The 57,671-nt window shown below is 34.2% G+C and carries 40 protein-coding genes and 1 riboswitch (1 of these 41 running past the window's edge); of the genes, 12 read left to right on the top strand and 28 right to left on the bottom strand.

The window, feature by feature from the left end; translation table 11 throughout:
* Positions 1–82, bottom strand: a riboswitch (cyclic di-GMP riboswitch); it reaches 1 nt to the left of the window's first position.
* 97 nt (positions 83–179) lie between these two features.
* The 8 genes from EZV73_RS22415 to EZV73_RS22380 all read right to left on the bottom strand — a co-directional run bounded on the left by EZV73_RS22415 (position 180) and on the right by EZV73_RS22380 (position 13,362).
* Positions 180–1,319: an S-layer homology domain-containing protein gene (locus EZV73_RS22415; RefSeq protein ID WP_240842682.1), complete on the bottom strand. Its 1,140-nt coding sequence runs from the start codon at positions 1,317–1,319 to the stop codon at positions 180–182.
* 120 nt (positions 1,320–1,439) lie between these two features.
* Positions 1,440–4,097 carry an S-layer homology domain-containing protein gene (locus EZV73_RS22410; RefSeq protein WP_240842681.1) on the bottom strand — a complete coding sequence of 886 codons (2,658 nt, stop codon included), beginning with the start codon at positions 4,095–4,097 and terminating at the stop codon, positions 1,440–1,442.
* Positions 4,098–4,106: 9 nt separating this feature from the next.
* Complete coding sequence (locus EZV73_RS22405; RefSeq protein ID WP_240842680.1) at positions 4,107–9,209, bottom strand: carboxypeptidase-like regulatory domain-containing protein; 5,103 nt, start codon at positions 9,207–9,209, stop codon at positions 4,107–4,109.
* A 143-nt stretch (positions 9,210–9,352) separates the two neighbouring features.
* Complete coding sequence (locus EZV73_RS22400) at positions 9,353–10,429, bottom strand: S-layer homology domain-containing protein (protein WP_240842679.1); 1,077 nt, start codon at positions 10,427–10,429, stop codon at positions 9,353–9,355.
* A gap of 1 nt (position 10,430) precedes the next feature.
* A complete protein-coding gene (locus EZV73_RS22395) occupies positions 10,431–11,165 on the bottom strand; it encodes a hypothetical protein (RefSeq protein WP_240842678.1) in 735 nt (244 codons plus the stop codon).
* A 6-nt stretch (positions 11,166–11,171) separates the two neighbouring features.
* Positions 11,172–11,951, bottom strand: coding sequence for a tyrosine-protein phosphatase (locus EZV73_RS22390; RefSeq protein WP_240842677.1), 780 nt, complete (start codon positions 11,949–11,951; stop codon positions 11,172–11,174).
* A complete protein-coding gene (locus tag EZV73_RS22385; RefSeq protein WP_240842676.1) occupies positions 11,948–12,682 on the bottom strand; it encodes a CpsD/CapB family tyrosine-protein kinase in 735 nt (244 codons plus the stop codon). Before EZV73_RS22385 ends, EZV73_RS22390 begins: the two co-directional genes overlap by 4 nt.
* A gap of 8 nt (positions 12,683–12,690) precedes the next feature.
* Entirely contained in the window at positions 12,691–13,362 is a 672-nt protein-coding gene (locus EZV73_RS22380) for a YveK family protein (RefSeq protein ID WP_240842675.1), read from the bottom strand.
* 101 nt (positions 13,363–13,463) lie between these two features.
* Between EZV73_RS22380 and EZV73_RS22375 the strand changes: the two genes are divergently transcribed.
* Positions 13,464–13,622, top strand: coding sequence for a hypothetical protein (locus EZV73_RS22375; RefSeq protein WP_240842674.1), 159 nt, complete (start codon positions 13,464–13,466; stop codon positions 13,620–13,622).
* On the opposite strand, the gene EZV73_RS22370 is transcribed toward EZV73_RS22375, so the two are convergent.
* Positions 13,623–15,521: a nucleoside-diphosphate sugar epimerase/dehydratase gene (locus tag EZV73_RS22370; RefSeq protein WP_240842673.1), complete on the bottom strand. Its 1,899-nt coding sequence runs from the start codon at positions 15,519–15,521 to the stop codon at positions 13,623–13,625.
* Between the two features lie 621 nt (positions 15,522–16,142).
* Between EZV73_RS22370 and EZV73_RS22365 the strand changes: the two genes are divergently transcribed.
* The 9 genes from EZV73_RS22365 (at position 16,143) to EZV73_RS22325 (ending at position 24,842) form a co-directional block, all read left to right on the top strand.
* Complete coding sequence (locus tag EZV73_RS22365; protein ID WP_240842672.1) at positions 16,143–16,754, top strand: response regulator transcription factor; 612 nt, start codon at positions 16,143–16,145, stop codon at positions 16,752–16,754.
* Between the two features lie 15 nt (positions 16,755–16,769).
* Positions 16,770–17,813 (top strand): ATPase, T2SS/T4P/T4SS family, encoded by a 1,044-nt coding sequence (locus tag EZV73_RS22360; protein WP_240842671.1) that lies wholly within the window; start codon positions 16,770–16,772, stop codon positions 17,811–17,813.
* Positions 17,806–19,368: a sensor histidine kinase gene (locus EZV73_RS22355; RefSeq protein WP_240842670.1), complete on the top strand. Its 1,563-nt coding sequence runs from the start codon at positions 17,806–17,808 to the stop codon at positions 19,366–19,368. The genes EZV73_RS22360 and EZV73_RS22355 overlap by 8 nt, the downstream gene beginning before the upstream one ends.
* On the top strand, positions 19,365–20,555 hold the full coding sequence (locus tag EZV73_RS22350; protein WP_240842669.1) for a signal peptidase I: 1,191 nt from the start codon (positions 19,365–19,367) through the stop codon (positions 20,553–20,555). Before EZV73_RS22355 ends, EZV73_RS22350 begins: the two co-directional genes overlap by 4 nt.
* Before the next feature lies 1 nt (position 20,556).
* Positions 20,557–21,606, top strand: a complete 1,050-nt coding sequence (locus EZV73_RS22345) for a DUF5305 family protein (RefSeq protein WP_240842668.1) — start codon at positions 20,557–20,559, stop codon at positions 21,604–21,606.
* A 96-nt stretch (positions 21,607–21,702) separates the two neighbouring features.
* On the top strand, positions 21,703–22,593 hold the full coding sequence (locus tag EZV73_RS22340; RefSeq protein ID WP_240842667.1) for a hypothetical protein: 891 nt from the start codon (positions 21,703–21,705) through the stop codon (positions 22,591–22,593).
* Positions 22,594–22,767: 174 nt separating this feature from the next.
* Complete coding sequence (locus EZV73_RS22335) at positions 22,768–23,574, top strand: hypothetical protein (protein ID WP_240842666.1); 807 nt, start codon at positions 22,768–22,770, stop codon at positions 23,572–23,574.
* A 14-nt stretch (positions 23,575–23,588) separates the two neighbouring features.
* On the top strand, positions 23,589–24,197 hold the full coding sequence (locus EZV73_RS22330) for a hypothetical protein (RefSeq protein WP_240842665.1): 609 nt from the start codon (positions 23,589–23,591) through the stop codon (positions 24,195–24,197).
* 72 nt (positions 24,198–24,269) lie between these two features.
* Entirely contained in the window at positions 24,270–24,842 is a 573-nt protein-coding gene (locus EZV73_RS22325) for a hypothetical protein (protein WP_240842664.1), read from the top strand.
* A gap of 40 nt (positions 24,843–24,882) precedes the next feature.
* On the opposite strand, the gene EZV73_RS22320 is transcribed toward EZV73_RS22325, so the two are convergent.
* The 5 genes from EZV73_RS22320 to EZV73_RS22300 all read right to left on the bottom strand — a co-directional run bounded on the left by EZV73_RS22320 (position 24,883) and on the right by EZV73_RS22300 (position 29,277).
* Positions 24,883–25,368 carry a VanZ family protein gene (locus EZV73_RS22320; protein WP_240842663.1) on the bottom strand — a complete coding sequence of 162 codons (486 nt, stop codon included), beginning with the start codon at positions 25,366–25,368 and terminating at the stop codon, positions 24,883–24,885.
* A gap of 187 nt (positions 25,369–25,555) precedes the next feature.
* Complete coding sequence (locus EZV73_RS22315) at positions 25,556–26,728, bottom strand: hypothetical protein (protein ID WP_240842662.1); 1,173 nt, start codon at positions 26,726–26,728, stop codon at positions 25,556–25,558.
* Between the two features lie 89 nt (positions 26,729–26,817).
* Positions 26,818–27,468, bottom strand: coding sequence for a TVP38/TMEM64 family protein (locus tag EZV73_RS22310; RefSeq protein WP_240842661.1), 651 nt, complete (start codon positions 27,466–27,468; stop codon positions 26,818–26,820).
* The gene (locus tag EZV73_RS22305) at positions 27,465–28,586 is read right to left on the bottom strand and encodes a (Fe-S)-binding protein (protein ID WP_240842660.1); all 1,122 of its coding nucleotides are present in this window, start codon (positions 28,584–28,586) and stop codon (positions 27,465–27,467) included. The genes EZV73_RS22310 and EZV73_RS22305 overlap by 4 nt, the downstream gene beginning before the upstream one ends.
* Entirely contained in the window at positions 28,576–29,277 is a 702-nt protein-coding gene (locus EZV73_RS22300; protein WP_330637187.1) for a TVP38/TMEM64 family protein, read from the bottom strand. The genes EZV73_RS22305 and EZV73_RS22300 overlap by 11 nt, the downstream gene beginning before the upstream one ends.
* A 197-nt stretch (positions 29,278–29,474) precedes the next feature.
* On the opposite strand from EZV73_RS22300, the gene EZV73_RS22295 reads away from it, so the two are divergent.
* On the top strand, positions 29,475–30,530 hold the full coding sequence (locus tag EZV73_RS22295) for a sulfurtransferase (RefSeq protein ID WP_240842659.1): 1,056 nt from the start codon (positions 29,475–29,477) through the stop codon (positions 30,528–30,530).
* Positions 30,531–30,544: 14 nt separating this feature from the next.
* On the opposite strand, the gene EZV73_RS22290 is transcribed toward EZV73_RS22295, so the two are convergent.
* From EZV73_RS22290 to EZV73_RS22260, 7 genes are all read right to left on the bottom strand, one after another.
* Positions 30,545–30,949 carry a hypothetical protein gene (locus tag EZV73_RS22290; RefSeq protein WP_240842658.1) on the bottom strand — a complete coding sequence of 135 codons (405 nt, stop codon included), beginning with the start codon at positions 30,947–30,949 and terminating at the stop codon, positions 30,545–30,547.
* 133 nt (positions 30,950–31,082) lie between these two features.
* On the bottom strand, positions 31,083–31,784 hold the full coding sequence (locus tag EZV73_RS22285; protein ID WP_240842657.1) for a LytTR family DNA-binding domain-containing protein: 702 nt from the start codon (positions 31,782–31,784) through the stop codon (positions 31,083–31,085).
* Positions 31,778–32,263 carry a hypothetical protein gene (locus EZV73_RS22280; RefSeq protein ID WP_240842656.1) on the bottom strand — a complete coding sequence of 162 codons (486 nt, stop codon included), beginning with the start codon at positions 32,261–32,263 and terminating at the stop codon, positions 31,778–31,780. The genes EZV73_RS22285 and EZV73_RS22280 overlap by 7 nt, the downstream gene beginning before the upstream one ends.
* A 1-nt stretch (position 32,264) precedes the next feature.
* Positions 32,265–32,633: a hypothetical protein gene (locus EZV73_RS22275; RefSeq protein WP_240842655.1), complete on the bottom strand. Its 369-nt coding sequence runs from the start codon at positions 32,631–32,633 to the stop codon at positions 32,265–32,267.
* Positions 32,630–33,454, bottom strand: a complete 825-nt coding sequence (locus EZV73_RS22270) for a sensor histidine kinase (protein ID WP_240842654.1) — start codon at positions 33,452–33,454, stop codon at positions 32,630–32,632. The genes EZV73_RS22275 and EZV73_RS22270 overlap by 4 nt, the downstream gene beginning before the upstream one ends.
* A gap of 194 nt (positions 33,455–33,648) precedes the next feature.
* A complete protein-coding gene (locus tag EZV73_RS22265) occupies positions 33,649–34,017 on the bottom strand; it encodes a hypothetical protein (RefSeq protein WP_240842653.1) in 369 nt (122 codons plus the stop codon).
* A gap of 180 nt (positions 34,018–34,197) precedes the next feature.
* A complete protein-coding gene (locus EZV73_RS22260) occupies positions 34,198–43,347 on the bottom strand; it encodes an Ig-like domain-containing protein (protein WP_240842652.1) in 9,150 nt (3,049 codons plus the stop codon).
* A 288-nt stretch (positions 43,348–43,635) separates the two neighbouring features.
* Here EZV73_RS22260 and EZV73_RS22255 point away from each other — a divergent pair, with 288 nt between their 5' ends.
* Positions 43,636–45,312: a hypothetical protein gene (locus EZV73_RS22255; RefSeq protein ID WP_240842651.1), complete on the top strand. Its 1,677-nt coding sequence runs from the start codon at positions 43,636–43,638 to the stop codon at positions 45,310–45,312.
* 98 nt (positions 45,313–45,410) lie between these two features.
* Here the strand turns inward: EZV73_RS22255 and EZV73_RS22250 are convergent, their stop codons facing one another.
* The 7 genes from EZV73_RS22250 to EZV73_RS22220 form a co-directional block, all read right to left on the bottom strand.
* Positions 45,411–46,541: a PD-(D/E)XK nuclease family protein gene (locus EZV73_RS22250; protein ID WP_240842650.1), complete on the bottom strand. Its 1,131-nt coding sequence runs from the start codon at positions 46,539–46,541 to the stop codon at positions 45,411–45,413.
* A 388-nt stretch (positions 46,542–46,929) separates the two neighbouring features.
* Positions 46,930–47,391 (bottom strand): hypothetical protein, encoded by a 462-nt coding sequence (locus EZV73_RS22245; protein ID WP_240842649.1) that lies wholly within the window; start codon positions 47,389–47,391, stop codon positions 46,930–46,932.
* Positions 47,392–47,620: 229 nt separating this feature from the next.
* Positions 47,621–48,478 carry a hypothetical protein gene (locus EZV73_RS22240; protein ID WP_240842648.1) on the bottom strand — a complete coding sequence of 286 codons (858 nt, stop codon included), beginning with the start codon at positions 48,476–48,478 and terminating at the stop codon, positions 47,621–47,623.
* Positions 48,471–49,124 carry a hypothetical protein gene (locus EZV73_RS22235; RefSeq protein ID WP_240842647.1) on the bottom strand — a complete coding sequence of 218 codons (654 nt, stop codon included), beginning with the start codon at positions 49,122–49,124 and terminating at the stop codon, positions 48,471–48,473. The genes EZV73_RS22240 and EZV73_RS22235 overlap by 8 nt, the downstream gene beginning before the upstream one ends.
* A gap of 1,086 nt (positions 49,125–50,210) precedes the next feature.
* Positions 50,211–51,182, bottom strand: a complete 972-nt coding sequence (gene rhuM / locus EZV73_RS22230) for a RhuM family protein (RefSeq protein ID WP_240842646.1) — start codon at positions 51,180–51,182, stop codon at positions 50,211–50,213.
* Between the two features lie 346 nt (positions 51,183–51,528).
* Positions 51,529–53,667 carry a hypothetical protein gene (locus EZV73_RS22225; protein WP_240842645.1) on the bottom strand — a complete coding sequence of 713 codons (2,139 nt, stop codon included), beginning with the start codon at positions 53,665–53,667 and terminating at the stop codon, positions 51,529–51,531.
* Positions 53,668–53,852: 185 nt separating this feature from the next.
* Positions 53,853–57,671 (bottom strand): S-layer homology domain-containing protein (locus tag EZV73_RS22220; protein WP_240842644.1); only part of this gene is annotated, 3,819 nt, incomplete at its 5' end.

The following is a 57,671-nucleotide window of genomic DNA, read 5'->3' as shown; positions in this document are numbered from 1 at the left end:
TCGATAACTGGCTACCATAGCTTACGCCTTAGGCCCTATAGCTTTGCGTATAGTGCTTTCACATTACTTGCCATTTCGAGAAAACTTTAAGGTAAATAAAGTCATCTCTATTTGAACGAATCCATTTACCCTCTCTTATTAAAAAACTACCCAGCTGAACACCTTGTAATCAGCTAATTTCAATCTGCATCTTTTGTATTGTTTAAGTATACCTCCAAATGATCGAGAATGACTGCAGCTTCAGCACATGTCAAAATGTTCTCAGTACGAAAAGTATTGTCTTCATAACCAGCTATTATGCCAGCGCCTCTTAATGAGTAAATTGCAATTTTGTTTTCACTTAACTCAGCATGATCAGAAAACAATTGACCAAAATCCGAAAAACGATTAGGGGATAAGTCATATATCAATTGTACAAACTCTCCACGTGTTATCAGGTCGCTTTCGACTACAACATCGCTTTTAAACAAATCAGCTAATTTACTTTTAAGCAAATCTGTTTTAGCAAAAGAACTATAAGAAACCAAGTCACTTGAATAGTGTTTACCAAAAGAAGCATGTCTCCAATCATTAGTTTTAACATCATCAATCGTCTCCGTTGTCGAAGGAATATGATCACTTACAATGGCAATCTTGCCGTTAGGTTTTGGATTTGATGTTTCATGAATCAAATTCAATGCATCCAAACGTTGATAATATTTATGAAACATTTGACCATCTATAATCTCGTTATAAACTGATGTTTGAATTGAGACTATTGTGATATAGATATTTGTTAATTCTTCAACAAGCATTCTATCATCATTTAATGACAACAAATGAATCTTAACATCTTCAATAAACTCATCTGTAACACCTAAATAATATGTATCTTGATCGTCATTTGAACAATGCAGAAATACATGACTTATCAAAAGATCATGCAAGTCTATCAAAACTTGATCCGGTGAACCAAATTCCATTAGCAATTCTGTTAAACCTGTTGGCAACAAAGTAATAAAACTTAACTTCACTTCTTTTAGCATCATTGGATCATAGCCATACTCATTGATGATTGCCATTTCTTCTAATATAAAATCATGATATAAGGTCAAATCATCTAATTCTATATTATGTTCTCTTAGCAACTTAGTATCTGAATTATTCCATACCTCACTTATATAATTGGAATAGTTGATTTTTTTATCTTTTAGTAGTTTATATAGCCGATCAGTATCAAGATCAGTTTCTTCTAAAAAATTCGAATTATATGCAAGAGCCTGCCCAAATAAATTCATACCTAGTGTCATACAAATTATCATTACCAATATCTTTTTCATACATCCCCCTTATCCTAAAAATATCCCAAGAAATGTAAAGTAAACTAAATAGCCATAAATAACCAAAATGAGGTATAAACAACCAAATAAGAAAAGCCAGACCGAAGTCTGGCAATCAAATTATTTTTCTAAGAATAAATACAACATAGTTGCAGCTTCAGCTCTAGTAGCATTTGCTTCTGGTCTGAATGTATTATCAGGGTATCCTGAGATAATACCATTTGTTCTTACTGCATATACTGCGTCTAATGCATCTGAAGAGATCTTAGCATGATCAGAGAATGGCGCTGCGCCAGTTTCTAATGCGAAACCTCTCTTAAGCTTGTAAGCTCTGTAAAGCATAACAGCCATTTCTTCTCTTGTAATTGGATCATTCGGTCTGAACTCACCATTTTCAACGCCAGCAGTTAAACCATTTAAACCAGCATTTCCAATGTAGTTATAGTACCAAGCATCTTCAGAAACATCTTTAAAGTTTTGCTTCATCTCTACATCTAAACCTAAGTGCTTCACGATCATAGTTGTAAACTCTGCACGAGTTAAAGTAGCATTAGGATCAAACATCTCTGCAGACTTACCGCTTACAATACCTTTAGCTGTTAAAGAAGTGATGTATTTCTTAGCCCATGATGCTTCAATGTCTGTAAATGATGGTGTAAATGTCATCAATGAGTAAATAGAGAAGTGAGGTGCTGTAAATACAACTTGATTATCTACTACAGTGTAATCTAACTTAGTCCATTTACCATCTTCAAATACACCTACCATTAATTGGTCTAAATCTACATTAACATCATCTAAACTAAATGATAACTCAACCATGCCTTTAACAGTTTCTTCACCATCAGCAACAGAAACGTTTAACGTCTTATGGTTCATTACTTTACCAGCATCTGTGTTTGTTGTTAAATTGTCTGCTCTTGTAACAGGCTTAGAAGTGATTGATAAATCAGTTGAAGCTTTCATTAATTCAGCAGGTAACTTAAAGTTTAAACCTTTAGCTTCTACAGTCACACCAACACCTTGCTCACCTAAAGTCTTAACAGCTTCAGCGTCTAGTGTAAGTGCAACTTCTTCAGTAGCCTTAACTTCAGGTAATGCAATATTTACTACCTTCTCAACTTCTTTCGCTACATCAGCCATACCGCTGTCTTTTAAAGTCTTTGCTAACTCAGCTTGAACTTTTACTGCATTTGCAATCGTTGATTTCAAATCAGCAGCACCGATTTCAAAAGATTTCACTTGTTCAGAAGCACCTTCACCAGCTTGTGGAGTAGTAGACTCAAGTACTTCTACTGTTGCAGCATTTTTCACAACTGTTTCAACAAGTGCAGCCATTTCTTCCTTAATTTCTACTAAGTCAGCTTCTGTAGCTTCTTCATTAGCAACTAACTTAGAGAATGTATTTTCAATTACATTTGTAACCATTTCTGTTTGTTCTTCTACAGAAACATTTGGATTGTCTAAAACAGAATCAACCATTTCAACAAATTCTTCAGCAACTTCTACAGCTTCTTCAGCATCTAAGGCAGCAATTGTATCACCAATTACTTCTGATACTGCTTCTACTTGTTTATCAGCATCTTTTGCTTTTGCAACATCTTCATCCATGTTAGCAATTAAGTCGTCAGCAGCATCTTTAGCAGCTTCTTTTTGTGCATCTGTTGCATCTTCACCAGCTTGTGGTAAGTTGTCTTTGATATCGTCAACTTTATCTTGATCGTCATCACTTAAATCAGAATCATCATTGTTGTTGTTACCACCTGTATTACCTGAAGGTGCACCACCATTACCACCTGATGAACCTGAGTTGTTATCGTCATCATCATCGTCATCGTCGTCATCATTATCATTAGGATTTGGCGATGTCCATAAAAGCTCTTTTAACATACCCATTTCAAAAGATAAGATGTTCATTGCAACTTTACCATCTGCTTCTAATGAGTTATAAGCTGATTCAATAACAATGTCACCTAGGTTATAAAAGGCTTCTGCAAACTCATTGATATTTGCATCAGTCGGTCCATCAGCATTTTCTTTTAAAATGTCTGCAATTTTTTCTTTTGCAGTAGAATCTGAAGGAATACCAAATGCCCATTCAGATAGATTGCTAGTTCTTGTATCTTTCTTTACGACACCAATCTTTTCATCAATCAACACGTTTACGATTTGCTTCACTACTTGTTGCTTAGACACGCCACCCTTAGTGAACTCATCCATTTTACTTTGAACCTCATTTGGTAACTCATTGTACAATCTTACAGAAAGATTTTGGATATCAGTTGCATACTTGCTATAAGTAATTTCATCTGGATCTTTATACATTTTTACAAACAAGTTCGACATGTCTGGGTTTGCACCCGTTAATTCACTTTCAGTCGGTAGTTCATCAATAACTGCATCTACTAAATCAGAAATTGAGTTTGCATCAAGGCCATAAAGCGCTAGATTATCTTTCATGCTCTTGTTTGCCTCTAACCACTTTTCAACCTCAGTTTTGATTGTTTGAGTATTTAACTGAGTCTTAATCATATAGACTCTTGCAACATTTTCATCTTTCTTTATTGCAATTTTAAATTTCTCAAGTAATTTTTCGAAAAGATCATTGTTATTAACAAGATCCTCAGTAACCAAACTAGAGTAAGCTGGTACTGTACTTGATTCAATGCTAGGGCTTTCCGGTATAGCAGGAACTGTAGTTTCAGCAAGGGCTACCGGAATGTTTGATGCAAGTAGAGCCAATACAAGCCCTCTTGCCACTAATTGATTAAATTTCATGTTCACTCCTTATTTTATATCCTTTGTACCAAGATTAACCTCGGTACCACTATAATTTATATCTTCAACAAGCGCTTCTCCCGAACGCGTCTTGATGACAACCATGTAATCGCCTTCAGCGAGCCCATCAAAATTAAACTCACCAAAAGCATTTGTTCTTACAGATACTAGTGGCGATTTACCACCGTCATATAAGTAAACAACTTCACCTTCAACAACTTCGCTATTTAAAACAAGTTTTCCTTTTATAGATGCAGATGATGACAGTTTAAGATTAACTGTATTACCTTCTACAAGTTCTTTCGAAGAGGCATGATATGGTGTATTCGTACCATCTGCAATCACTGTATAAGTTTTATTACTATCTAATTCACCAAACTTGTACGTACCATCTATAATCATTGATGAGGCAACAATTTCATCACCAATATATAAATGTACCCAACCATCATTAATCATTTGATTCTCAGGACCTACTACATTTCCAGTCAAACCAACTTCTTTGAAGTGTAAATCCATCACAAACTCACCTGATGTAATCTCAACTCTTATAAGATCACTTTGAGTATAACCATCGATTGGATTCTTAGGAATTGCCTGAAGATAATAAGTACCATCTTTTAACCCACCTATCTGATATGGTTGATTATCTGTAGTTTTCGAGAATGCTACAAATTGCTTTTGTTCATTGAAAACAAGTACTTGTGCATCTACAAGCGTTTGACCTGCATAGGTAGAACCAATAACTTGAGATTTAGTTAACCATACAGCACTCGGTCCCGTATACTTACCATTTGAAAATGTTATGTCATACGTACTAGAGTCTGATAAGTTACTTGCTGCTAAGGCTTTGATGAAGTATTTACCATCAGCCAATACAGGAATTGCAAATTGACCTTGTTCATTTGATTTTACAGAAGTTACTTCATTGTATGCCTCATCGTAAATCATCACCCAAGCATCTTGAACGCTATGATTATCTGTATCTAAAACAACACATGTAGCAGCTTTTTCTCTTAGCGGAACATTGAATGTTTCATCATTATTGCCCATAACATTGAAAAAGATTCTTTCTGAACTGATATATTTAGATGCTAAATCTGCATATGGACTTACGTATGCTTCAGCATAGTATCTACCTGAATCTAACTGTCCCATAGCAAACTGACCATTGGATTTAACTTGACCATTGGTTAAGTATCTTCCATATTCATCAAATACATTAACATAGACTCTTCTATAGCGATCATTGAACTCATCTTTGTCTGAATCAGATACAATGATATTTCCTTTGATTTTTGTTTCAGGTAATTCTAGTGTGACTTCCTCTGTTACAGGGAAAGTCATTATTTTTTCAAAACCTGTATAGTCAATCGTATCTTCAGGTGCATCAACAACAAGCTTATACTCACCTGTAAGCGCTTCAATACCACCAATCATAAAGACGCCTTCATCAATAGGTTTGTTTGGTGTAGTAGCATTATGTACCATTGAACTTGCTATTTTTTCACCTTCTAAGCTATATATTGAAACATCTAAATTCTTAACAAACTCATCTCCGGCTTTAACATGTCCTCTTATAACTGGATTAGTTGCTTTAAAATCATATACGATAGAGTCATCATCAATATCTTCACTAGTGAGTTGAATGATATCTCCGTTATGATCTTTAACCACCATTTCCTCAGGCGTATTACCTACTAGCACAGTAATCGGTAATGTATCAGTAATCTTTTTATCATTAAAATCACCAACATCAAATCTTACAAGAATCTCATATTCTTTACCAACTTCAAGAGCTGGTACACCATATTCAACAGTATTGAACCAATAACTCTCATAATGATGATTGTTATTTCCTATACCTCTAACAACCAATGAGGTATCTCTTCCTTGTCCTGCTGGGATTGAGTCACCGTTAGGTAGAAGAATATCACCTTTAATGAAAAGTTTCACATTATCACTAGCTGCTTGAATTGTTGTTTTTTCTGTAATATCTACATTTGTAAGATATACAGGATAATTACTAATCGGACCAAACTCTTCAATATCAATATCCAGAACAGTCTCAAAACCTGGACCAAAGTTAGCTAGAGCTATAAAACCATCAACATTTCTCACGACAATACGTGCAAGTTGTAAGCCACTCATAGTACCTGAGTAGTTGACATTCATATTGGCAGTTGCATTTCTCCAAGGATCACCATTCTTATCAGTAACTTCGATTTTTAAAACCGGATCTTGTAATTTAATGGTTCCAAGATCAAAGAACTCACTGCCATTATCACGCATACTATTAGTGATATCTGCTACTATACTGTTTGCATAATGACTACCATCAAGCATTTCTTCTGGTGAAACAAGTACATAACCATAATCAATATTTACAAAATCATTTTGAATCGGAATTGGTAAAATACCATTGTAAGCCTTACCATTTGTTGTCGACCCCTTTTGACCACCATTAGATACTTGATAATTTATGTCATAAGCTAATCTACCTGATAAAGCTTTACCTGAACTGTTCTCAATCGTCGCTAGACCAAGTTTTCCTTGATAAATAAGCATTTCAATATCAAACTCGTTTCCATCTAATATCAACTTTCCAAAGTATTGATCACCATAACCGCCTGCAACCTCATATGTTGTTAATGTATCTGATGATAATGTTGGAACTTTGCCAAAATCTGTAGACATATCTAAAGTAATGTTCTCAACTTCAATAGGATCATCATTTTGATCAAATGCAGTTACCTTTATCGTCCCTTCAATTTTTTCAGGCAATGCAAAAGCCAATGTATCTTGATCACTTAATGTGTAAATGCCCTCGATACCTTCACCATCTTTAATAACATCGAGTTCAACTCGTTTTATTTCACTTGCTGGTTCAACAAGAAGTTGATTAGCTTCAAATACTAGATTATCTGTATCCACCGTTACTTCCTGAACCGCAGATTTCTTATTGTTAACTGTATCTACACCGTACATCTTAATAATACCGTTGTTTAAATGTGATACTGCAAACTCACCATTCACATTAGTAGGAACTCTAAAGATTCTGCCATCCTGGTACTCAATAACAATGTGACCTAAGGCACCATTGTTATGTTCATCTTTTAAAACCCCTCTTGCATTGGCACCTTGAAGTGTAAACGCTTCAGAAATGGTTAAAGATTGACTTAAATCCCAGTTTGTCGCATTTTTAGGTATAGAGTTTGCAATAGAAGTATTCTCTGGAAAAATAGTTACATAAGTATAATCATTACCTTTTTCAATACTGTCTACCTCAACATTTATTTGACCATTATCTGACAAAATCATTTGAGTTTTTATACCAGTTTCAGTTTCAACAGCAAAACACACCACTCCATTATAGACTTGACCACTTGGGTTATGTACTGTAGCTGTTAACATGTCTGGTTTTGGAACATCCTGATCTAAAATAACAGTTACATCTTTAGAATCATGTGCAACCCTAGCAGTACCAAACTTATCATTTGCTGTAGCCTTAATATCAACGTTACCAGTCCATGCATCAACCAAAGGTGCTACTTTAAAGTTATGCTCAGAATCTAGAGTGTTTATAAAAACATCATCTCCGAACCTAAACTCTACACTTGCATCTTGTACTTGAGCACCATTCTCTTCAACATGACCTGTCAATGTAGCTTCTTGTATTGTGAATTCACCAGGGAAGTAAGCTTCTGAAAAATCTTGATTAGATAAATCAACTTTTAATGTATTGGCAAAATCACCATATAAGTCCGAAAAGACAATGTATTTTGGCTCCTTAACTGATTGCAATTTAGAAAAATCTATTGTTACTAAACCATTCATAGGAACAATCACGTCCGTTTTTACTTCACTATCGCTATAAAGAAAATATTTAACAAGATTATCAACATATTTACCATCCGCATACTTAAGATTAAGTTTCATATGTGTTTTTCTATCATCATAAAGGTAGTATTGATGATTTTCCTCATCAAATGTAATATGTTCATATAATTCGTAGTTATGAGGTTGTTCAATAGCAAAGCCCAAATCGAATGTTGGTTTTATCTCATCATTAGGAGATGCTAAAGAAAATGTTCCTTCTGCATCATAAGGCAACTTTACAACCGAACCATCTTCGAACCTTGCACCAATATGCCCATTTTCGAACGAAGTAGTCTTATCATATTTAATGTTTCCACTATAAGCTGGCGCTTGTAGTCTTAATGCTTCATCAATTACAGTCGCTTCATCAAAGTTTACATTCGTAATATCTAAGAACTTTGTATTGGCCTTAGTTACATCTAATGGAGCGAGAACTATATAATTGAATCCTTCTTCTTTTCGTACATTATCTAAATATATGTCTACATTGCCATCAACTACTGTTGCTTGACCAAATTCGCTTGTAAATTTACTAGAAATATTATAAACAACTTCACCATTGTAAGAACTTCCATCAACATCTTCTACATTTAGAGTCAATGATGAATACTTTACATTGTCTAAAACCATCACATAATCTTTGGCATTGTATGCAACGTTTGTATCCGTCGTCACAACATTGTCATATGTTGCTCTTAAAGTCACAGGTTGATCCCAATTTTCTACAATAGGGGCTACTCTAAAGTTACCTGTCCCAGTTGTAGACATACTGTATAAAACATCACCAAATAACACTTCCAACTCAGCATGATTACTAGTGCCTTCTGGAACACGAACACTGCCTTCTAAAACATTCTCTTGAATTTCTACAGTACCTAAATCAAAATTCTCCGTAAGATCTTGATTATGTATGTCAACTAGCAAAGAGTTTGACATATACTTTTGTATAGGTGAGTAAAATACCAGATAAGTCTTTGTTAATCCTTTTTTGAACTGACTTGTATCTATTATAAATTCACCATTATCTGCATTTTTAGCAAACTCTGTTCTTTCAATACCGTTTTCTCCATCAGTAAACAACCAACAAACCATAAATGTAGAAACCGGATGACCTTCATGGTCTATTAGGTTAACTGTCATTTGTGGTGTAGATTCGGTATTTGAAACTTCTCCAAAACTCATTCCTGATATGAGCAATGCAAATATCAAAAATATTATTCCAACTCGCTTCATTTCTCCTCCCCTTAAACTTCTTCTAAATACACATATTAATGATATATAAAACAAAATAGCAAGAAAACCAAAATACCATATTTAGCCAAAATAAAGCATAACTAACCATGGTTTTTTAGTTTTTTTGATATCTTCAAAACATTTTATAGGTTATTTAGAATAAATAAATATAACTTATTTATTACAACTGCAATCTCGCTTCTTTTAATTTCACTAGTAGGATCTAAAACACCATCTCCTTTTCCAGAGATAAATCCAAGGTTGATGGCAATCGTCATTGCCTCAACTTTATCTTCAGCAACCTGATTAAAGTCCTTAAAATCACCTGAATACACTTTTAAATCATCAGAGATTTCAATTTCCATTACTTCAATAGCCTTAACTAGAATGTCGATTACTTCTTCTCGAGTAGAAAAATGTAATGGCTCCATCAAGTCATTTTCATTAGGCTCAACAAGTCCCAAAATCAGTCCTCTTTGCATGTGACCGTCGTACCATTTTCCTTCAGTAATATCAGCAACTTCTCCTGTATAAACTGGTATAACTGACATATCATCAACAATCAATTTTGTTACTAGAGTAACAATTTCAGCTTTGTTAATTGAAGCTTCAGGATCATAATTAAACTCATCTTTACCTGAGATAATATCTCTTTCTACTAAGTAAGTAACATATTGGTTTGACCAGTGGTTTTCTGTATCTCTAAAGCTTTTTCCCTTTAATTTTTCAATTACTTGAATTTCCTCCTTTATAAGACCAGATTTTATATTTACTTTTGTTACGGTATTGATATTATCATCTGTGACTACACTAGGAACGACAGTTCCGCCACCCGTATTACTAGTCGATGTTCCCTCATATTTTTTGTTTAACTTTTTTACTGTTGACTTATCACCTGTTGCTCCAGCTTCTACTAAAGCTAGACGATCCTCTACAGACCAAGTTTTCAAAGCATCAATATTTCTTCTTACATCAGATTTTGAAATATTATAAGCTTCCATTGCAGATTCTTTTTCTAGTGCTTTCTTGTACAATACTTCAAGTCCCGTATCATTGGTAATAAAAGTTTCCAATATCATTTTATTGCTTTTAACTTCAGCATCTGACATAGATTCAAATGACTTAAAAATTAAATCCAAATAGTTGCTGTCTAGCGATTCTGCGAATACTGATGATGTAAATAATATCAACATCAACAGTATCAATAATACTTTTTTCATTTTATGCTCCTTCATTGACTAAGTGATAATATTTCACATAGATATCTAATATCCATTCCTGTTCTTCATTAGTAAAATTACTATAAAACATTTCTTTAGCTTCAGCTTTTTCATCAGGTGAAAAGCCACCTTCTGCAAGATCAATTAGTCTAGAAATTTGAGATGCTGATAATCTAGACATAGCCAAATCCATAGCCACTTTTTTATCCCTTTCAAAATCCTCGATTGTATATGCAGGTTCTTCAGGTGTTTCCTCAACAGTTTCTACTGGAGTTTCCTCTATAGTCTCTGTAGGTGTCTCCTTTTCAGCTTCTGCAGGTGTTTCCTCTACAGTTTCTGCAGGGGTTTCCTCTACAGTTTCTGTAGGTATCTCCTCTACAGTTTCTGTAGGAGTTTCCACTACTGTCTCTGCCGGGGTATCTTCTGCAGTCTCTGTTGGAGTTTCTTCTACTACTTCTATTGTTGTCTCTATTGTTACATCTGTTTGACTTTCGTCAACAGGAGCCTCAACTTCTGTGGTTTCACTTTCTTCAGAGCCACTGCCTTGTGACTCCTCTGGTAACTGAATATCCGGTAGTTTGTCTTCTACAGCTTTTTCAGCTGCTGCAAGTTGTCTTTCTACTTCTTGAAGCATATAAGTTTCAAACTGCTTCTCTACTTTTTTATAGGTATAATAAGCTGCTCCAGCTCCAATTAAGGCAATCACTAAAATACCTATTAATATTTTCTTTAACATGGTCACCTAACCTATAAACTTTCTTATTTTTGTCATAAATGATACTTTTTCATCTAAAATATCAAATGGTTCAATTATTTCATTATTTATTACCTTTAAAGGATTCTCATCCGTTATTTGATAAAGCTTTTCTTTACCAAGAATCTCATCAATTATGCCTAAAGGTTTTTCTATGGAAAGCGCCCTAGATTTTATATTATGCACATCAGAACCTACAAAATGTATCATCTGTCTTTTTAACAAAGACTTTGCTGTTTTTTCAACAAGAGGACCATACTTGCCATAAAGCGATGGTAAATTCAATTGTAACAAAGCGCCTGATTCAATCCACTTTTTAACACAATCTGTATCTCTTTGAACATAAACATAACGTTCAGGATGAGCAATGATCGGCACATAACCTTTTATATGTATTTCGAATAAAATGTCTTCTAGATTATTTAACTCATTCAGCATAGGCAGCTCAACTAAAATATACTTACTGCCATTTAAAGATAAGGCTTTTTCAGATTCTATGTAATCAACCACTTGATTGTCTAGAAAGATCTCATGTCCTGGAAATAAATCCACTGGTATCTTTTCTTCCTCAAGCTTTTCTTTTAGAACATCTAATTTAACTAACACTTCCTCTTTTTCTGCAGTCATAGAACCATCTATATAATGAGAAGTTGTAAACATCTTTGTTATACCATGTCTATAAGCACGTTTAATGATGGCCATAGACTCATCTAAAGAGCCTGAACCATCATCTACGTCAAAAATTATATGAGAATGCAAATCTATCATGATTTCCTCTTTCCAAACAAGCCTTTTTTCTTTGGCTTTTCATCAAAGTATGAATCATTTGAATAAGAGTAGTAGTGGTATTTATAATAGCCACTGCCAGTTATAGGTATCTTATTTAAAACTACGCCTAAAATGTTGGCGTTAACATTTTCAAGGAGTTGCTTTGCATGTTGAGTCGCTTTGACATCAGCTTGACCTGCTGCAGCTACAATAACAGTACCATCTGCAAATGAAGATAATAAGGCTCCATCTGTTACAAAACCAACAGGTGGTGAATCGATGATAACCATATCGAAGTTGGCTTTTGCGTCTTCAATCATATCTTTCATTTTCTGAGATCCAAGCATTTCTGAAGGATTAGGTGGTGTGATGCCAGCCGTCAACAGTGAAAGGTTTTCTATCCCTGATGCTTGAGCGTATGTCATGATCGACTTACCTTCAAAAATTGCTTTAGACAAACCTTTTTCATTGCTTACTTTAAAATGCTTATGAAGTCTAGCTTTTCTTAAATCTGCATCAACTAATAGGACAGACTTGCCATTTTGAGCAAATGCAACAGCCATATTGGTAGATGTCGTACTTTTACCTTCACCAGCTCCAGAGCTAGTAACAACTAAACTTTTTATTTTTTTATCAATACCAGAAAACTGGATATTGGTTCGTAAAGTTCTGTAAGCCTCTGATACAGGCGACTTAGGATCTTCGTTGACAATTATTCTTCTGTTTTCCATTTTGCCTCCTAATCATGCTCTGGAATCATACCGATTACAGGTAATTCTAAATATCTGTCTACATCTTCAGGAATTTTGATTGTGTTATCAAAAGCCTCCATTATAAAGATAATGAAAACACTGACCATAACACCAAGTACACCAGCAATAGCAATATTCATCTTTACTCTTGGACTAACAGGATTAACTGGTACCTCAGCTGAATCAATTACCTGTACATTGTTAATCTGCATGATATCAGAAACATTTTTCATAAATGTTTTTGCTACAGAGTTGGCAATATCAGCTGCTCTTTCCGGTGACACATCTCTAACAGTTACCTTAATAATCTCTGTATTCTTTAAAAGCGTTACAGAAATCATTTCACTAAGCTCAGAAGTTTTTAAGTCCAAGTTCAACTCACTCTTCACTTCATTAAGAACCACACGCGATTTTGCAATTTCGCCATATGTCCCAATCAGCTTCTGGTTTGTTAACACATCTTGATAGGTATAGCTTTCCTCAGAGTTATAATCTGCCGGTTTACCTAACATTAATGTTGTAAATGTCTCATATTCTGGCGTCAGCAAAAACATACTAACCAACCCACTCGCAACCACAGATAGTACAGTAATGAGAACAATTAACCAAATTCTCTTAACAATCATGTAATACAGGTCACGTAATTCGATCTCTTCCATGAAATCCTCCTAAAAATGTCGTTTTGTTAAATTTTTTTGTATTTTGTTTGTTTCTTGAAAAGATTTTTGATAAAATCAATATGGTAAGAAAAGGAGATAGCATGTTTAAAGCAATAAAAAAACTACTACATAGAAAAAACAAAAGATACTACGAGGCCAGCGATGTCTTAACTCGTAAGGAGAAAACACAACTCTGGATCCTAAGTTCGGTTATCATAGTACCACTTGTTATCGGTATTTTCGTATTTCTTATTGGATAATCACTTTATCTTATAAGCTGTTTCAAACTCATTTGTACAACCTTTATCAATAAAATCTTCATTTAATTCTTTGTTAGGTCGGTATGAAGGCACCATTATCTTAATTTGTTCACGTAGTTTTTCATTATCATTTGTATCGAGAACACTTTTAAGATTATCAAGCATATTCATTAAAACTTTGAAGTCTGCAAACATCGGTTTTCCAATGAATATTTTTGAATGCGGTGTTTCCTTCATACCTTCTTCTTTCATTAATAACTCTTCATAAAGTTTTTCACCAGGTCTTAAGCCTGTCACTTCTATCTCTATTTCATCATGAGGTTCAAAGCCAGAAAGTCTGATTAAGTCTTCAGCCAGTTTATAAATTTTTACAGGCTCTCCCATATCTAGAACAAAGATCTCTCCACCCTTAGCATAGGCACCAGATTGTAATACCAGCTGAGATGCCTCTGGAATGGTCATAAAATATCTGATGATATTTTCATGTGTAACCGTTACAGGTCCCCCCTCTTTAATCTGTCTCTTAAAAAGAGGAATCACACTACCGTTTGAACCCAACACATTACCAAATCTTACACCCGAGAACTTAGTGGATGAAATTTGAGCAATAGATTGAATAATCATCTCACAAATTCTTTTACTAGCCCCCATAACATTGGTTGGATTAACAGCCTTATCTGTTGAGATCATAACAAATTGATCTGTCTTAAATTCATGAGCCGCTTTGGCTACATTTAAAGTTCCAAAACAATTATTTAAGATGGCTTCTCTAGGAGCAGTCTCCATAAGCGGCACATGTTTATGAGCAGCAGCATGGAAAACAATTTCTGGTTTATATGTGTCAAAAATTCGATTTATATTTTCTGAATCTCTTACTGATGCTATTAAAGCCAAAAGATTTATATTTGGATACTTTCTTAAAAGTTCATTTTGAATATCATAGGCATTGTTTTCATAGATATCTAATATGATTAATTGCGATGGATTATATTTGGCAATCTGTCTACATAGTTCAGAGCCAATCGAGCCACCTCCGCCAGTTACAAGTACAGTTCGGCCTTGAATATAGCTTCGAATTTTTCCCATATCCAAGTTCACAGTATCTCTGCCAAGTAAGTCTTCAATCTCAACATCTCTGATCTGATTCATCGAAACCTTACCATCAATTAATTCTGTGATACCAGGCAGTGTCTTTAACTCACATTCTGTTCGTGTACATTCTTCTAGTATTTCTGCCTTAGAAGTTTTATCAACACTAGGAATAGCGAGTATGATTTCATCTATACTGTACTTTTTACATATTGAATAGATATCATACCGATTACCAAGTATTCTTACACCATTTAGTGTTTTACCTTCTTTTAAAGGATCATCATCTACAAAACCAATCAGCTTACCATACTCTGAAGGATGGTTTACAATTTCTTTAGATATCATACCGCCAGTTGCACCAGCGCCAATAATCAGCACATTCTTTTCCGTTTTCTGTCTGAAGATTGATCTGTGATTCTTCAGACGTCTAAGCACTCTGTAAGAGAATCTTATGCCGCCAACCATGAGGATTTCGATCATCATAACGTTGACAAGCACCCCAAATGGTATAGGATTCTTTTGAGTATACATATAAAGAATGGTTAAGACATTAGAAGCTAATACAGCACCAACTACTTGCATCAACTCTTCTATTGAAGCGTACTCCCACAAGCTGGAATACAAAGAAAACACCTTGTATACCATTACTTTTCCAACGAATACAACAAAAAAAGTAGAAACTAAAAAATCTATATGTGATCCTGGAATGGCAAAGCCATACTTTAAGAGAAGTGCTACCATCAAGGAAATCATTATGGCAAATAGGTCAAAGACAACCATATAATACTTCTTTATCTTCCTTTTCATAGCAAGCCTCCATTCGAAAATTTCTTTTAATCAAAACAACCAATAACAGTATAATAAATGGCCTGATTCCATTTCTATACAATTGCATAATTAGCCATCTCAGTGACATAAATAGCCAATGGCAGAACAAATATCACTAAGACCTATTCAAATCATTCACACTTTAGTGGAAAATTATCATTAAGATCTTTAATTTCAATTACCAAAACACAATAATAATCTTCCATTACTAAATCCTTGAAATATCAATTTCACTCAAAGTTCGACTTTTTTCGACACACATGAATGATGACAAGAACAAATATTTCCTTCTCAATTAGCAAAATTTATCCACTAAATATTGCAATTATGATTTTACAGCGAATTTTTTCTATTCATTTTTTCATTTATTTACGTGTTATTTGGTAGCACAAGTTGATTATTTTTTCCAGTTATACACAATATTTTTCAAGTATTTGAAATTCTTCATACTCATGGCGATTTAAACCTATATAAGGCTAAATTGTTAGAATAATCGGCTAAATAGCCAATAATGTAATATGTTACATCAAATTAATATATAATCTTAAATACAAAAGTAAACATCTATTTAATTTGTTTTTTTTTAAGGAGTCTAATACTATGAAATGCTTAATCGTTGAAGACCACCCTCTGGTAGCAGAAGGTGTAAAGATGATTCTTCAAACTGCCTTTGAAGCACACAATGTTGTTTCTGTCAATTCATTAAGAGAAGCAGAATTGGAATCACAACTGAATCACTATGACCTAGCAATCGTTGACTTATGCCTAAAAGGCAAACGTAGTTTCAGTTTCATTGGTAAAGTTATTGATGAAAGAAGCGTTGATAAAGTATTGGTATTTACTTCATCTATTCGTCAGGATTATTTTGAAAGAGTAATGGCCTTAAATGTAGATGGTTATCTTGTTAAAGAATGTATACCAGAAGACTTAGTTTATGCTATTAAGACCATAAAAAGTGGTAGGCAGTATATTGATCCTATATTTTATAACATACAAAAAACCAAGCAAATGACTCAAACATCGGATCGATTAACAGAACGAGAAAAAGAAATTTTACGTTTAGTTGGTGAAGGCTTATCCAATAAGGCAATATCTGAAAAGACTTTTATTAGTGTCAATACAGTAAAAAAACACATCACAAATATATTCATGAAAATGGAATTTTCTAATAGGAATCAAGCTATACTGTATTGCCAAAGCAATTACGTATAGGAGGTTTGGGTTGTTATGATGTTTGATAGGGGCAAGCAGTTAGGGGCAAAAGAAATCTTTATGGCGGTTGGGACGCCTGTAAGATATAAGGTAAACAACACATATGAAATGGATGAAACCATTATTACAGATAAAGTCATCAGGCAAACCATTGATGGCTTGTTTTCACGTGAGCAAAAAGAAACTTTTTACAAGGATAAGTCCATTTTAACCTCATGTGTATTAGATGATTTAGGTCGGGTAAGAGTTGTAGCAGGGTTTCAAAGGGGAACACCTTATCTAAATGTTAGGATGAACAAGAATCAACATGATCTTATTTATGATTATCCTCAGGTCATTGATCTTTTATCAGAATTTGAAGAAGGCTTAATTATAATCAGCGGCAAAAAATCTTCCGGTAGAACCACAACAATGTCACATATTATGCACAAAACCAACACAAGTAAAAGCAAGAATGTGATCTCTCTTCATCAACATATCGAGTATTTGATGAACCATGACCAGTCCATCATCAAACAAAAAGAACTTGGTTTGGACTTCAATGATTATTCAGTGGCAATCAAGAATGCCTTATTAGAGGATGTAGATATTCTATTTGTTGATGAGGCTAATAACAAACACGTTTTACAGGACCTAATCAAACTTTCTTCACAAGGCAAGCTGGTAGTGGCTGTTATGAACAATTCCAACGTCTCATCTACACTTGAAAACCTCATTTACGCATTTGATGAAGACGAAAGGAAATACTATAAAAACCAACTGTCTGAAAACCTTAAAGGGATTGTCAGCCATAAAAAAATAAATGTTGATAACAAAGATCATTTACTTTACGAAATCCTTTTAAATAATCAGGCAATCAAAAGAATCATTCAAGAAGATAAATTATCTCAATTAGGCCATCACATGGAACACTACAAATCTATGGGGATGCGGACATTTGATATGAGTCTTGCGGAAAAAGTAGAACAAGGCTTGATTGAGCGCGATTTGAGTTTTCAAGTAACTGAAAACATTCAAACACTTGAAGATTATTTGAATCGAGGTTTTATGTATGAATGATTTACAAGCAAAAAACCTTGTCGCTCGCTTCAGGCTGGCAACAATGATATTTGCTGTCTTTCTATCATTTGTTTATGAAACTGAGATGCTGGCAAATACAAACTTAATCATCATTTCATGTTTGATTGTCTCAAACTCTATTATGCTTTACTTTACACATAACGAAGAAAGAGAAACAGCTATTTTAATTGCATGCTTGTTAGAAGCCATTGGTATTGGCATTATCCTCATCAACTCTGATGTTTATTTTGGTTATTATTTCTGGATGCTCTTAAATCCAGTCCTACTAGTCATCGTAAAACTAAATGGTAGAAAGAGAAACACCTTTATCATCTTTAACATATTTCTTTGTATCGGCATTACATTTTATACTTACCAACAGCACAAAACAATTAGCCTAAGTGATGCCCATGTAATTTTTGGATTTATCGTCGTTTTAATATTTGTTATAGTCCTCAATAAAATCATGGACAATCTAAAAGCCACACAAGAAATATTAAGAATAAAGCATGAATCATTAGAAAAATCTTATCAAGGCAAAGCCATCCTAACAGAAAGTCTATTGGGAACAACTGATTTGATGGACAACCTTACCTATGCCAATACATTTAAGCAAAGTCTCGAGATTTTAAAGGAACACTTTGAAAAATGGGATGACATAGATTCTAAGTTCATCATTGTCAACAAAGAAAACTTAAGTGACCTACTCCTGGCTGAGCACGTAGATGGTTTAACAAAGGAACTTCTAAGCCTTGCTCAAACAGGCCATTCAGACAATGTAAAGCTTATCTACCAAGTCATCCATTTTGATAACTCAAAAGTCTACTTCGGCACTTACTTGGAGACCATGGTTTGGCATCAGGAAATCAAACAGCACCTAGAGTTTATAAGAAAGCTTTTTAACATTCATGCTTCTAGACTTAAGCTCTTAAACTATCATGGTGATCTATTAATCGAAAAAGAGCAAAATCGAATTGCAGAGCAGATACACGACCAAGTCAATCAGAGTCTTTTTGCCTCAAGTTGTCTTATATACAATATTGAAAATCAAATTGAAGTTTATAACAACGACTTATTAAACAAACAAATGTCTACACTAAGAAAAACCTTAAAAGACACCAATGCTGAGTTAAAAGACATCATCTACAAGATGTCTATCAACAAGGGTAAAAAGTATCTTGAAAGAGAAAGAATGGTTGATTATATAGAAGACTTAGCCATGATTTATAATGTCACCATAGAAACCTCTATCCTAGATTCTTTTGATGATTATGGTGATGATATAAAATACAGTCTATTTAGAGTCATCAATGAGGCCATTGTTAACTCTGTTAACCATGGTAAATGCAACAAGATCTATGTCTCTATAACTGAAGCAGATGAAAAAATATATCTAGAAATTAGAGATAATGGTAAAGGTTTTAACCAGAGCACCCTCAAAAGAAGAGGGCTGGGTCTTAAAAATATGGAGAAAATATCTAATAGTTTTAATGGTATTTTTGAAATTCACAGTCAACCAGGAGCAGGCACACAAATAAAGTTGGTGATCTCATGACTCCTAAAGAAAAAAGAGGTTGGCTAGCCGTATTAGCATTCATATTATTTGTAATTATCAACAAGCAAATGATTTACAATATGCCAAGTTTGAATCTCTATTACCATATCATCAGACCACTTGTTTGTGGTATCATAATCTACTTCTTCTTCAAGCAATCGAGACCTATCTTAGATGTAAGTTTAAAGTATCGCTATGTTCTTGTTACCTTTATGGTTATCATAGCCATACTCTATGTTATCACTTACTTTATGTTGGGCTTCATTGATGGATTTGGAAAAAATCCATTTAATACAACACCTAGAGGTATTGGTTTAAATCTACTAACTTTTATACCCTTTTTCTTAACACTAGAATGTTTTAGATCCATTATGGTCCATAGCATACCAAAGAAGAGAAGATACTTAATCATGACAGTCTGCGTCATTATCTTTACCCTAGCAGAGTTTAGAGTCAGTGACTTCACAGGCCTACTGACAGGTACTTTGCAATCTAACGTCCAGTTTATTGGTTCTGAACTTATGCCAGAGATCTCTAAGAATATCTTCTTAGTCAACACCTCCTTACTGGGTGGTGTATGGATGTCATTTATGATGAAGTTTGCCTTTGAAGGCATGATATTCTTCTTCCCTGTGCTACCGAACCTTAAATGGATTACAAGCGCCCTACTGGGTAATCTATACCCTGTGCTCAGTTTGACTTTCTTAAAAAATGCCATTTTTACGAGAGATAACAGAGATAGAAGACCTAGAGTAACCAGTCACACTTTATCATGGTCCTTAACTTATTTAACCGGTATAGCTGTGGTTTGGTTTGCAGTAGGCTTATTTCCTATCTTTCCGACTGTCATTCTCACAGGTTCTATGGAACCTGTCATGTATCCAGGTGATGTAGCCATCATGCAAAAGGTAGATAAAGAAAATATCCAGATAGGTGATGTCATCCAATTTTGGGCAAATGATTACTTCATCATACATAGGGTGGTCCAAATAGAAGATGGTAAATACATCACCAAGGGTGATAACAACAATACCGAAGATAGTAAACCAGTAGAGTTTGGACAAGTTAAAGGCAAGATGATCTACTCGGTTAAATATCTTGGCACCCCTGCTCTCTTAATGAGAACAAAAACACAAGAAACACTTGAAGATCAGGTTGAAGAAGAATATGAGTTAGGAAGGGATTAAAATGAAAGTATCAAAAATAAAAATCGTCATTGCCATTGTCTTACTAATCGTCATGGCTGCTTCAGGTTGGATGGCTTATAAAAACTACAATGTTACAGTGACAGAAACCATTGATCAGCCTGTTTTTAATTATCAAATTCTGCCTCAAGTTAAGTCTACATTCTATTTACTAGAAAATAGTATGTACGAAGAAAAGACACTTGATGACAGTCGACTGATTATTAATAAGTTTGTAAACAACATGAATTCTAATTTTAAGCTAGATATCATAACTGATGAGCAGACAGAATCTACTTTTGTTCTGGACCACTATATACTTATGGAAGGTATCTTTGGAGAAGAAGATGAAATCCTCTTTCATAAGACTGAGTCCATATCACAAAATGAGTTAAATAATCAAATAGAAGTCAAGGAGTTTTATCAGTTAAACAAGTACAAAATAATGCTGGATGCCATTATGGAAGAGGCGGAAGTGTTTGCAAGAACATCTTTTAAACTTGTTTATCATCTAAAAGGCGAAATCAAAAGAGATGATTACATCATTCCAATTGATCATCAAATGGCCCTAATTGTCCCTATTGATCAATCGGTCTTTAAGGTTGTAACAGAAAACTTTGAACCCCTAGACCAAACCATAACAGAAGAAAAAGTTGTTGAATCTACAAAAACAGGTTTCTTGTTCTATGTATTTTTACTTGTAGCACTAGCGGCCCTAATAGGCATCATTATAAGTCTCAAGCTTACCATTAAGAAGAGAAACACTCATTACGACCAAGAACTTGTAAAGATTGATAAAGCTTATGGTGAAAGACTGGCAAGGCTCTATGAACCAATGACCAACCGTTATGCAAATTTAATAAGAGTCACAGGCGTGGATGATCTAATTAAAATATCTGATGAAATTAGACAGCCGGTCTTTTACTATCAGATAGACACAAAAGAAGAAAAGAAAACTGAGTACTTTGTATTTGATGAAACCAGAATCTATTATTTCATGATGATGGCTGAATCTACTATTACCCTCGATAATTTCATCAAGAAGGCCAACTAATACTACCAAAGTAGTAGGCAAGCTACACCCATGAGTATTATATTTATCTAATACCTGTGATAATCTAAAAGTGATTCCATACTAGGAGGTGAGGTTGTGAAATCATACAAACTGCTTGTTTTCCTCTTCTGTATATCAACCTTATTACTAGGTGTAGCATATGCAGAATGGGAAGAAGAGTTTTCTATACTAACTAAAGTTAAAACCTATGTTTTCGATATAGAAGTAAATGGTCAGGGTATTGATGAAAATAAAAAGCATGAGGCTGAGTTTACCCTTGATGATGATATTGAGTTAGAAATAAAGAACACTGGAACTGTTGGTGCCTATATAAACGAGGTCGCCATTAGCTATGAGAATTCAAATGATGAACTACTCATAGAAAAAATGAAATTTGAAGCCTTAGCAGATGATCTTGATTTAGATATCAGGTTTAAAGGCAAGAAATTGATTAATAAACCAAAAATATATGATTTGTCTTTGGAAAACGGGATTATAGAACCTTACGACTTATCCAACGATATCTATACCATTAGGCTTGATAAAATCAAAGATGCAGGAGATTACATCGAGGACATTGAAGATGAAATTGATTGCATTCAATCTCAAATAGCAAGACTAAAAGATAAGAAACAAGCCATCAAAGATAAGATTGCACAGTTAGAATCTCAGATTGCTGAACTAGAAAGTCAAGTAGCTTCACTCAGTCAACCTGTTATGATTGCTGCTCAACCTAGTGAGAACGAAACCGAACAAGCACCAATAGCTATCATAGATCATACAGCAATCAATGAGATCAAATGGGATCTAGCCGGTCTATACTGTAGAGTTGAAACTTTAAAAGCAGAAAAGTATATCATCAACTGCTTACTTGGACAGGCAAATCAATATCTAGAATGTACAGAAAACTACCTTGAAAAAGTAGTCTTTGCCTATGAAAATGATACAATCACAATTGAAACCACATTTTCCATTTTTAATGATTAGCAGCCATGCTAATCTTTTTTTATGCCCTACTACCAAAGTAGTATCACAAGTACCAAGAAGTATATAAGAAACTATACAATAGGACACACAAGTGTAGACCAAAGAGTGTTATATCACTCCATCCTAATTGATAAACTTAAGTTAGAAAAAATCACATACGAAAGGGGGGAAGAAATGAGGCGAAGCAAATTTATAATAGGGCTTCTGGTGTTAAGTATGATGCTAATGGGCGTAGGTTATGCAGCTTGGAGTCAAAACTTTAATGTTGTAACATATGCTGATTCTGGTGAAATCAACGTCATCATTAAACACGAGCATTTAGGAAATGCTACAGAACTCAGTAGACTTAAAGTATTTACAGATGTACTAGATGATGGTGACCCAACCAAAGGAAATATTACCATTGATGATGATGGCGTAGCTTTTATCGGCGGTAAATCAGTTCCAGACTATATGTATGATTTAAGTCCAGATGTAGCTCCTGAAGACTACACTGGAAGTGTTGAATTTTACGAGGGATGGACTGGAGTTTATAAGTCAAATGCTTATATGAACTTTGCTGTCCTAACACCAAAAGAAACAGCAGAAGGTTATAACCACGATCATCTAGCATTCGTAATTGAAAAAGCTTATCCAGGTGTAATTGTTGAATCAGAGTTCAAAATCACTAATAAAAGTGATTACGATGTAGTTTTAAACTGTGATCCAACTAACACTTTTATTGGTAAGATTAACGGTGTTCCTGATACTTTGTCCCAGTACTTAATTGATAACAATTACATTGCTGTTCAATTATTACCTGGTATTAACGGTAAAGTATATGGCCGTACAGCATTTAATAAGAGTCAAGATTTAGATATTGCAATAATCATCGCTGAAGATTTGCCGGAAGAGGTAAATATTAACGGAACGGTTTATCCAGTTGAAGGAGCAAGATTAGGCTTTGAATTAGATTTAGTATTTACAATCAATGAACAATAATTTGGAGGAATGAAATGAAAAAGAGTAGATTTTTAATAGGTATTTTAGTATTGGCAGTTATGTTAATGGGCGCTGGTTATGCAGCTTGGTCTCAAAGTTTTACAGTACAAGCAACAGTTGACTCTGGTCAAATGTCTTTTGACCTAACAGCTATTCAAGCAGAAAGTCCTGAAGATACAGGAAACTACATTGAAGAATCTTGCGGTATTGAAACGATTGGCAATGTTGAGACAGTTGTTGCTAGTATCGAAAATCTTTATCCGCTGCAATATACAACATTTGGTTGGACAGTTACAAATACAGGTTCTATGGGTATTATGGTAGATCCTGATATGTTCTTACCTTCGAATGTAACACCTCACTTAATCATCGCTAATCCTAACGGACAAGATTTAGATGATGCTTTAACAGTAATGTATTCTCTTGATAATTCTGATTGGAAAACTGAAGGTGAGTTCGTTACACTCTTAACTGGACAAGTCATCGCACCAACAGAAAGTCAAAGCTTCTATGTAAAACTTACTATGAAAGATCAAGACAATGATGATTTTGAAAACTGTAAAGTTAAATATACAACACCATTTATTTATAAGCAGACTGAAAAAGCATCAACTTTAAACTAATAAATCAATAGTTATGAAACCCTAGTGGTTTCATAACTTCATTTAACGGTTTGTTTCAGATAGGAGGTCACCTTGAGAAAGATTACACTGCTCTTAAATATCGTTATGCTTTCTCTGTTAATAATGGGGATTGCTTATGCTGAATGGAGTACTGGTTTTGCATTGGCAGCTACAGTTAATGCTGGTGAATGTGACATTAATGTATATGCTGGTGACGTTTTATTACCTAAATATGTGACTGGTGATATTAAAAACATTTCAAACACTAGGGATTTAGAAGTTAAGATTAACAACATTTATCCGGGTGCAGAAATCATCTATGACTTTGATGTTGAAAACACAGGTACTATGGGTGTGCATCTTGATCAGCTAAACTTCGAAATAGAAAACACTTCTGAACCGGGTATGGAAGATTATTTTGATGTATCTTATGCATTTGGTTTACCTACTTTGCTGGATGAAGATGATTTTGTATATGAAGACGAGTTTGTTCAGGAACTTATATTAAAGAAATTGGATCTTAATAAGATCGAAACAATTTCAGTTAAAGTTATTTTTGACCCTAATGATCTTTTAACAGAAGATCAATTTGAAAAAGAAACCCTATCATTTAAATTGACTATCAACTATAGCCAGTTTGACTGATTAAACAACCAGAGACCTGCTTCTGCAGGTCTCACCTTTTTTAGTTTATTTTCTTGTTAAGCTTGTTCTTTTCTATATTTGTAAATATACCTAGTAGTATCAGAAAGCTTAAGATACCAAAAGCACCTCCTGCTATATCAATCAGCACATCTCCAAGACCAGGACCTCTTCCCGGTACAAATCTTTGGTGAAGCTCATCTCCTATACTGTACATGACAATCAGTATACCTGAATATATTAGACTCCTATAGACATTAATATTCGACTTTATAAAGGCATTTGCTAGTAAAAATCCAAGTACTGCAAAAACTACAAAGTGTGCTAACTTTCTAATATCATGATTAGAAATAATCAAATTAACATCTGGAAGTATTATAGAAAAAAGTGATTGGATTCTATTGGTTACAGACAGACTTAATGAGTTAGATGCCGATGCAACTTGTGAAGACAAGAAGAATATAGCTACCATCCAGCCCACAACATAGATCCATGCTATGATTGTTTTATTGATATGATGTTTTTTCATAGGCACATCCTTTCGATTCTTTTATGTTTTAGACGAAAGTTAAGCTTAGATGTTTCATCTATACCCAAAGTTTATGAAAATACTGATGTTTCTTCAAATCACATCAGTGCATTGTAACTCATCTGACTTCAAACTTAATAATTACTTATGATAAGTCATAAGATTATAATAGGCCTGTAATATAGCTTTATTCAAAAAAGTTAATTAAAGCTTCTTTTGATAAGACTTCTAAATCAAAGTTATTAATGTCTATTCGAATCTCATCAAGAAGTCTTTCTTCTATGACATAATAGTTTTCACTTGATCTTATAACTGTCATCTGTTTTTCTGATAAAAAGAGCTCATTGAGATGACTTAAGATAATATTGTTGATCATATTTAAACGGACTTGATCACTGGCATGATTAAAATAATCAATCAATTCACTGTGCTTTCCATAGGAACTTAGAAACACAGAATTATAATCGCCATTTTGATCTGGAAGAACCATCAGAGTTATTATTTCAAAAGCCTTCTTCTCAGGATTTTTCTCCATAAACAAACCATTTGTATTGACCACTTCCGAGCAAAAGAAAACAAGTGGATTTCGAGTACCTTTTACTTTTAAAACATCTGAAAAGGTCAACTGATCGTGTGACATCCAAGTAGCATTTGTCATATCAAAGCACTTCTCTAGTTCATACAGCGTTTCCTTAAAGTAAATTTGATGTTGCCTTAAGGTATGATAATGGCTGATTAGATAAGCTTGATAGACGATATAATCAGGATCATAGATTTCATTATGATAAAGAAGCGGAAAGTTCGAAAAATGTTCTCCTTCTATTAGGTCTAACTCATTGAGGATACATCTATACTTATAGGCAATACTTCTGTAACTATGGGCAATTAAACGATTTATAATAAACTCTTCACCTTTATATACCTCTATGTCCAGAAACACTTTTGTGTCATGATAATTGCAAAAGCCATTAAATGTTGTCGCAATATTCATGGATAACTTGCTATCTCTGACATAGTATTTGCCTTGATTAAAAGCCTTTGTAAAAACATAAAGATGTTCGTTTTTGGATAGTTGGTCTAGATAGCCATTCTTTTGAATGGCATGTGACATAATGGCCTTTTCTTTACATGTAGAGATCAAACATTCATCTTGTGTTTGACGACTACTAGCCTTCAGCTTATGACTAATAAGCTCCTGTAATCTAAGAGACTCCAAAATGCCTGCTTCTTGATTGAGCTTACAACACGCACTAAAGCTTAAACCCGAACGACAAAAACAGGCATCGTCATCACCAATACCATTTTCCTCTATATACTGTTGTAATCTATAATAGTTCAAATCATCATAATTTATCTTCATAGAGTATCCTCATTTAATCTTATGTTTCTTTAATTTATACCCACTTCAGACAATAAAAAAGAAATAATCTGATTTACATCTGATTATTTCTATCTCTTAAGAGCTAATCTCTTTTTTAAAAATCCCGAGCTTATGAACAACATGACAAGAAGGGAAATGGCCATATAAAAGCCTCTTGAGCCTATTTGAGTAAACTGACTACCTAGGTTTACAAATACAATAACACCTGGAATGATACCAATCAATGTTGCAAGGATAAAGTCCTTGTACTTGATTTTAGACAGACCTGCACCATATGAAATGATGTCGTATGGAAAAAGCGGAATCAGCCTTAAAATGAGGACAGCCATAAAACCTCTATTATCAATATCTTCACCTATATTAGGCAGGTCTTTCTTAAGCACACTGGTTATAAAATTTTTACCGACCAGCCTTGATAGATAAAATGATAGTGTCCCACCGCAAAAGGCCCCAATCATGGTGTATATGGAACCCCAGAAAAGGCCAAAGCACATACCGCCTGAAACAGCTATGATGGAATCTGGAAAAAGTGTTAGAGGCACAAGAGTAAAGATGATGATGTAAACTAGTGGTGCAAGCATACCATATGAGTTTACATAATCCCTTATATCTTCTGGTGTATACTGGCTTAGGTCAACGTATTTATTGGTCATAATGATGATTGCAATCAAGGCAAACATGATTAAGCCATACTTTATGATATCTTTTTTGCTCTTCATGAAATTTGTCCTCTTTTATCAAGTGTCATGACTTTTCTTTTAGCCTGATACCTGTTCATCCACTTTTCAAGTGTGGATTGTTTTCTTCTTTCAAAGGGTTTATCACTGTAGATCATATCTAGTATATGAATGGCCCTCTTATCCTCAATAGTCAGTGATTCAACGCATTCTTGACAATAAGAGACAATAAAGTCTTCTTCAGTCTGCTTGACCCTCATTTTCTTTTGCTTCAAGGAAACCTTTTGGTTCATCACTGCGACCATACCACCAGAGCCACAGCAAAGTGTGTTTTCTCTAGAATGTATCATTTCAACAAGATTAAAACCCATGTCATCCATGAGCTTTCTAACAGCATCGTGAATCTCTGGATTGTATCTTGTTGGACAAGGATCATGAATGGTCACTGTCATATCCTGATACTTATTAAGTAACCCCTCTGGTAGACCAAATTTACATAATACTTCCCATAAAGAAATCACTTTAGCCTGGCCGTCTTTTGACAGGGTTTTATGACAGTTTGGACAAACTGTTATAATCTCTTTTACACCACTCTTATCAAGCTCTTTCTCAGTCTTATAAAAATACTCATTAAAAAGATCTGTATCCCCCATAACATGGGTTGGATTACCACAGCAGTTAAGCATGATGCCTATGCCTGGATCGTGTTGTCTTAAATGGACATATATCTTTAAAACCAGGCTTGGATCATAGGCTGTTAAAGCACAGCCTGGAAAAAACACTTTTTCTTTGATGTCACTTTTTAAGCCTTCTACGCCTGTAGAAAAAGGTTTAGAAAATGAGTTTTTCTGATGAAACTTAACAGGCATAGAACCTGGAATCTTAAACTGTTTGGCACCTGACTCTCTTAAGACATAAAACAAATGGTTTAAGTCGACACTTTCTGGACAGACATGGCTACAGTGGCCACATAGGGTACAAGAAAAGGCTACTTCATGATCTATGGATTTTTCTAAGTAAGTTTCTTCTAGTAGTGCCTTTGGTGTCGAGCAGAACTCATCCAGCATTGGACAGGCTTTCATGCATTTTCTACAACCTGTACACGAGGCCTCTTCATCAGAAACATATTTTAGTAAATCATCATCTAACTTAATTTTCATTTACGATTCCTTTTCTAGATTTATCATTAAAGATCTTTTTAAGTAAAAAGATCAATGTCGATAAAGCAAATAAGATAAGCATACCGAATACAAAGTGCTTCATACCACCCGTTAACATGCCACCTACATAGGAGTAAACCAACGTTGCAGGAAGTTGGCCTATAGCCGTAGCCCAAATAAATGAACCAATACTCATAGATGTCAGACCTGCAGCATATGAAACCACATCAAATGAAATGAATGGTAAAAGTCTTGCGATAAGGACTGTGTACCTACCATAACGATCAAAGAACTCATCAATGCTTTCTAAAGCCAGTTTGCTGGTCAACTTTTCTACCACATTTCTACCGAAGTATCTTGCAATGTAAAAACAAAGTATAGCCCCTACCATAGCAGATGACCATGATAAGATGGCTCCTTTGATCCAGCCAAACAAGCTGGCATTTGCAAAGGTAATCAGAAATGCCGGCAAGGGTGCCGCCAGTGACTGAAAGACCATTAAAAGAAAGGATACAATGGGGGCTAAGATACCAAAAGATAAAACATACGTTTTAATAACTTCAATATCTAAACTCGAAAAAAGTCCTAAGACCTCTTTAAAATCTTGTCTGAGTGGCGTTACCAGAAGCAGTAATATAATTGCCAGTGGTAGGCCAATTTTGATGACGGTTTGCTTTTTAATATCAATCACCTCTTAAACCTCTAAAATACTTGGTTTGACTAGTATTAATGTACGCTCATATACCTTATACGTCAAGGATTTTAGCCAGCTAAAGAAAAACGCAATACTTGACCCTTTAAGTATTTGATTTTTCTATTAGACTAAGCCCCCTAAGCCTACTACAATGAACAGTGTTAAAACAAAAAAATATTAGAGGGAGTATTAAAATGAAAAAATATTTAATTTTATTTCTAAGCTTAGTATTAATGCTTACATTTGTAGCTTGTTCTTCAAATGATGCAGCAAACAATACTCAACCTGTAGAAGAAACTGTACAAGAAGAAACAACAGAGGAAGCGACTGAAGAAGAAACTGTTGCAAGCGAAAAAGAAATGCTTGAAGATACTTTTGGTGTCTATGTAACACCAGAATATGTTAAGCAAATGATAGACGGTCAAATGGAAGGTTCTGATGACTTTGTTATTTTACACGGCTCTTGGGGTCCTGCTGATGTAAGTGAAGAATATCAAACTAACCACATTCCTGGTGCAGTTCATATGAACACTGATGACATTGAAGAACCAGAATACTGGAACATTCGTACACCAGAAGAAATCACTGAAGTAATGGCTAAATACGGTATCACTAAAGATACAACCGTTATTGTTTATGGTGCTGACTCTGGTGCTGCTAGAATTGCCTTTGTTTCATTATGGGCAGGTGTAGAAAACGTAAAAGTTCTTGATGGTGGTGTTAAGGCTTGGATGGCTGCAGGTTATGAAACTGAAGAAGGTATCAACGAACCTGTTGCTACTTCTGAAGCATTTGGCTTAACAATTCCAGCACATCCTGAGTTTGTTATCGCTATGCCAGCTGAAACTCAAGCAGAGCTTGATAGCAACGAAAACTTCAGATTAGTAAGTATTCGTTCTAAGGATGAGTTTGAAGGAAAAATCTCTGGTTACAGTTACATTGAGAGAATGGGTGAACCTGCTGGTGCACTTTGGGGCCATGATGAGTTTGATTATTTAAACGAAGACGGTACGATCAAAGGTATTGAAAACGTTGAAAGCATTCTTTCTGAACAAGGTATCACTAAAGACCATGACATTGCATTCTACTGTGGTACTGGTTGGAGAGCTACAATCCCTTTCTTAATTGCCTATGAAAATGGTTGGGAAAATATTCAGCTATTTGATGGTGGTTGGTTTGCTTGGCAAATGGATGAAAACAATCCAGTACAAAGCATTACACCAGAAGAAGCAGCAAGTAAATACGAATAATAATAAAACTGGCTCTAAAAAGAGTCAGTTTTTTTAATATCTATAATTTGTTTTACATATTGAATCAGTATGGATAAGGCTAGAATCAAACATATAAAATAATAAGACCTAAATGATTCTGTTGAGTTTAATAGTACAAATCCGGTAGCACCACCACTAACAACCAAAGTCTCAATTAATTGATAATATGATTTCCTTTTAATATGCTTATAAACTACAATAACCAATAAAATAATACTAATGGCAACAGATACACTTATAATTGTTTCTACGGGATAAGATTTTTCCCATTTTTGATTTGTAAACATAACATGTCTCATCATGCCCATTCGTTTCATTGAAAAATCCTGTACCAAATAGGCGCCTATCAGCAACAAGACCTGTATTCCAGATAATCCTATATATAATTTCTTTTTCATCATAGCCTCCACAATAATTGATTATACCATGATTGAGCTAAATATCTACAAAAGCCTTTATACATAGAAAAATGTAATTGGACATTTAAAGCTTATTCAATTCTTCTATTCAAGGTTATTAATCTAATCCATCTTACTTGAACATGTCAATAAAGCCTTCATACTTATAGCGACTTAGCGGTACAGTCTTTTCAAAATCAAAGAAAGAAATAAGTCTTGCTCTTTCATAATCTTTATCAACAGTGTTAACCTTGTTGGTATTAACTATAAACGATTGATGTGACTGATAAAATCTATCATCCAAGTCTTTCATAATAGCCCTAATTGAAGAGGAGTATTCATAGACTTTTGATTTAGTGACAACATGAACCTTCCTACCTATTTTCTCAATATAATAGATATTCTTAAGTGGGATTACCTTTATACCTGTGGATTGTTTGATGATTAATGTTTCATTATCCACATTTTCTTTCACATATACCCACTCTTTTAGTTTTCTTTTTAAAAATACTTCATTAATGGGTTTCATCATATAATAAAAGGGTTCTATACCTGTAGCCTGTCTTAAGTAATCACTATGACCTGTGATAACAATGGTATCAATGTTCTTATGACGTGATTCTATAGATTTATACACATCTAAACCAAGTATGTCAGTGCCATCAAGTTCCATATCAAGAAGCACTAAATCCAAATGATTTTTATCTGATACCTCAAGTGCTTCTTGATGATTAAAAGCAGTGTAAACAACCGCGTTATTAAGTGATGACTCAACAATATGCTTAATGTACGATTGTGTATCTATTTCATCTTCAACTATTAAAATATTTACCATGCTAATCTCTCTAATCTAAAGATGACAATCTTAAATTTATAAACAATAAAAACATAAAGATAAAGAACTACTAAATAAGATAGATAAACCCAATCATAATAAGACAGTATACTGAACTGGTTAATACCAGGGATTATATCAATTAATGGTAGTAAAATAAGCTCACACAAACATACAAGTAGAAAGTGAAGTGCCATAATGACAGCCCCTTTGGCAAATGAAAATCTTAAGATCCTTGTATATGTAGCAGCTGCCAGTATCATAATAACAACTGATCTTAATGTGGATTTCATTGAATCTAAAATTACCATATCCCATACAAAAAGGATGATGACCAAACCCAAGATATGGAGTAAGGTTCTTTTGTCTATTTTAAACTTACAACCACTTATTAAGGCTATAAAAATAAAACTACCCAGGTTATCGAGAAATTGCTCTATTAAATAAATGATGGGCGTTGCTTCATAAGCTGTTTGCATTTCATACCAACTTTCTTTTAAAATATTCCTCTACTTCATCCCTTTTATTCTCAGAAATCAGAATCATAAGCTTTTGATAATCTCTGATCATCTCATGACGTTTATTATCTTTAAGCTCATCGTACTGCCTAAGAGATGCATATCTGACTTGTTGGTCTATTAGCACCAACTTGTCTAAAAATTTATTATTGACCCATCCTAAAAATACAATTACTAATAAAGACACAACTGTATAGGAACCTATGATTAAATACCTATAAATTGCATTGTCTTCACTATAAAAGTTTATGCCCACATACTTATCACACAAAGTCCAAAAGGCGATTAGTTGGAATATAAAAAGGATCGTTATATATTTTAGAAACTTCATACAACCTCTTTATCTAAGATAACTGAAAAGCTTGTAAACTCTATATTAGAATCAATATCCAAAACACCATCTAATTTATTAACGACCTGACAAACGATAGGCAAGCCAATGCCTCTATTTGTTCCTTTAGTAGAGTAACCTGGCTTTAAAATATGTTTGGTATCAAATATCATATCACCATTGTTACTAACTTTAACTACAAGACTAGAGCCATTTTTTAGTATCTCAAATGTGATTTCTGGATTATTCTGTTTACTACAATTTAAAGCTTCTATTGCATTGTCTAGAAAATTACCCAAAATAGTATTCAGTGCGTTAAATGAAAGAGCATATGCGGCACACACTTTTTCTACATCCTCTATAAGAGCAATATTTAACTTGATACCATTGATTTTGACCATTCTCTGATAATAATTAATGACTTGGTCAAGACTGTACCATGAAGAATAAATCTCCTCTTCTTGGTCTTCAAGTAGTTTAGAAAGCCTGTCCAAAATATCTTGAAAATCATGTGTCTCATACATGCTATAAATGTTTTTCATCTCTTTTGTGATATGTTCTCTTTCATGAATATAAAGCTGATTGCCGATTTCATATGAAGCATTCATATGATGACCTTTTAAATCTTTATCCAGTCTGTTGAGTAAGATCAGCTGTATAATTGGAAATAAAATAAATCCTATAATAAAAACTATTGCAAATAATAAGGGGACACCTCTTTCAAGATACTTATAAAAAATGCCCCAACCAGAAACAATTATGGCGATGATCACTAATAAAACCAGTTGCCAATCTCGATCAAGATTTCTTATCCATTTCATAAAACGCCCACTATCTCTAGATTCTTCACCCTATACATTATTATATAAAAGCAAATCTACCATTGAAAACAAATAGAATATTTAACCATATATCAGTACAGACAACCAGTCACATTTGAATGTATCATCTATCTAAATGAGTTGGCTATGGTACGGTACATTGATAAATTACACCACCTACAAGAGAGAATTAACTACTCTTTGTGTTTTCTTATAAATACTTCAAGCTCTTCCGTCTTGTTTTCAGTCATCAGGACTTTTAACTTTTGGTAATCTCTTATCATCTCATGTCTACTTTTATCCTTCATCTGATCATATATTTGAGCTGATTTATAACGCTTATGTTGGTCAATTTCTATCAACTTATCCAGTAGCCTGTTATTGATCCAACTTAAAAATACAACGATAAGTATAATAATTGCAATTTCTACCAGTAGCAAAATATAAGTATAAACTTGATACTCAGGACCCAAATAACGAACATTAACCAGTTCATAAGAAAACATCCATGCCAAAAACATCTGGCCGATAAATATCATTGTTAGGTACTTCAAGTACTTCATAACATCCCACCTATAAAATCCAAAACAATCGACTTTCAAATCTCTACAATATCAAAGACTGTATAACCTTAATTATATAAAAGAAATCTTTTGCATACATTTAATTTGAACAGCTAACCACATAAAAGAATAAATAACCCAAAAGAAGGACCTACTGTTTTACCAGTAAGCCCTATAAACTTATAAGCCTAATAACTTATAAATGATTGCAGCACATTCTGCTCTAGTTGCACTGCCAGATGCTTCAAACATGTTTTTACCTCTTCCTGAGATGATGTTTGCATCTTTTAATTTGTAAACTGCCTCTTTTGCATAGCTTGCAATCTTAGAATGATCTGAGAATGCACCTGAATGGTCAAATCCATCAAAGTCATAAGATGCAATCTTTGACTGATAGTTGACTAAGATAAGAGCAAGGTCTTGTCTTGAGATGTTGGTATTAGGCGCAAACTCCATATCGCCTCTACCACTTACAAGTCCATTTTGGTAGCCCCACTCAACAGCTTGGAAATACCAATCTTTTTCATCTACATCTTTAAAGCTAGACTTCACATATGTCTTATCACCCTTGTTCATGTTGTAAAGTACTTGAAGTACCTCTGCTCTTGTAATATCCGCATTCGGTACAAACTGTCCTTCACCCTTACCAGAGATGATACCATTTGATGCAAGTGATGTAACATAGTCTTCAAACCATCCCTTGTTATCTGTAAACTCTACTGGATGATAGCCTATTGCAAACTGAGAAAGCGACTTTGTCTTGAAAACAACTTTACCATCTATGTACTGACTAAAGATTGTTTCAATCTTGTCGCCATGAATATGGTAAACAACAATTGCATTTGCATCTTCATTCTTACCTAATTCATATGGAATTTCCATAGTCATTTTAGTATCAAATGAATCCTTAATTTTGCCGTCTAATTTCATTGTAATGTCGTAAATCTTATCTGACTTAACAAAAGACTTGATACTTGCTGGAATCTCTTCAACAGCTTTTACTTCTACTTGTAAATTCTTCTTATAAGATAATGAATCCAATAGTAATTTACTCAAGTTAATCTCAACATCACCTAAGATATTTAAAGTTTCCATTTCTTTAAGTGCTTTAGCAGCTACTACTAATAAACCTTTGTAGTTTAACTTAAGCTCTGAGTTCTTTTCAACCTTAGTTGAAGCAGAAGGCACCTTAGAAGGGATGTTCACTGTCTTACTGCCACTGTTATCATCGTCTTCATCGTCATCGTCGTCATCGTCGTCATCGTCGTTATCACCAGGATCCACTACACTCCCCTTTTCGATAACAATGCTAATGTCATCTGATAAGTCTCCAACTTTAACCTTTAGATTTTGACCACTTGTTTCTTTTAATGCTTGAACACTTAATAGACCATCACCTTTATTGATTACTTTGATAAAGTCATCATTGTAGACTAAAGTGACATTGTCTTTATTGGTTGCGTCATCTGGATTCACAGTATATGAAATCTCTTTTGTTTCTCCAGTCTTAAGTGCAAGTGTATCTTCTTCAATAGTCAGTGATGTTACTCGAATACTCGGTTCAAGTTCAAAGTTAACATCTGTTCTTACTGGAGGAATTACAATACTCTTAATGTGTGCACGTTCATCTTCTGTTGTAATATATGGTTCATAACCATCTTTAACAGCTTTTACTCTATAAGTACCAGCTGGTACCATCCAACCATACTCACCTTCTTCATTGGTGATTTGTGGATTGATTTGACCATAAAGTGCAGCATTCCATTCGCTCCATGTATCATTTTCAAATACTTCACAAATAACTGTTACACCTTCTAATCTAGACCCTGTTTCAGCATCTTCTACATAACCACTTGGGTCAATTAATACAGTTACTTCTGCGATGATATACTCTAACGTTCTACCATCATTTGTTTCAACAGTCGCTGTAATGGTCTTTAGACCAGAACCTGACCAGTCTTTTAATGTTGCTACATAGAAGTCTCCCATTTTTTTAGCTTGATAATCATTGTCTGAGAAATGATACGTTACAAACGATATAATGTCTTTATCAAATTCAGATTCAATGATAATGTCTCTACCGTTTAAGTCATAGTCAACCCATGCAGTAAAGGCTCTCACACCAATCAACGGATTGGTTGGTAAAACTGATGTGCCTGCAGATGAACTCATTACTGAAACCAATTCAAGAGGATCAGCAGATACTTCTATCGTCAATGGTTCAGATATTTCACTGACGCCATCAACAGTTACAACCGCAACTATATTATAAGTACCAATTTCATCAAACGAAAGCGATGCGTTAAACCATCTACCATTTGGTTTTGTTGTTGAGTAAATCTTACCTGTTTCAATGTCTTTTATGACGATTTCACTATTTGCAGTTGCTTCGCCATAAACTTTAATCACATCATTTGTTTTAACCGACTCTGGTCCATTCAGCTTGGCAACCTGTTTTTCAACGCTGGTTGCACCAAAATCATATGTTTGACCATCTACTTCTACACTTACTACAATTGATGCATAGTTTTCAGGCAGTTTGCCTATCTTTAATGGTAATGAAATCATACCATCTTTACCTGGATCAACGGTCACACTTGTATTTAGTGCTTCACTTGTTGTAATGCCTGTTGGTAACTCAACTTTAAATGTTGCGTCCTTAGCTACATTACCTTGATTCTTGTACTTAACAACTAAGTTGATATCATTGCCTTCTTGTACAAGTTTTCTATCTACTAAAACTTCATTACCTTGACCTACAAAGCTATCTGCTCCATTTGTTTGATATTCAAACAGTAAGTCTTTTGATATTCTACCAGCACCTTGACTAATAGCATCTGTAATATCCTCTTCTGAAACTGTGAACTCAACTGGATCAGCAATAAACGGCTTGTATCTATATTGCTTATCATGTAATGAACCTAATACTAGCTTATAATCACCAGCTTCTTTAATGGCACCTGTGAAAATGAAACCACCTTCACCTGCTGTAGTACTTGAGTGGAAATTATCATCCTTGTAAAGCGTCACATAGGCCTTATATGGTTCTTGACCATTTGATGACACTCTACCAATTAAATCAATGCCCTTTGATACCGTGATATCTGTCAGCGTTACATCATCATCTACAATAGCAACATTCTTCTCAGTTAAGATATATTCTGACTTATTGATATCTAATTCATAATCACCAGCTAGAACACCATAAATAGTGAAATCACCATCTTCATTGGTGTAACCATAGTAATATTCTGAGTTGCCGTATAAGTTAAGACTTGTATAAGCAAGTGGTGAACCATCTGCTAATAAGACTTTACCTGATACAGAGTAAGTTAATGGCACCTCTACATCTACTGAAACTTCTGCCTTATCTACTGAAATAGTCGCATGGTTCGTATAATTACCCGCATTTACTGAAATGCTGTATGAACTACCACCTGTCGTATATCTAACATTATTAAATGTTACCACACCATTTTCTATCGTGTTACTTGAATAATACAATCTCGACTCATAATCGTATAAGGATACATCTACACGGCCATCATAAGCTGTATCATCAGAGTTTGATAAGTTAACGCTTACAGTTGAAGCATCTTTATAAATACTTTCAAATGATAACTGACCTAAATCAACTTGTGTATCACCTTTTGCAACCGTAAATGCTTCATCAACAGATGCATAACCCATTGGTCCACTGATACGTACTCTATAGTCACCAAGACCTAGATTGTAGAATTTAAAGCCGTTTTGTGCATCTAAATACTTAACAGCTACAACAGAGTTGTTAGAATCTAATAGCTCCACATAATAAACACGTGATTCCATATTTGTTAGATCTAAAGAACCTGAGGCTTGAACATTTACATGGACATCCATCTCAGCTGTATAAGCTCTATGTTCACTTGTTGCAATTACTTTAGCAGTTCCTGCTCCAAGACCTGTTACAAGACCTGTTTCAGAAACCGTCATCACTGTTTCGTCACTACTTGTATAAGTCACATTTTTATTTGTAGCATTGTCAGGAGCTATTATAGGCTTTAATTGATAGGTCTTACCTGGGCTTAATGTTACCGATTCTTGATCAAAAGCAACACCAGTTACATTAACAATAGAACCCTCAATTTTTACGTTGTAAGTATATGATGCCTTTTCAACATCACCTAAATATAATTTAACTTTTAAAGGATATTCACCATCTACTAAGTCCGCAGATCTAATAATGGTATCCACTAGACCTTCTTTTAACTTTGATCCTGGTTGTAATGCTTCAAATTCAAACTTATCATTGAATGTAGCATGTACTTTATATTGTGTCTCATCTTCAATTTCACTACCTGTACCTGTTACAGTCATTTTAAGTGGTAGATTGGTTTCTTCCTCAAATGCCTCTTCATAAACTGGGAACTTAGCACCATCTACAATATAACCACCATTAACTTTTTCAATGACAGTATCATCATTGTAAGTAAGTGAAATGGTCATATCAATTGGCGTGATTACTGTTACATCACATGTTGCAGTAAAATCTCCATCAACAGTCTTAACTGTAATTACAGCATGGCCTGATGATATAGCTGTTACCTTACCATCTTTTACTGTAGCAACCGCTTCATCTGATGAAGACCAAACCACAGACTTATCAGCAGCATCACTTGGACTTACAGTCTCAGTAAGCGTTTCAGTATTACCAACAAATAGAGTCAATTCTGATTGATCTAAAGTAACACCAGTTACAGGTTCAGGTAAGCCTATTACTGTAACAGTACATGTATCTGTAAAGTCTCCATCACTTGTTTTAGCTGTAATTATTGCTGTACCTTCAGAAATACCAGTCACAAGGCCGGTAGAAGATACTGTAGCGACTTCCTCATCTGAAGTTGTCCATGTTACATGTTTATTTGTAGCATCAATAGGAAGTACTGAAACCCCTAATGTAGCAGTTTGAGTTGCTTCTAAGCTTACAGTTGCTGGTGTTACTTGAACACCTGTTACAGAAACAACTTGACCATCTTTTGCTATGATTCTTACATCATTTCTAAAATTAACAGACTCACCATTTTTATTTAAAACTTCAACATCGTATAATCTATTTAAATCCATACCAGCAAAGTTTGCCTTAATAAACTCACCAGATTCAGAAACAACCATAGATTTTGTTGCTTCTACCTCATACGGTTTGTAAAAGTTAAGTGTTAATGGATAATCTGCACTAGGTCCATAAACACCTGTTATAACATAATAAGAAGAGCCTGTGTTTAAATATCCATAATTTTTTTCAGCAGAAACTTCTACTCTTGAATAATAGCTATTCTCCTCATAAAGTGACATGTTAGGATCAGAAGTACTCTTAATTTCTTGACCATCATATGTTAGCTTAGCCACAAGATAATATACATCTGTAGGTAATCCAGTAACGATATAAGTGTATCTCTGTTCATTATTCGTGTTTCTATCTAACTCACCTGTCCAACCAGTGACTGCGTTTCCAAACACATCTTTGATATCTGCAGATACCTTGGTCATGTCAAACGAAGAACCACAGTTAAATGAAATCTCAAGTCTACCGTTATCAAATGAATCTGAAGTCCATCCAACATAGACTTGATTTGTGTCAAACACTTCTAGCTTTCTCGTAATTACTTCGTTAACATCACCGGTTAAATGATATTCTAAAGTATAAGAACCTAGATCTAAAGGATTATCTAATGTTATGCTTTTCCTAAAGCCCTTGTAAGGTTGTCCATCTATTCTTAAATCATATTGTTCAGTTGGAATAGGACCAAGAATGACTTCTTCTCCCTTGAGAAGCTTAATGCTTACATCTGTATTACCATCACTGACTAATATATGACCATCAATATCAAACTCAATTGTGTCAGAATAAATCAATACATTTTCAAAACTAGGATTATTGGTATAGTTATCATCCATTAAATGGTTCAGATAAACGCCTTCTCTATAACTTCTTCCATCTGCTTGAATTTCAATTTCATAACGCATATTTGACTCAAATTGATAATCATCCATTAAGGTAAGTTCAAGTACATTTTCACCTTTTTTAATATTACCTGTGGCAGTTGCAATCGCTTCTGCGTTAAAGTCATCAAGCACAGAAACAGTCACATCACCAATTGATTTATCTGTTACAAGGAACAACTCTAAATTATACGGATTTAATTCCACATAATAAATATCTCTGTCATATCGATAAATATTAAACTTATTATCAGAGTCCAGTGATGCAAATGCTTGATTGGTCTTAGATTCAACACTTGCAATCAAATTAATTGGCCAGTTTAAGGCATCTCTAACAAGTTTATATACAAACGAAGTCCCATCTAACTGTCTAAATGATTCTGTTGATGCTACCTTTTGCTTGTCTAAATCATGTAAAACTGGTTGAAGATCACTTGGATCTATATCAGTACCTCTGATATATAAATACATATCCTCATCGCCATAAGCCGCATCAGGGAAATCACTTACATGTTGATTGATATTCTTAATGATAGGATTATCAGTTACCACAATGCTTGATTCAATGGTCGTTTCCTGACCATTAACTTCAAAGACCAAATCATAAGTGCCAACTTCTAAAGCCGTGTTATCAAACACTTCCATGTATAAATGAGTTGTCGGTACTTGTGGCCTTGCCTCATATGAATAATCATCAAGATACCTTTCATCTGCATTATGGCTTATATGGGTATGCTCTTCAGCTATAAAATCTTCTACAGCCATACTTACAATTTCATTATCTTGATTCATAAGTCTTGCATTTGAAAAATCTAAATAATCGTATTCACCAAGTAATACAACACCAATATCATGACTCTTGTCTTGGTTGCTTAGATACTTGTAACTAGGATCAAGCCAAGCATTCATTTCAACAAAGCTAACATCTTTATCAGCTGTAGCAACGATTTCATCTTTTACAGTGTCTTCAACAGAAACCTGAATCCAAACAGTGTCACCTAAACCCGGAAAATCTGTTTCTAGATTTAAATTAGTATAATACTTATTTCTGTAGCTACCCTCCATGGTATAAGTTTTTGACACGTCACCTATTGTCAAGGTAATTTTATGTTCATTCATGCTGGTGTTATTAACTTCTGCAAAGAAAACCTTTTGTCCATCAACATTATAGAACTCAGATGGCACTAGCATTTCTGTAATTGTTGCTTCTGACTGGGATCTCAGATTTTCAAATAACCATCTATCCGTTAATAACTGCTGAGGTAAATAAGTTTCATTTAAGTAATCCGCCAAATCATTTTGAGTGAAATAAGTATCCATCTGATAATGATCATCTAACATTTCACCAGGACTAAGGTTAACAAGCTTTGTTAAGTCTGGAAGTGATGTTAAATTATTTTGTGATACATTTAAGCCAACAAGAGTAACAAGATTCTCTATACCATCTAAAGAAGTTAATTGACATTCTCTTAATGACAATGCAATAAGCTTATCTAATGTAGCTAAGTCGCTTATATCTGTTAATGCTGCACCAGAAACTGAAACTTCTCTAAGACTCTTAGCTGCACCAATGCCATCTAAAGTTGTTAATAAAGTAGCATTATAAATGCTGAAATCCTCAAGTTTGCTATAGTTCTCTAAACCTACTAAAGAATCTACATTATCAGATTCTGATAGATTCATTCTAGTCACGTTAAACAAATCACTTGAAGTTAAGTCGTCACTCGGCGAATAACGTTCTTTTGTATAGTTATAAAGCGATTCATTGCCTGAAAAATCTTCTAATGTTAGTACTTGATCAACAACAGTTGTAAATGTCACATCCTCTGATGTTAAAACTATGTCGTTATTAGTGTAATAATATACAACTTTTGCATAATAAGTTGTTTCCTCAGTCAAGTTGTCAACTGTTCCAGTAAAAGTACCATCTTGACTTACACTTAAGTAACTTGTATCAAAATCAGAAAAATCATCTGATTCACTTACATAAACCCTATAGCTACCATCGCTATTATGTGTGTAACCATCTACATTACCTTGAATATTCATAACACTTCCAGCAGCATCTGCTTGAGTAATATTAATGGCAGTTGGTAAAGCTGCTCTATCAATGCTATTCACATCAAAATAAACAATACTTTCTTCACCTTGTTTGCTTTCTACAACACCATATCTATAGTACATAGTATCACTTGTCATATCCATTGACATGTAAAAATGTGGTGCGCCTGGCTCAATAACATCTCTTACACCAACTGGATATGTGTTAGATTTAGCTGATTCCATAGCCTGATTATCAGCATATTGTAATACAAGACCACTGTGTACATCAACCATATAATCATTTAAGATGAACTCAAAGCTAGAACGGAAATGACCTAACTTTTGAGCATGCTCAGTAACCTCTGGATTCATCGAATATGATGAATCTGTTGTGAAGCTACCATCAGAGATAACGATCTTATTGACATGACCTACACCATCTACATTTTTTCTTAATCCAATAGCATAATAGTATGTAGTTTCTGGATCTAAATCATAAAAGTTTTCAGCCTTATATACATCACCATTATCATCATAGTAGCGATCATATATTTCAAGATGCTCTACTGACTCCAAATTGTTTAAATAACCAACACTGTTGTCATGCTGCATAAAATTATAACCTTGTTCATCAGTATAAAGAATAAAAGGATTCTCCTGAGAATCATTGTTATCTAACTCAACTTTAACAGCTCCACCATATGAATATGCGATAATTTCAGTACCAAGTACCTCTGTATCAAAACTAACTGTAGGTGTACCCGTTGACGGTGGACTTGGTTCACCATTTTCCTGATTGACTTCAACAGGTAAAACTTCATCATCTGTCTCCGTATCCTCTTCTGTACCTAGCTCAGCACCTTCTTCTGTACCTGGTTCAGCACCTTCTTCTGTACCTGGTTCAGCACCTTCTTCTGTACCTGGTTCAGCACCTTCTTCTGTACCTGGTTCAGCACCTTCTTCTGTACCTGGTTCAGCACCTTCTTCTGTACCGGTCTCAGCACCTTCTTCTGTACCGGTCTCAGCATCTTCTTCTGTACCTGGTTTAGCATCTTCTTCTGTACCTGGTTCAGCATCTTCTTCTGTACCGGTCTCAGTACCTTCTGCTGTACCTGGTTCAGTACCTTCTTCTGTACCTGGTTCAGCACTATCTTCTGTACCGGTCTCAGTACCTTCTTCTGCACCTGGTTCGGTATCATCTGATTCTTGAATTTCATAACTTGTAATCTCTTCAGCATATGCCATTGGCATCACAGCACTAAAGAGCATAACAAAGATTAAAACAAGACTCAGAAGTCTTCTACTCATCTTCAAGTTTACATCCTCCCTTTAACAATCAACTCTTAGTCAACAGACTATTTTTTGGATATAAAAACAACAAATTATATCCTACCATTTTTATTATACTTAACTGATATAATCCTATAAATATATGTTTTCGTGCGTTATTGTGCGTTTTTGTACAGGCATCATAGTTGCTGTAACACTGCACATTTACTGGACTTCGTGTCTATTTATGTACCAAATACGTCTATTTCTGTCACTCCTAAAATATAAGTAATAATGAATATTATAATGATGGTGTAGGAGGAGACTATGACCACAATATTTAATCAACTACTTGATGAGATTATGACCTTGTATCACATAGACAATGATTTAATATCGAAAGAAATAGATCGATCAAGCAGCCGTATTCGTCACTGGCGAAATGACAGTAAGCCAGGTAAAAAAATAATCAATCTATTCTTAAATTCTATATGCCGTCATATTCAAGATTACGACTGTGAATTTACAAATAAGAAGTGTCTTTTAGAGATTGATAAGCTAATTGCTACTGATGTAACTCTTAATGAGAAACTTCAAGAGATATCCTTCATCGAAAGTCACTCTAGGTACATACGTTTAGTACTTGAAGAAGCTTATAATACCTCTACAGGAAGAAAAAAAACTAAGAAAACTGTATCACATAACTTGAAGATTGAAAGCGAGATTCGACTTGCTTTAACAGAAGCTAAAAATGGCTATTATGAGGAAGCTATTGAAACTTTAGAAAAGTTGCTTAAGATATGTGGTGATAATAAGACTAACCTTGATAAAGTCTATCGAGAATTAAGCATCATCTATAGAGATTCTGGTAATTTAGAAGGTGACATTAAAAAGCTTAATACCAGTTTGTCTTACATTGTAAGAACCATAAACATTGATGCATCTTTACACGATCAAGCCATATCTTATAAGCTTTTAGGCACCATTTATCAGTCTAAGGCAAGAATGCAAGATTCAATCAAAAATATGGAGATGGCCTTAGATGCCTACTCCAATGCCAAGCAAATGATTGATTCTGAGAAAAACAAACTTGAATATTTGAAAATCATCAACAATCTAGGCGTATTGTACTTAGAACTTGCTCAATTTAAAAAGACCAAACTCAATCTAGAGAAAAGCATTGAACTCTTTACAATCATCGTTCAAGAAGAAATTTCTCAATCGGATGAGTTTCTGTATAATAGGTCTTTATCTAATGCAATCGCAGCACACTATCGAATGATTACGATTTCAGAATCTTCTTACCATTTTAATAAGGCAGTAGAATACGGCAACATATATTTTCATAATCATACCATTAATGAAAACCCATATGATTATTGCAGGTTCAATGACAACTTAGCCCTTGTTTACCTTGCATATGGCACAGTGATAGAAAATAACCAATATTTAAATCAAGCACTTATTTATACAAATAAAAGCTTGGAATTTTATCAAGAAAATAACTATCACCTAAGTATGGCTTCTATATGGTTAAGTCAAGTCAGCATCTATGAAAACCTCTATAAAATCACAAAATCACTAAACTATTACCATTTAGGGATGTCAGCAGCCGACAAAGCATTGAAGATTTTTGATGATTGTGGTGATCAGCTTAGCCTAAATAAAGTTGACTTTCATCGTTTAAAACTAGAAGCTCTTAATCACGTTCAAAAAAAGAACATCAACGAAACCAAGAAATGCATAGAATCTTATAGAGAACTACAAAGATACTTTACAAAATCATCATCCATCGCCTTGTTTTACGAAATCGAGTATGAAATTGCACTTTCATATTTTAATCTATATGAACTAACAGACGTTGACAGTTATTATGAAAAGTCTTATCAAACACTTAAAGAGTTAAAAGACTTCTACTCTTTACTCAGTAATCCATATATGCATAATCGGATTAACAACCTGTTGACTTACAAGAGATTTATCAAGCAAAAGAAAGTTAATTAAAAGAGCTCCTGCTTAAACCTATTGGTTTAAGTAGGAGCTTTACTTATCCTTATCATCTTGTATAGATTAGCTTCTAATCTAGGCCTTAAAAATTGCCATCATATATTTTTATATTCTTCTAGAGCAGCATCTAACAATCTTGTTAGTTTATTTATTACATTAAGGTCATCTTCGAAAGCATCTTGATCTTTAGAGTCAAAGTAATATGGGTTTTCAATTTTTTTACTGCAAAGCGTCACACCTCTGAGATTACCTTCATACTGAAACATTTCATTTAAATTATCAATATTCATACTATAATTCTTATCAAAAAACTCAAGAAACTGGTGTCTCTCACTACCCTCCACATGAAGATAATAATTAAACACTTCATTCTGTAATAAGTCTGTACATGACAAACTAAACTCATGATGAATAAATAAACTCTCATCATTCCAGTGATTCTTATATAACTGTTGATAGCCCCTTTTAGGGCTAAAATTTACTTCAAATTTATATGGTTCAAAATAGTTTCTTATTCTTTCTTCAAAAATAATAAAAGTGTTTACTGCATCTGTTATAAAGGCACTCTGGAGTTCCTCAATCAGATCTTTGTTTTTTAGATATAATCTGGTTTGTTCCGTAACCTCATTAAAACCCTTAGTCATAAAATACTCCTCAATATGTAATATCAACTCTTCAAACAAGACCCTCTGACGCATAGTTTCCATATCATCAGTATCTACACTTTTTAAGAGGCTAACTAGTGTTTCATAAGACATTGCGATAAACTTTTCAGACTGTGCAACTTTACCACTAGGAGATAGAAAGATTTTTAAGATATCTTTTTCAGGATACAACTTGTCTAAGCTACTAGAATAACTAATTGTCTGATTTTCAGACTCATCAGACCATACTTTATGTTCTAGAGCAACAATAAGTTCATCTAAGATAATCAATAAATCAATCCGTCGCCCACTATTAAAAACATATTCACGCATAACTTCAATCTTTGTATTGTTAATCTCATAAGTTGGCATGAAATAATCGACCAACACTTGAAGTGGTTTAGTGCCAATGCCATTGATCTTTGGATTGAAAATATAGGCCAAATAATCACTAATAAAGTTTTCATTATAGACTTTATTAAATATCCTAGGAATGGTTATTATTTGATCCTGTTTTGGTGGTAGGCATATATAGTCGACTATTAAAGATTGTAGTTTTACTTCTATCTCATTATAATCCATATTACTCCTTCTATCTTATGACAGCAAACTTCTAAATATATTTTAGCATAGATTATATAGACAAAGGGGCTTTCATGGTCAATAGCCAAATTAAACCGTAATTCATTTTTTAAACTCTAGATTTGATTATCAACCTAATAAATACATATTGTTCCTGCTCCTTTATGACCTTTTAAAAGTTAGGTAATAGTCCCCTTGTTTACTTAGAATGATGATGAAATTGTACTGGTCAACTAAAGATTAATGGTTTAGCTTTTCTAAAGGCATACTTTCAAAAAACTGATGCTCTTACTTATTTAATCACCATTTATATCATCAATTATCCATTCAAATAAAATAAGGTGTTACCAAATCCTGATAACACCATTTCTTACTTCATTACAAGCTTCTATTTTCTTGGCCAATTGCTATCGTTAAATTGCCCAAATGGTACCAACTCAGGAAAATAGGTCTGCAGAGTAGGTGGATTTTGTGCATTTCTATGCATATAGTGATAGACCTCATCTGCTTTACCTGCACTTAAGACATTCATGATATTATTAAAATGTTTTACATCTTCCTGACTTTTACAGTATTTTTGCGCCCACGAAACTAAATCCTGAGGCCAAGACTGGCTCCATCCCCAGTTTGTATACTCAACTATATCTTTAAGTGCTGGGTCATCATAAGGGTCGTATTTAAAGCCGTCAAAAGGCCCTGCAAAGCACGACAGGAATGTGGCAATCACATCATGTCCAAAATTTTTATTATGCTTAAACTCTGTCCATACTTGATAAATGGCAACTCTTTCAAAAACTTCATAAGATGTCTTATCTGTGATGTATTCACTTGCCGATTTAAAACTGTTCATAATCTACTTTCCTCCCTATAATTCACTAATAATTTAAACTTATCAAAGTAATTGTTATTAGTAGAAATAATTTTCAAACCTTGATACTATCTAATGAGTTTCTATCAAAGTCCCTCCATCATACATACTTAATCCTACCACCTTACATATGTAGGTAATCAACCTATGAAAAACTAACCTAATAGAAGTATAAGTAACCGAAAAGATGTGCGATTATCATCATACACCTTTAATCTCTCGACATTTCTAAATCTAATATCCATTCTTGATGACATCTTAAATACATAGAAATCGCATCCCAGTCATGGCCAGTAATCTGAAGTTGTTTACTGGCTATATTGCCTACATCGACCATGAACTCAGGATAAAAATCATATTCTCCCTTATAATGCTTGTGAATAGCACCAAGTAACTTTTGCTCTAGATTAGGGGCATATTCCATCAGCATAACAGACGCATGAACATCAATAGATGCAGCATTTCCTATAGACTTGACAGAACCCACTATACGACACATATCTTCATGTAATCTTTGTGTTAAAGACTTTAACTTGTTCATATCATAATTGATGACAAACTTAAAGAAGCCACCTCTATGATTGATATCAGGCACTATTCGATCTAAAAAGACATCATGATAAATGGTCTTATAACCATAATCTTCTTCTTCTGATAATTTATCAGCAGTATAATACCAATCACCTAAACGATTAATAAACCAAGTATATTTAGAATAATCCGGCCAAGTAGGATTGTAATACATGTCATGTAAGGTAAAAGTGTCAATCTTCTCATTGGTCATACGAGCAGTTAACTCTAATAACCTTTTTTCACCAATACTTAAGTCTAGCTTTTCAATGTCAAAACACTCATGAATGACTTCATAATAGCCTTCGTCTAAATCATTGGTTATCATATTCTTTAGATCAACACCCACTATTTGTCCTCTTTTAGGTGGCACATTAGGTCTTGATAAATCTTTAGGAAAGAAAAACTCTTTTCCACTTACTGTAGCAACCAATAAATCACCTGGTTTCCCCATGATCGCTTTATCGAGTGATACGTAATCTTTAAACATTTTAATCATTGTAATCACCACCTGTAAGTCGTTTTGTATCATCACTTGTGGTCACTTTGTAAACACTTTTATCCATGGCTGTCTTGGCACCATCTAAAGTTGTAGCCACATTAATACCATTAAGAATGGCAGTTCCAGCAGCAACGCCACCACCACCAGCAGCTACTGCTCCGCCCCCAATTTGAGCTAGAGTCGCACTGGTTTGTGCAGCACCTGACAGTCCTGAGATAGCAGCACCCGTACTAGCGGTACCACTTGCAGCCACAGCTGTAATACCACCACCGATAACGTCACCTACAAGAAAGCCAGCTGATGCACCACCTACCACAGCACCAATCTTTCTTGCCTTCATTTTTTCTTCGTAAGTTGCACCTAAGCCATCAGCAACAGCTTCTCCAATGCCACCACCGAGTTCACTAGCAACATCAATGGTTACATCAACAACTGTTCCTAGCCCCTGACCAGTTGCAGTTAAGGCAGCGTTAGATAAATCACCTAGACCATTTCCAATTGCCCTAGAAGCATCAGCAAGTTCATCAGCCCCAAACTCATCTGCGACTGCTCCTATGATTTCACCCGTGCCCTTAAGCACTAATTCTGATGTCGCTCCTACAACTGTGCCTGTTAATTTCAATAGATCTCCTAATAAACCCATACGAACTCCTTCATCTATATTTCATAAATTAAATCACAATACATATTTTAATATTACAACAATCAAATAACAAAGTGACAATTTTTCCCTATTTAACCGTATTATCAGAATAAACAACCACTAAATATTCCCAAATCCCAAGAGTAACAAAAGTTTTATATGATATAATGGAGATGGTTCTAGTTGATTACCTCCCCAGGTAGGCATCATAGAACTCCTATCATACCCATAGGGGTAGTGATTTAGTTTAGTATGTTGATGGAGTAGTGGTCCATCACGTAAAAAGGATGGTTACTTATCATCCTTTTTCACATTTTAGAGAAACTTCTGTTGATCACTTTATACTCAGAATCAAATCCATAAAAAACCCGGATTTGTTTCTGACACATCACTAAATCAACCATCTAATCTACTACAAACACTATGTAAGTTTGGATTAGTTAAAATTATCTTGTGTACTGAAGAAATACACATGTACCACTAACAACTTTCATTCGAGTGAACAAAATGATAATTTTCATATAAATATTCACTTGGGTGAACAAAATTGATTTGTGTTGAATGATATTATTAAAACCTCTAGGCAAGATTAAAGATCACTATGCTAAATACTTATTAACAATGGACGAGGATCCTGAAATGGATCATAAAGGGATTCAACAAATAAACGCATTAAAGTGGTTGTTAGACAAATAAGATATGTTAACAATCATGTGGATAGATTCTTTAAATCAAGAATTTATCCACATGATTATTCTATACCTGTTTAATATATTCTTTATTACCATAAAAGACTTATAAAAGTGTAGAACATCCGGCTTTTGACAGGAGTATGATCGCTATTACTTCAATGACAATTGAGCTTTTAAACACGTGCTTATCAAGAACCATCTGCAGCAAGTGATGTGGTTGTTATGATACTTCATATTACAGAATCACCCTTTCGTGGATAAATAAAATAAAAAGTTTTCACTAACGGGTTTGGTCTACATGTGTTTTTTGAATAATAACATACTTAATTGACAGTACGAATAACACACCGAATAACTAAGAAAACAGCATGGAAGTTTTACCATGCTGTTTATTCTAGTTTTCGCTTATTAAGTTAACTATGATTTTAACTATGATTTCTCTTTCTGGTGGCTTACTTTCTGCAATTAAAAGAGTTAACGCAACTAATGCATCATCTGATAACCTTTTTAAGCCAAGATTCGTATAATAGATATCATTTTTCTTAACAAAATACATAAAGACTGCTGCTGCAATTCTCTTATTTCCGTCAACGAAAGAGTGATTTTTAACAAGAAAATACAGTAGGTTTGAAGCCTTTTCCTCAATACTAGGATAAACATCTTCACCAAATGCAGTTTGATAAATATTATATAGAGAGCCAGTTAAAGAACCATCTTTTTCTTTCCCAAAAATATCGGAATCAAAATCTCTTCTCATTTCCTGAATTATTTCATAGACCTCTTCAAGTTCAACTTTCTGCACTTCTCGTTGTGTTACTTTTCCTTCTATTGTAACTGTTTTGTGGTCATATTGATCTAAGAGATCAAGTGCATATTCATAATCTTTTACTACAGAGAGAAGATTCTTAATTTCAAGGTTTGTTGCATCGCTTTCAAGTGATATTCGATGAACAATATTAACCACGTCATGAAATTGTTTTAACTTTTCATTTTCCCTCTCAAGCATCTTAATGTTTACAACATATCCTTCAGTTAAATAGTGATTCAATACTTTAGTGGCCCATTTCCTGAATAAAATACCTCTTGGGGATTTAACTCTGTAACCTACTGAAATTATTACATCTAGATTATAAAATGTTGTCTCATATGTTTTACCATCAGAAGCAGTATGTGCATTTTTTGCACTAACTGAATCTTTATCTAATTCACCCTCTTTAAAAATGTTGTTTATATGCCTTGTAACAACAGACCTTTCTCTTTCGAATAACTCACAAATTTGAGCCTGTGTTAACCAAATAGTCTCTTTCTCTATATTGACATCAAGTTCAAATTCACCATCTTTAAAGTGAACTAACTGATTCTCCATAAAACACCTCTATTTTCACCATATAAAATTATTAAAGCATATAAGCATTTAGATATTCATATTCAACTCCTTCCTTTTGCATCAATACCAATATCAGCTTTTGCATTATATGAAAACTAATTTTTGCATTTCAAACAAAAATCAATCGATGATGTAGCATAATAAAAAAACACTGTTAATGATTTTATTAACAATGCTTTTCTTAATACTGAAACTTACTTATAGTTCTGTTACATAGTTGCTAATACATGATGCCCTAAGTGCTTAATTGGATGTTATAAGCATGTATCTTTCTTCAAAAAACACACGTCAACCGAACCCGTTGAGTTTACACTCCTCTTTTACATTAATCTGATAACAACTCCGTAATTAGGTTCTCTAGCACTATTGTTTCGAAAAGTACACCTTCTTCGTCTCCAATATTCTTCTTATAAATCTCAAGACTTGAAGTCTCTTCATTCATCGTATACAAATAGTCAACTTCTGTGTCATGGACTCTAAAAGGCAATCTCTCTAGTGTTTTAATATTTATAAACTCCACATCCGTTACTGGTGGCAGAGTATGATAACCATCAGGATATGGATGCCACGATTCTAGAATCAGCCAGTCGGTATCTGGTATAAGTTCATACCTCCCTGCAGATAAACTTAAAGAACAATCTAGTTCTTGTCTAAATAAATCTAAATTAATTAATGTTACCCCTGGACTAAACTCATCACCAAGTAAAGTGATGATAAGATTATCAAAGGAATCATCTGTAGAAAAATAAACATTAGAATGATAAGTCTTGCCGTTTTCATCAGCTATGATAAGCCTATAATAGTAAGCGTCTTCACTAGTAGATCGTCTATAATACTCAGTTATAAACAGCCCATCTTCTTTCTTAGTTTCGATACCAGTAAGCCCTTCAACAAGTACTTCTGCTTGGTTAAGATAGACTTCTATTTCATCTGGCGACATATCAGAAGAAATCTGATTAAAATAATCATCAGGGCTCACCTTTAAAATCAATTCATAATCACTGCTATTCTTTTTCCATTTAACCAAGTACTCTTCTAGAGTATGTTCAAAATATGAATAACCCACTAAGCTCTCTATAGTAAAAATACTAAAGTATAAATAGTCATCATCGTCTCTAGATAAACCACCATACTTAACATACGATACATAGTCATCAACTTGGAAAAGATGTTTTATAATATCTTCATCTGAATAAGTTGATAAGTTCAAATCGAGATATTCCCTGATCTGGTATCTTGTATAAACAGCGTGATCTTCTATTATAGGTAACAGCCATTCAAGTGAGTGCTCTCTATAAATCTCATGCTTCTGATCATCAACTTTATAAACAACAACTTCATCTTCATCAATTTCATAAGTCCAACTGATATCCCCTGAAACCTTAAATGGTGTAAGATAATCTAAACTTGGCTGATAATAATACAAGCCAGATAATGATGACTCTGAATCTATCATTTCAAGTAAAAATATTTTCTCACGATATGTCTCTAGAAGTGCAAAGTTTTCAAAGCCTAAGCTTTGATAATCTGTTATAGATCCTTCTAAGCTTAAATCAACAATCTTCTTTCCAAATGTCTGATCATCATTGTAATCAAGGACAAGAAACTGATTCTCAAGCAGCCTATCTGCATATAAATAATCACCATGACCTATGAAACGAAGACTATGCTTATTCTTATCATAAACACTGATACAATCTACACCGTCTATATCATAGCCTATAATAATATAATGACTGTCATTTAATGAATAAAGATAATCAACGTTTTCAACTTCCTTTTTCAAAAGGTCAATAAACTCTTTATCATAAAAGTCATTGTACGCATTAACATATTTATCAGATACTTCTTCTATTTTAACAAGATCAATCACTTTTTTATCACGTGTCTCTTCAGATAAGTCTGTTCCGAGTATCCAGCCATTAATACCTATACTCGTAAGTATTCTATACCAATAGCTCATATTGGCATCTTCTACATAAGTCTCAAGTATTCTATACTGACCCTTTTTAGCCTGACCAATGACTTCAGTTGACCCAACTTCCAAATAAACTTTGGTAGTTTCATTCAAGTTAACAATAAAATCAAACTTCTCAGAAGAAGAATTTATAGCCACCGGCTTACAATACCATGAGGCAAACCATCCTAACGAATCATCCTGGTACCAAATGCGGTCTTGATCATCTGTTATTTCATCAACAACCTTGACCAAATCATTTTCAACAAGTTGTGATACAACATCAGATTTTTCCTCAGGTGCTTGTCTTACATTAAGATTGTCACTTAAAACCCTCACATATAATGCTTCTACACTCACATCTTCTTCAATAGTATCTTCTTCCTCTTCTACTTCATCTACTTCTACAATTTCTACAACAGGTTTTTCCACAACCGGTTCTACTGCTCTACTTTCACAAGAAACCAAAAGTAAAGCAAGCAAGAAACATAATAAATACTTTTTCATTTCCTCTCCATATTCTCATATATTAATGTCTACCAATTTCTATTCTACAACAAAACAATGAAAATAGTTATTCACCACACATAAATAACCAGTTATTGGAATAGATAACTTAAAAACATGTCATACAAGTAAAAGAAAAGCTGCATCACCATGATTTCTCATATATGATACAGCTCATTATCATTCTATTGTTCTTCAATAAGTTGCTCTACAACATAAATTTGAGAAGCAGCTTCTATGTTACCATATGCCCAGTGTTCACTTGTGATATCAGTAAACTTTGAGAATGGTGCATCAAATGCTGGTCTAGCAATCAATGTATTGATCATGCCAACTATTTGCTCACGTAATGTAGGGTCGTTAGGACGGTATGTACCATCTTCAAAGTCAGCTACAATACCAGCGTTATACATTGTATAAATGTAATCACTCGCCCAGTGCGAATCAGAAACATCTATAATATCAACTTTCGTATCCACTACTTCAATGTTTAAGAATCTCCAGTACTTAGCAAATACAGTAGCCATCTCACCTCTTGATATTGGATCATTCGGTCTGAAGTTTCCATCTGTATCACCTACAAATAGACCTGTTCTTTGAATCGCTTGAACATAGTTAAAGTACCAATCATCCTCTTTGATATCACCAAACTTAGGTTCTCCAGGGAAATCTACATTAAGCTTTAAGATTTTTGTAAACATAGTAGCAACTTCAGCTCTTGTTACTGGTCTTAAAGGTCCAAAGGTTTGATCAGGATATCCTAAGATATAAGGATCATAGAACTGAATGGCACCCAATGGTCCTTGTTCTTGACCTACTAAATAAACAATGATCTCAGCACTTGCTTTTTTACCAGAATCATTATGTACAGCAGTAACTACCGTATTACCTTGTTTGATTGCCTTAACCACACCATTTTCATCTACACTAGCAACTTCAGAATCTTCAACAGTCCACGTTACATCTTCACTGTCTGAGTTCTTGATGATTGCATCTAAATCAAACTGGAAGTATTCAGGATCTGATTCAGTACCATACTCTAAATCAACCTTATCACGGTTCAATGATATTTTTACAGAAGGTGTTGAAGTTGTTCTAACTGAAGGACTACCACCTGATGGTGATCCACCAGAATTGCCACCTGAGTTTCCACCCGTATTTCCGCCTGAATTTCCTCCATCACTTGTTGCTTTATTGACCACAACGGTAATCTTACCACTTGCAGTTTTTTCTCCATCAGAAACTGTGTAATTAAATGATGTTGTGCCATCATAGTTTGATGATGGCGTGAATGTTACATTCTTACCAAATACCGTAGCAGATCCATTAGCTACAGTTCCTAATGTGATTGTTAGACTAGTACTATCAACATCGCTTACACCTGTATCAATTGTTACAGCTACACCTTCTTTAGTTGTCGCTGTTTTATTTGGTGCAAGTGGCGCATCATTTACTGGTGTAATGTTGATTGTCAATACAGCAGTAGATTCACCTTCATTTGTGACTACCTTATAAGTTATAGTATCTTGCAAGTTCGAGTTATCAGTAGGGTCATACACTATTTGGTTATCTTCTACTACAGCCGTACCATATAGTGGGTTTGTTACAATTGAAACTACTGGATTATCTGACACTTCTACATTCACATCGTTAGATAAAACGTTGATAGATGTTTCAGTATCTTCTACTACATCTTTAGTATCTTCAACAGCTACTGGTTCTACTGATACTACTGTCACTCTTCTCGTCACTGGATTTGCTTGTAACTTGACTTTAGAATCACCTGTGTAAACATAAACTGAATCTTCATATGTGTAAGTGATGTCAAATGGACCAGCTACTTCTAATGACACAGTATCGACTGTAACAGCAACATTTTCTAATCCACCGTGCTCTTTTGCTTTCGCACCTGGATCTAAATAATTACCAGAAGCTTTTTTAACTGATACACTTGCCAGACCATTTAATGTGATGACTGGCTTGTTTCTTAATACATATGTTACTGTATAAGTCTCATATACATCATCTGCCGAATCCTTAAATTCTATGGTTCTTACAACTTGTGTTTCACTAGCTGTGTCACCTTTAACAACTGGTCTTAAGTTTGAATCTCTTGGTTCAAATATTGTTGTTGGTAAATTATCGAGACTACTTACAAACACGGCTAAATTCTTATTTTCTATTTCACCTACTAAGTCATCATCTAATATTTTTAATGACTTGATAGCTGGATCGATTACTGTCACTGATCTTGTTACTGGATCAGCTTGTAACTTGACTTTAGAATCACCAGTATAAACATAAACTGAATCTTCATATGTGTAAGTGATATCAAATGAACCAGCTACTTCTAATGACACAGTATCGTCTGTAACAGCATTTTTTTCTACTGGATCACCATGTTCTTCTGCTTTTGCACCTGGATCTGTATAGTTACCAGAAGCCTTTTTAACTGATTCACTAGCCTGGCCGTTTAATGTGATGACCGGCTTCTTTCTTAATACATATGTTACTGTATAAGTGTTATATACATCATCTGCCGAATCCTTAAATTCTATGGTTCTTACAACTTGTGTTTCACTAGAAGTTTCACCTTTTACAACTGGACTTAGGTTTGAATCACTTGGTTCTAATATCGTTGTCGGTAAGTTATCTAAACTACTTACAAAGACAGTCAGATTCTTGTTTTCAATCTTACTTACTAAGTCTTCATTTGCTACTTTTAATGACTCAATAGATGGATCGATTACTGTCACTGTTCTCATTACTGGATCAGCCTGTAACTTGACTTTACTATTACCTGAGTAAACATAAACTGAATCTTCATATGTGTAAGTGATATCAAATGAACCTGCTACTTCTAATGACACAGTATCCACTGTAACAGCATTTTTTTCTACATCACCATGCTCTTTAGCTTTTGCACCTGGATCTGTATAGTTCCCAGAAGCTTTTTTAACCGATTCACTAGCCTGACCATTTAATGTGATGACCGGCTTGTTTCTTAATACATATGTTACTGTATAAGTCTCATAAACTTTTTCAGCTGAATCCTTAAATTCTATGGTTCTTACAACTTGTATTTCACTAGAAGTTTCACCTTTTACAACTGGACTTAGGTTTGAATCACTTGGTTCTAATACTGTTGTTGGTAAGTTATCTAAACTACTTACAAAGACAGTCAGATTCTTGTTTTCAATCTTACTGACTAAGTCATCATTTGCTACTTTTAATGACTCAATAGCTGGATCGATTACTTTCACTGTTCTAGTTACTGGATCAGCCTGTAACTTGACTTTACTATTACCTGAGTAAACATAAACTGAATCTTCATATATATAAGTGATATCAAATGAACCTTTTACTTCTAATGACACAGTATCCACTGTAACAGCATCTTTTTCTAATCCACCATGTTCTTTTGCTTTTGCACCTGTATCTAGATAGTTACCTGTTGCTTTTTTTACTGATACATTTGCCAGACCATTTAATGTAATGACCGGCTTGTTTCTTAATACATATGTGACTGTATAAGTCTCATAAACTTTATCAGCTGAATCCTTAAATTCTATGGTTCTTACAACTTGTATTTCACTAGAAGTTTCACCTTTTACAACTGGTCTTAAGTTTGAATCTTTTGGTGCTAATACTGTTGTTGGTAAGTTATCTAAACTACTCACAAAGACAGTTACATTCTTGTTTTCAATTTCACTAACTAAGTCATCATCTAATACTTTTAATGATTCGATAGCTGGATCGATTACTTTCACTCTTCTAGTTACTGGATCAGCTTGTAACTTGACTTTAGAATCACCAGTATAAACATAAACTGAATCTTCATATGTGTAAGTGATGTCAAATGAACCAGCTACTTCTAATGACACAGTATCCACTGTAACAGCATTTTTTTCTACTGGATCATCGTGCTCTTTTGCCTTTGCACCTGGATCTGTATAGTTCCCAGAAGCTTTTTTAACTAACTCACTTGCCTGACCATTTAATGT

The sequence above is a fragment of the Acidaminobacter sp. JC074 genome, from assembly GCF_022496765.1.
GTDB lineage: Bacteria > Bacillota > Clostridia > Peptostreptococcales > Acidaminobacteraceae > JABXKX01.
The sequence above is the reverse complement of the archived record's forward strand: the minus strand, read 5'-3'. Positions and strand labels throughout refer to the sequence as shown.

Coding starts and splice junctions, on each gene's coding strand:
- EZV73_RS22320 (WP_240842663.1), bottom strand. CDS start 25,368: ATGAAAAAACATCATATCAATAAAACAATCATAGCATGGATCTATGTT.
- EZV73_RS22350 (WP_240842669.1), top strand. CDS start 19,365: ATGACTCCTAAAGAAAAAAGAGGTTGGCTAGCCGTATTAGCATTCATA.
- EZV73_RS22380 (WP_240842675.1), bottom strand. CDS start 13,362: ATGGAAGAGATCGAATTACGTGACCTGTATTACATGATTGTTAAGAGA.
- EZV73_RS22225 (WP_240842645.1), bottom strand. CDS start 53,667: ATGAAAAAGTATTTATTATGTTTCTTGCTTGCTTTACTTTTGGTTTCT.
- rhuM (WP_240842646.1), bottom strand. CDS start 51,182: ATGGAGAATCAGTTAGTTCACTTTAAAGATGGTGAATTTGAACTTGAT.
- EZV73_RS22315 (WP_240842662.1), bottom strand. CDS start 26,728: ATGAAGATAAATTATGATGATTTGAACTATTATAGATTACAACAGTAT.
- EZV73_RS22330 (WP_240842665.1), top strand. CDS start 23,589: ATGAAAAAGAGTAGATTTTTAATAGGTATTTTAGTATTGGCAGTTATG.
- EZV73_RS22355 (WP_240842670.1), top strand. CDS start 17,806: ATGAATGATTTACAAGCAAAAAACCTTGTCGCTCGCTTCAGGCTGGCA.
- EZV73_RS22290 (WP_240842658.1), bottom strand. CDS start 30,949: ATGAAAAAGAAATTATATATAGGATTATCTGGAATACAGGTCTTGTTG.
- EZV73_RS22270 (WP_240842654.1), bottom strand. CDS start 33,454: ATGAAATGGATAAGAAATCTTGATCGAGATTGGCAACTGGTTTTATTA.
- EZV73_RS22360 (WP_240842671.1), top strand. CDS start 16,770: ATGATGTTTGATAGGGGCAAGCAGTTAGGGGCAAAAGAAATCTTTATG.
- EZV73_RS22250 (WP_240842650.1), bottom strand. CDS start 46,541: ATGGATTATAATGAGATAGAAGTAAAACTACAATCTTTAATAGTCGAC.
- EZV73_RS22410 (WP_240842681.1), bottom strand. CDS start 4,097: ATGAAATTTAATCAATTAGTGGCAAGAGGGCTTGTATTGGCTCTACTT.
- EZV73_RS22345 (WP_240842668.1), top strand. CDS start 20,557: ATGAAAGTATCAAAAATAAAAATCGTCATTGCCATTGTCTTACTAATC.
- EZV73_RS22260 (WP_240842652.1), bottom strand. CDS start 43,347: ATGAGTAGAAGACTTCTGAGTCTTGTTTTAATCTTTGTTATGCTCTTT.
- EZV73_RS22415 (WP_240842682.1), bottom strand. CDS start 1,319: ATGAAAAAGATATTGGTAATGATAATTTGTATGACACTAGGTATGAAT.
- EZV73_RS22370 (WP_240842673.1), bottom strand. CDS start 15,521: ATGAAAAGGAAGATAAAGAAGTATTATATGGTTGTCTTTGACCTATTT.
- EZV73_RS22375 (WP_240842674.1), top strand. CDS start 13,464: ATGTTTAAAGCAATAAAAAAACTACTACATAGAAAAAACAAAAGATAC.
- EZV73_RS22285 (WP_240842657.1), bottom strand. CDS start 31,784: ATGGTAAATATTTTAATAGTTGAAGATGAAATAGATACACAATCGTAC.
- EZV73_RS22310 (WP_240842661.1), bottom strand. CDS start 27,468: ATGAAGAGCAAAAAAGATATCATAAAGTATGGCTTAATCATGTTTGCC.
- EZV73_RS22390 (WP_240842677.1), bottom strand. CDS start 11,951: ATGATAGATTTGCATTCTCATATAATTTTTGACGTAGATGATGGTTCA.
- EZV73_RS22395 (WP_240842678.1), bottom strand. CDS start 11,165: ATGTTAAAGAAAATATTAATAGGTATTTTAGTGATTGCCTTAATTGGA.
- EZV73_RS22295 (WP_240842659.1), top strand. CDS start 29,475: ATGAAAAAATATTTAATTTTATTTCTAAGCTTAGTATTAATGCTTACA.
- EZV73_RS22385 (WP_240842676.1), bottom strand. CDS start 12,682: ATGGAAAACAGAAGAATAATTGTCAACGAAGATCCTAAGTCGCCTGTA.
- EZV73_RS22275 (WP_240842655.1), bottom strand. CDS start 32,633: ATGAAGTTTCTAAAATATATAACGATCCTTTTTATATTCCAACTAATC.
- EZV73_RS22305 (WP_240842660.1), bottom strand. CDS start 28,586: ATGAAAATTAAGTTAGATGATGATTTACTAAAATATGTTTCTGATGAA.
- EZV73_RS22240 (WP_240842648.1), bottom strand. CDS start 48,478: ATGATTAAAATGTTTAAAGATTACGTATCACTCGATAAAGCGATCATG.
- EZV73_RS22245 (WP_240842649.1), bottom strand. CDS start 47,391: ATGAACAGTTTTAAATCGGCAAGTGAATACATCACAGATAAGACATCT.
- EZV73_RS22265 (WP_240842653.1), bottom strand. CDS start 34,017: ATGAAGTACTTGAAGTACCTAACAATGATATTTATCGGCCAGATGTTT.
- EZV73_RS22280 (WP_240842656.1), bottom strand. CDS start 32,263: ATGCAAACAGCTTATGAAGCAACGCCCATCATTTATTTAATAGAGCAA.
- EZV73_RS22235 (WP_240842647.1), bottom strand. CDS start 49,124: ATGGGTTTATTAGGAGATCTATTGAAATTAACAGGCACAGTTGTAGGA.
- EZV73_RS22405 (WP_240842680.1), bottom strand. CDS start 9,209: ATGAAGCGAGTTGGAATAATATTTTTGATATTTGCATTGCTCATATCA.
- EZV73_RS22400 (WP_240842679.1), bottom strand. CDS start 10,429: ATGAAAAAAGTATTATTGATACTGTTGATGTTGATATTATTTACATCA.
- EZV73_RS22335 (WP_240842666.1), top strand. CDS start 22,768: ATGAGGCGAAGCAAATTTATAATAGGGCTTCTGGTGTTAAGTATGATG.
- EZV73_RS22255 (WP_240842651.1), top strand. CDS start 43,636: ATGACCACAATATTTAATCAACTACTTGATGAGATTATGACCTTGTAT.
- EZV73_RS22365 (WP_240842672.1), top strand. CDS start 16,143: ATGAAATGCTTAATCGTTGAAGACCACCCTCTGGTAGCAGAAGGTGTA.